This window comes from Murimonas intestini, from assembly GCF_024622195.1.
Classification (GTDB): Bacteria; Bacillota; Clostridia; order Lachnospirales; family Lachnospiraceae; genus Murimonas; species Murimonas intestini.
Genome location: NZ_JANKBI010000003.1, coordinates 230,686 through 288,356, shown reverse-complemented (window position 1 = coordinate 288,356; position 57,671 = coordinate 230,686). Strand labels below are relative to the sequence as shown.

Below are 57,671 nucleotides of genomic sequence, written 5' to 3'. Positions count from 1 at the left end.
ATCCCCTTGCCAGCTCGCCGGCATAGTAAGCCACATTTTTAGAGTGGCTGAATGTATAGTGGTCTTTTGTATCTATGGCCGCAGTCAGGGCGTAGATCGTGGAAGCATATTCATTATAGCTGCTCTTACTGCGGAGCGCCGTCGCTTCCTCCCCGCGTTTTGCCTGCCCTTCCGAATAGACCATGACAGCATTTTTCCCTGAACGCTTAACCGTATACACGGCTAGATCTGCATTACTTATAAGTTCCTGTACATTTGAGGCTGTATAGGGGATAGCACATACGCCTCCGCTCATGGTCAGCGCCTTCATGGAATATTCACCGGAATAACGGTTCAGCTCCTTGATCTGGCTGCAGACATTCTCTGCCAGATTCCTGGCAGAATAAAGATCAAACCGCGGAAGGATCAGCGCAAATTCTTTCCCCCCATACCTGGCCACATATCCGTTCTCACCTACAGTTGACTTAATGATCTGGGCGATCTTCTGAAGAGCGATATCCCCTTCCGCTGCACCGTACAACTGGTTGTATAATTTAAAATCATCAATGTTCAATATTGCCAGTGCCAGTGAACTCTCCTTGTTTGCCTCATATGCCTCCTCTATGACCTCATAAAAGCTCTTCCTGTTCAGCAGTCCGGTGAGTTCATCCTTTCTGGCTTCCTCATATGCCTTTTCATAAAGCCTTGAATTTTTTACAGCCATAGAGCTCACCGAACCAACAGAGGTAAGGAAACTCATATCATCATATGTAAATGACGAATGCCTCGGCTTTTCAGACAGCATGACAAGCCCTTCCAGATCCTCCTCATCCTTCAGCGCCACAAAGCACTCGATCCTCCATTCCTGCAGCTGTCTCTTCTCTGATTCCCACATGGATTTATAGCCGATGGTGCGCTTGAAATCTTTCATCATCAGGCTGCCGTCCGTCTTCTTCAGATACTGGATGATAGGATGGTCTGCCCTAAGCAGGAAGGAATTCTCATCTAAGGGGCTGGTACTGCGTTTGATCACATAATTTCCATTCAGATCCTCTATGCAGATATAGATCTTGTTCACCTCTATCGTCTTTCGGATCACATCTACCATACTTGCCAGGATCTCGTCTATATCAAGTGTCTTAGAAACTGCATGGCTGAATTCTTTCAGGTTTTCTGTCTGTACCAGTTCCTCCCTGACAAAAATATTGTCCAGAAACCTCTTCATCACCGTATACAGCACGATAGTGGATATCATGTACAGGGCGGCGATCGCCATAATTGCCACAGATTCTGACATTTTCAGGCTCTCTCTGGCAAATTTTCCCATAACCGGTATACTCTGATAAAATAAAACAATAGATATGACAGCTGAAGCGATATAGCAGTTCCATCTGGATATCAGCAGAGTCAGTTTAAAGAGGCGCTTGCTGTAAAGTGCATAAAACATAAAAAATGCATTAAACACGCCAGAGAGCACATCAATGGGGAACCCTTTAAAAAATGGTATCATCAGGCACATATGACCTGTAAAAAGAATAACTATCCCTGCCAGAATGGGGGTCAGCTGTTTCTTCAGAACCATATTTCCTTTACATCCCCTGAAGATGTAATATACCATTATTCCAAGCAGGCAGCCTGCAACTGCAAATGGAATGATAATCGGCCATGAAAAATCATAGACAAACTGCACGCCTTTGGCCGACCCTTCCACTACAGACGGAGGAGGCAGAAATATTCCCGTAAAAAGATTCAGGATATAAGAACCCAGAAAGAACACCTGCCCGAAAATCCTGCACGCTTTTTTTCTGATATCCAGGAAGTCCATAATGAATCCCATAAATGTGCATGGGAGAAAAAACACACCCAGCAGCGATACATGATACCAGAACTCCACAGAAGGCCACAGCTGAAGGCGCATTGCCAGTGAACCTCCCGTCCACAGCACCATTACCATCAGCAGTACCATAAATGACTTGATTACTTTTGTTTTCTTAGCTGCCGCAAATGCAAAAAATAAAAATACATAGCAGAACAAAGCCGTTATTGGAATCCACCCAAAACTGTACATGCCTCTAATACCTCCCGTCCGGTGCCACACTGAATTGTTCCTGCAGCAGTCTGCTCACTTCATATTCCGGCGGATTGATACGCCTGAGCAGACCGCCGAATTTACTCTCATAGTTTTGGAAAGTCCCTGTCTTTAATATTGTGATCTTCAGCGGATCCATCCCTAAAATCTTTTTCAGATCCGTATAATCCTGATCCACATACTTGAAATAGACGCTCAGATGATCCCTGATCACCTGTACGCTGACCGCTGAGCTTATCATCTGTCCCCGCTTCAGCTCTACGTAAATGTGCAGCAGAGGATGATTCTCCTCATTAAACTCCTTCTGCGCAAACCATTCCTCAATCGCCAGGCCTGACAGCTTGACAGCACTTGAAATAGAATGCTCCGTAATCCTCGTAAAACCGGCAATATCAATAATAGTAGGGATCCTGTCAACATAAGAAAACCTGGGTATCCTGGTTCCCTCTTCCTTATTTCCAATACCCTCACAGCGGTATACATCACCAACTCTGTATCTGGCAAAAGCTCCGCCCTTGAGCACTGTGATCACCAACTCATATTTTTCTCCCGGCGACACTTCATCCATAAGCAGCGTATGAGGTACGTACAAAGGATCTGCAAGATTCCTCTCCATCTCCCGTTCTGGTATGAATTCATAGAAACAGGCATCCGGGAAAAAATACATCCCATTCCTGCTCCATGTCTCAGTACCTATGCAAGTGGGCTCAGTACCTGCAAAAATCTCCATCGGACGGATGCCCCACAGCTTCTCCAGATCATCTTTATAGCACTTATTATCTGTCCCTGCGCACATAAAACCTTTCAGCTGGAACAGATCTTTTGGCATCAGTTCCCTGTTCTCTTCTTTACATCTGCCTCTGGCTCTGATCAGACGCAGGAGCATTTTGGGAGAGATGCTGCTAAGCTTTGACAGACCGCCTTTCCCGGAGCTGCTCTTCTGCATGGCTGCCAGGCTTCTGCTCACAAAGTATGTAACACTTCCGAGGCCGAAAAAGTATTCAATCCCCTTCCCCATGCCCATTTTAAATCCCTTTTTGTTTCTCTCACTGAAAGACATTTTTTCTGCTTCTTTTACAGGGGGCAGAAATTCCACGTCCATCTCCTCCCCCAGCAGTACAGGAAGCAGGCCTGTGGCATACGGAAGCGGTGCGAGGGCATACAGCATATGGTCCCGGGGAGATAAGTCAAACTGGCCCTTCTGGCTGCTTGTGGCAAGCATAAAGCAGGCCATCATATTATCCTTGTAGGTGTCCAGCATACTTTTCGTATAGGGCGCCACCTTTATGGGATGCCTGCCGCCTTCCCATGTGGTCTGTATCCATAGGATAGGCTTTGCCGGAAGCACGCTGTCTTCCTTCTGCAGCAGCATATCGGCATAATCTTCATATGTGGTGAGAGGCACCATGCGCCTGAACTCATCTATATTTTCAGGTATCCTGCCGCCGAGGATGCGGCGTCCTATACCGCTCTTCCCCCACAGCTCCATCTGTTCTCTCAGCAGACGCTTCTGGATCTTCATGAATTCTTCAACAGTTAATTCCAGAAAACCACAATATTCTTCCCACAGTTCACTTTGGCTGACTTCCCTAAGCTTATCCTGAAATCTCATTTTCTGCCCCTCCCTTCTGCAAATGACGCCATGCAGGCTTTGATGCTCTTCCAATCAGGTATCAGAAACGGTGTCTTCTCTTTATACTCTTCATAGTCTGAGAATGTCTTAGGAAATGTCCAGATATCCTGGAATATCACATATCCCAGGTTACAGGCGGAAAATATCAGACCCCCTGTAAAAAACAGTTTAGAATGCAGGGCAAGCCCGCAAAAAAAGAAAAAGAAGAAAAACCAAAGCACGCCCGGATGCCGGCAGAGAGCATATACCCCCCTGTCACAGACATTTGATTTTTCTTCCACACGACAGATCCCGTCTTTTTTGCCTTCTCTGCTGCAGTACGTCTCCTCAAACGGCAGAGCAAAAAACAAAGTATAGATAAGCAAAAACATGTTCAGGATCCCTAAAGATATCAATATATAATCACAAACTCCCGCAGGCCCTCCTGCTGCCAGCGCTTCATATCCCAATCCCGCACTTCCAATCACAAGCAGAATACACCCTGCCGCAAACGAACTGTGAATAGCTTTTATTTTCCATATCACACTGTTCACGTCATAAAGCCCAAAAAGGCAAAATCCTAAAACACCCCAAATAACATTAATCATTGTCTCTCCCCTAAGCTGCACTATATTGATCAAGTCGTTTCCATTAATGTCAATATTTTACTAAATCAGACAGCATAACGCAAGATAAAACTTAAGAATTATTAAGAATCTCCTCCATTTTCAGTCACAAGACCGTCACACAGCAATAGTAAAGCCAAAAACACACTTTCAGAGCTTTATCATAAAGTAATATTGAAATAACAACTTTGAAAGGAGCCAATATGACAAATTGTAGTTCTTGTGATGATTATAAGGCAAAACCCTCTTGTCAGTGCCTGGAAGAAATGCCTGTAGCAATGGCATATGTCCCATGGCAGAATTTCCATCAAACTTATGAACTCTCAAAAGCTTTGCAGGTAGGGACTATTTTCCCTGAACTGCACAAACCATTCTGCGGAAAGAGAGGTGTATGCAAATGAATAACTTTTCCTGTAATAATTACAACAGACCGCAGATGAGGCCGGGATGCGGCTGTGCACGCCCGGAAGTAAAGCCTGACATGAAACCGGGATGCGGCTGCGGCCGTCCGGAAGTGAAACCCGACATGAGACCTGACTGTGGCTGCGGCCGTCCGGAAGTAAAACCCGATATGAGGCCTGACTGCGGCTGCGGCCGTCCGGGAACAAGGCCGGATATGAGACCCGGCATGCAGCCCGGCTGCGGACGCCCGGGGATGAGGCCGGATATGAAGCCTGACTGCGGATGCTCACAGCCGCAGATACGCCCTGAACGCCCATGCATGAGGCCTGAGCCCCGCAGAGAAGCCCGCGCTGAAATGCGGTCCGGATGCGGCTGTCAGGACAACAGGCCGGACCAGGCGGAGCTGCTCAACTTCATTAACGAAGTCAGCTTTGCAGTGAATGACATTCTCTTATATCTGGACACACATCCGTGTGATGAAGAAGCCCTTGCTTTCTACCGTGAAAATGTAGCCAAAAGAAATGCGGCATTAAAGAAATATGCAAAATTTTTCAGCCCGCTGACTGTAGATACAGCCGATGATGCCGCAAGTGATTCATGGACCTGGGTAACAAGCCCATGGCCGTGGGAAGGAGGGATCTTCTAAGTTATGTGGAATTATGAAAAAAGACTTCAATACCCTATAAATATCAAAACTCCAAACGCAAAAATTGCTCAGGTGATCATGAGCCAGTACGGCGGTCCGGACGGCGAAATGGGCGCATCCCTTCGCTATCTGTCACAACGTTTTACCATGCCTAACAGAAAGGCCATGGGTGTCTTAAATGATATAGGCACCGAAGAATTAGCCCATCTGGAAATGGTTTCTACGATCGTACACCAGCTGACCCGTAACCTCAGTATGGAAGAGATTGAAAATTCAGGCTTTGCCAACTACTATGTGGACCACACAGTTGGCATCTGGCCTCAGGCAGCAGCCGGAATTCCTTTTAATGCCTGTGAATTTCAGTCAAAGGGAGACCCCATCACAGATCTTCACGAAGACCTGGCGGCTGAACAGAAGGCAAGGACCACCTATGACAATATCCTCCGCCTTGTCAAAGACCCGGATGTATGTGATCCCATCCGCTTCCTGCGCGCCCGTGAGGTAGTCCACTATCAGAGGTTCGGAGAAGCACTGCGCATAGTTCAGGATGAGCTTGACAGCAAAAACTTCTACGCTTTCAACCCATCCTTCGATATGCCCACGAAGTGCCCTCCCTGCAGTAAATAATGCCTATGAGGACAGAATTAAACGAAGCCTTAAGCACTATTCTTCAAATGATACCCCAGGCATACGCCTTCATCCGGGGCAGCGAAGCATACCCTGACATCAATGGCGCTGTCTACTTCTATCCCATCTGGGAGGGTACGCTTATCATCGCGGATGTTTACGGCCTGCCCCGTGAGACGGAGCCGTGTACAGGCAGAATATTCGGTTTTCATATCCATGAGGGCCGCAGCTGTACCGGCAATTCACAGGATCCGTTTGCAGATACAGGAAGCCACTATAATCCGGCAGACTGCAGGCATCCGGAGCACGCCGGGGACTTCCCCCCACTCTTTGGCAATGACGGATACGCATTGACCATGTTTTATACTAACCGGTTTGTTCCTGAGGAGGTTATAGGACACACAGTTGTTATCCACGATATGCCGGATGATTTCAGGACTCAACCCTCCGGCGATTCAGGGAGCAAAATAGCATGCGGGGAAATAGAAGCTAATTTTCTTTAATGCCTGCGGGAATAAAAAGCAAAAAGAAAGGACCGGCCGCAGCCAGTCCGAGGAAAGAGAAAAATGTATGTAAAAAAGCGTCTCCGCTTTGTATGAGAATACTATAACAATTAAATGTGAAAAAGTTGTGGCGTCCGAATAAAAGGTTTGTAAAGTTATTGAAAAAAACCTTAAGGTTCCTTTAAATCATGGTATTCATTCAGGACCGCTATATAGATCCTAAAAAATTCAGCCCCAGGCAAAAGCCCGGGGCTGAATCCTATGATGAGGTACTGCCAAACCCTCCGTTTCTGACACCGGTGGCATCATCATCGACTGTTATCCCGTATTCCACAAAAATCCCCTGCATGAACCCGTCACCAGCCTTCAGGGAGACTGTTTTTCCTTCTTTTGAGTCATTAGTCAGCTTTGCAAAGATATGGCCTTCATTATCGGAATAGAAATAGTCACTGTCGATAATTCCCACCGTATTATTCAGCTGAAGGCGGAATTTAAATCCCAGCCCGCTTCTCGGATAGCATTTTAACACCCAGCCTTCTTCCATCTCTGCGCGGATGCCTGTAGGCACCTTGATGCTCTCGCCAGGCATCAGCTGGAAGTCAAACGGAGTGCAAAAATCATATCCTGCCGAACCTGAAGTGGCCCTTGACGGCAGTTTAATCAACTCATAGACTGCATCCGCCTCTTCCTGTGATGCCTCACTAAACAGATCCAGATAACCCTCCCTGAACTGTTCTTTACTTACCTTATGAAATTTTGCAATTCTCTTCATTCCAATTTTTCCTTTCCTGCAGGCAAAAACCAATTGGCTGACGCACTGCTTCATTCAGCTGCAGCTAAAGCAGATCCTTAATTTCCACATTCGATGCTGATTTCATTAAAACGCTCCAGGATCTCGTCCACTTCCATATTATCTTTTTGGCTTCCGTTCCTGTCCAGTATCACTTTTCCCTGATGCATCATCACAAGCCTGTTTCCATATTCCACTGCATAGCGCAGATTATGTGTGACCATTATAGTTGTCAGCTTTTTCTCACTTACTATCTTATCTGTAAGTTCCATAATAATCTCCGCCGTCTTCGGATCAAGAGCTGCCGTATGCTCATCAAGGATCAAAAAATCGATAGGAGTCATAGTAGACATGAGAAGTGCCATAGCCTGACGCTGTCCTCCTGAAAGAGACCCCACCTTAATGTGAAGCTTATCCTCCAGGCCGAGATTTAACTGTCTCAAATTCGATCTGTAGAAATCAATCCTTTTCTTGTTAACTCCAGCCCTTAGATTATACTTCTTTCCCTTATTATCCGCAAGTGACATATTCTCCAAAATAGTCATGTCAGGACAGGTTCCCATGGCAGGATTCTGATAAACTCTCCCTATATAAGTGTGTCTCTGGTACTCCTTCTCCCGGGTAATATCCTTCCCGTCGATATTAATACTGCCGCTGTCCACATCAATACTGCCGCATATTATATTCAGCATTGAAGTTTTTCCTGAGCCATTGCTGCCCACCACAGAGACGAAATCCCCAGTGTCTACTTTAAAGTTAAAATTATCAAAGAGGCACATTTCATTGATCGTGCCCGGATTATAATATTTATTTATATTCCTCAATTCAAGCATGTGCCTTCACCTTCTTCTTTCTGTCCATGCTGATGCACAGGATTATAAAAAACAGCGCCGCTGTGATCAGTTTCATATCATTTGCCTGAAGCCCAAGCTGAAGAGCTGCCGCCACACACGCCCTGTATATGACTGAACCTATCAGGACTGCAAAAGTATCCTTAACCCTTGGAAGAAATCTGCACAGATTTACTCCTATAATAACGCTGGCAAGCCCTATTACCATAGTTCCTGTCCCTACACTGATATCAAACACGCGCTGCCATTGGGCAAATACACACCCGCTGAGCGCTACCAGTCCATTTGCAATGGCAAGGCCCAGTATTTTCACCTTCCCGCTGTCCTTAGCAAGAGAAGTCACGAGCACAGGATTATCTCCCGCTGCCCTGAGAAGGAATCCTGACCTTGTCCTGAGGAATCCATCCAGCAGAAGCTTTACAATAAGCAGGATGATCAGAATCATAACAAGTGTCTGGTACGGCGCTGCGGCTTCCGGTACAATTGAATCCAGCACTTTATTATCAAAAATATTTTCCAGGCTAAAAAGCGGAACATTCGCTTTCCCTGCAATCTTCAAATTGATCGTATAAAGGGCAGTCATCATAATAATGCCGGACAGCAGATCCCTTACTTTGAACTTCACATGGATAATTCCAGTCAGTATACCTGCTGCCGCTCCGGCTGCAAATGATATTGGAAGCGTCAGGTAGGGATTCATCCCTTTCACCATGAGCGCTGCTGTCACGGCTGCTCCCAGCGGAAAGCTGCCGTCTACAGTCAGGTCTGGAAAATCCAGTATTTTATACGTAATATATATACCCAGGGCCATCATGGCATATATCATACCCTGTTCTAAGACACCAATTATGATTGACATTTTTTATTCCTCTATTTCTGTAAAAGTTTCTGCTGCTCTGTCTTTTACTTCATCACTGACTGAGATTCCCAGATTCTCAGCAACCTTAGTATTCAGATACAGATTGCTCTCTGTAATGCTCTCAAAAGGCATTTCCTCTGCCTTCATCTCTCCCTTTAATACCTGGGCTGCCATTTTTCCTGTCTGTTTTCCTAAGGCAATATAGTCAATCCCTTCTGATGCCAGACATCCTATTTTTACCTGCTCTACTTCGCTGCCAAACACCGGGATCCCTTTTTTATTTGCTTTGTCCAGGATAGTGGGAAGTGCGCTGACTACAGTATTATCTGTCAGATTATTAAGACAATCCACCTTCTCAAGAATTGTATCAGCCGCCGACGGAACATCTGCTATCGTTGCTATCCCAACTGTCTCAAGTGCAAAACCATATTCACCCACAAGTGCCTCATATTCTTTGATCGTACTCTCAGAATTCACCTCACTTGTTGTATAAATGATCCCAATTGTCTTTGCTTCTGGAAGAAGCTCACGTATCATTTTAAGCTGTGCTTCCACTGGAAGTTTATCGCTTGTGCCTGTTGCATTTCCTGTAGGCATCTGATCCTCAGTTGCCAGCTCAGCCGCCACAGGATCAGTCACTGCCGTATAAATGGTAGGGATTTCTGTCTTCAAAGCTGCATTGTAGCATGCCTGTGCAGCCGGTGTGGCAATCCCGCACATAAGATCAACGCCTTTCGCTGCAAAGCCCTGGGCAATCGTCCCTGCTGTCCCCATATCTGCATCTGAATTCTGATAGTCAATCTCTAAATTTTCACCTTCCACAAAGCCTTCCTCTTCCAGCCCCTGCAGAAATCCTTCCCTGCAATTATCCAATGAGCCATGCTGTGCAAACTGCGCAATCCCAATTTTATAGTTTCCTTCAGCCAATTCTTCTGTTGATGAAGAGGTCTCTTTACCTGCAGCCATCACCGTGCTCAGCTTGGCCGCCTGGCTGCACCCTGCCAGCATTGATAAAACCATCCCTGTGCACAATAACATACTTACCATCTTTTTTTTCATGATCTCGTCTCCTTTTTACTGATTGATGTAACTGTTCAGTACCTTCACAGTTACTGATTGATTTTCATGCTGCCTCCCTGCCGGGAGAATTGGAAACAAATACAAAACTAATGGGAGTGGGCTTATTTATTTCTTGGAAAACGCTGTTCACTGCAGAGCAAAGTTTCCTGTAGAAGAACAAAAAAACCGCCCCAAGCTTTCGCTTGAGACGGTAATATAAACTATTATCGCGGTACCACTCAAATTGACATATTTATGTCCTCTTATGCGTGTACTAACATACACTCCTGATTGATAACGGGTTCGGTTCCCGACAGCGCCTACTCTCTTTTGATTTCGGGGCCGCCCTCAAAAGGCCATTCAGCAAATCACTCAATACTGCAATCTCACCATCTGCAGCTCTCTGGAATCTCATATAAATGCTTACTAATCTTTCTCATCGGTTTTGTTATTTGTTTAAGTTATTCTAAGCCCATGAGAGAGATTTGTCAAGAAAAATTTAATTATTTATACCTTGTCGTGCGGAGCACGTTACTGTTCACTCCGTGACCAGTAACACGCTCCGCGATGCACAGAAACGGCAAAACCGCCGTTTCGCGCTGCAACCCTCGGGATTTTCGTGCAAATACGCACGAAAACACCTCGCGGGATGGTGACGTGTAACAGTAACCGCAGCACGCCCATCCGAAGGATTTGAATTATGGGATGCACGGAGGTGTATAAGAAATCTTTCATTCCTCAGCCCTGACTTTACTTTTGTACCTATTATCAACCCCTTTAGAAATTTTATCCCAGATATCAGACGGATATCCAATTGCTTCAAAAAAAGCAAATATATATAATAGATATAACAGAAACAAAAAAACCTTAATAATACTCTTTTTTAATTTCATATAATTTTCCTCCCTTTTTCCTCTTACAATCTGCTTTAAACCATCAGCATGTAGCATTTTTTACTTTTTTCCATATGATATAAATAAAAAGGTAAAATTATGAATTTTAATGATTGCCTGTGCGGTCCAATTAAACCGTGTGAATCGTTTTCTTATGCTCAATTTGGAGTCCAGTCCAGCCCGCCGTCTAACTCAAACATCCCTATGTCCGTCATCTTTCAGGAAGGCAGCCAGATCATTTTAATGGACACTGAGATAGTGCTTGTACCCGGCTTTTTATATCTTATAGATTTTATATTTCTGGCAACCCCGGAAGCGGACAGCTATATGCAGATTACTCCCAAAATTAATGGTGCGCTTAAACTGTTATATTCATTTTTTGCTCCAACTGGATCTGCATCACGTAATACCTCTGCATCCGGAAGTTTTACTATTCCGGTACCTGAGGACAATACCACGCTTACCTTTAACTTAACTTATCCTGCCACAGTCAGAAATATAGATATTTCGGGTGCTGTATCCGTCACTGCACTTCATAAGCTAAAAAAAGAGGGCTGCTGCTAAATCAAAACCTCCTCCCGGCATTTGCCAAATACACCTGCAGACATTTCCATTTGGGTTACTGTTCGCTTTGTGACCAGTAACCCATTTGTTTGATTGTTAACGGTAATAAAATATTTCTCTGTCAAACGGTAATAAATATTTCTCTTGACTTTTAAAGATTTTAATGTTAGGATTAAAGGCAGTGTTTGATAAAGCTTTGATTTCGCATACATATGTAAGTCATTTTTTATTGATGGTTTACTGTATATGCGTTTTTTGTTTTGTAAAATGCGTTTTGAAAATATTAGTACTCTTGTTGTTACAGTTCAGCCTTCCGCTGTTCCACGAAGCGTTGTTATATAAGTCCTTGTTGCGGGCATAACATAAACTAAATATTTTTATTATTGGTATCTGACCGGCGCAGATATTAATAACCTGTATATTAATTAGTCAGAGCTATATTTAATAATTACAGCTAAGTCGGCGGGGTTTATTTAGTATTCCCTGCCGGCTCAACCTAAGATTAATAATTAATGTTATAAATTATTTAAAATAGATTTCAATATAAATTTTTCACGCTTTTCTCTTCTGCATATCAGCGTACAGTAAATGCACAGCACTGCTGAATAGTTACATTCTTTTCTTTATTGTATCATATATCTGCCATTATTTCATTCATATAATCCAATAAGCCGGTGAATTATAATTCCCTTTGCATAACATTTTATATACTGCGCATACTACATTCGAGGTGATTATATGGCATCCTATATATCCCCGGCAATCCGGGATAAATTTGAAACTTTATCAGTTGATTTAAAGAATATTATTCTGGAACGAAATGTTCAGCTGAATAATATTTACGACCTTATTGCAGTTTTGGAAAATATCGTTGCGGAGGGAGAGCAATAGCTCTCCCTTTTGTATTTCAGGATCATATCAACCTGCAGTTGACGGATATGAAAATAGTTAGAATGCTGATACATTGTCTTTTCTCTGCCATTCATATAAAATTATAGAAAAAGGAGGGATTTCATATGATTGACAAAACTTTAGCGGGCAGCCGCATCGCAATGCTCCGCAAAGAGCTTGGCTATTCCCAGGCTGTATTTGCTGAAAAACTTGGCGTTTCTGCCCAGGCAGTTTCCAAATGGGAAACAGGGCTTGCATTGCCGGATATCGAGACATTATTAAATATATCCTGGTTAACAGAGGCGTCACTTCACACTATTCTGGAAGGCGAAGATTTTATTGGATCCAGAAATGATGCGGACAGGGGGCTTCTGCGTATCAGCAGGTTGCTTGTATGTCCACAGTGTCACGAAAAACTGGACCTACAGCTTCCCGTCAAACAAAATAAGCTGAGCTTCTGCTGCAAAAATGGCCATACCTATGAACTCATTGACGAAGTTATCCATTTCGGAAGCCGGGAGATAGCAGGCGAGCTCTGGTCCCTTGTATTCAGCAATTATGAACACTACCTGATGGAGCAGCATTATCAGGGAAATCCCAGGTACCTGCAGGGGGATCCAAACTCCAGGGAACTCATGTGGCAGCAGATTGAAAAGCTCCGTCCCCGCACTATACTTGACATAGCATGCGGTACGGGCTATGGCATTAAGTATATAATTGAGCGTATCAACTGGCCGGTCACTATTATTATGAGTGATCTAAGCCACAGGGTCCTGAAATATAACCGGATTTTCTTTTCTGAGGAATGGAAAAATCCCTATGTAGACATAGTATATCTGGCCTGTGACTGCTCCAGTCTGCCTCTTGCTGACAACTGTATAGATGTAGTTTTTTCAAATACGGGATTTGAAAGCATGCAGGCGAAAATGATGGATGGTTTTCATGAAGCTTACCGTGTACTCAAACCTGGCGGACGCGCTGTTTACAATATGAGCGTAATCGAAGACCACAATAGTGAAAACACTCAAAAATGGCTGAAGCTTTATAATTCTCTTGACCATAATGATTTCTATACATATGAACTCTTCGAGATCAGCCAGTGGCTGGAAAATGCAGAAAAAGCGGTTTTAATCAAAATGAGACTATTAAAGTCTACGATGAATTGCCTGCTCCCGGCGGAGATATTTTCCCATTTGAAAATGAAATCCTGCAGTGGATGGCAGCATACGTCATCACATCACAAAAATCAAATACCCCGCAGTGAGCCTGGATCAGGCTCGTTATCTGCGTGAATAAAACCTGTCATGTTTGTTCTATCCTTACCCCAGGCGGCTCTTTAGCTCTGCTGACATAACATTTTGAGGCCGCCCGGCCGATCTGCTGAATATTTACAAAATATAATTCATATAGCATTCTCTGTAAAACATCTTTATGTATCTCCTTTGCTAAATGTGAAAAAAATTATGATTTTTTTAATTTTCCACAATTTAACTTTCATTGTCACCAAATTTGTGGTATACCTAATACAGAAAGAGGTGAACAACATGCAGGACTATAAACTGACTATCAATATGTTTGGGGAATTTTCTATTGTCAATGAGGCGCATTCCCTGATTACATCTAAAGCAAAAAGCCCGCAGATGAACATGTTGCTATCTTACCTGATTGCAAACAAAGAAACGGATGTCACAAAAGATAAACTGATTGATGTCCTTTGGCCTGAAGAAAACAGTAACAATCCTTCTGGTGCGCTCAGAAATCTGGTGTACCGGGCCAGAAACGAAATGTCTGAATTTTTTCCTGGCAGCCAGGTTGAAAGTATACTGTTAGTGGGCAATACATACCATTGGAATCCTGAAATCGAATGTGATGTTGACATTTACAAATTTGAACAGTACTGTAATCTCGCATCGCGTGAAGAAAATCCTGACAAGCGTTACTTTTTCAATACCCAGGCGCATCTGCTGTACAAAGGTGAATTTCTTCCAATGTTCCGTATGGAGAGCTGGGTGATGTTCCGAAGTAATTACTACGGGAATCTTTACACGAAATGTATCCTGTCTATCTGCGACTATCTCAATGCCCATGAGAAATACAGAGATATTTTAATGTTCTGTGAGGAAGCCATAAATGTCCATCCTCTGGAAGAGAGCATACACAAGGAAAAGATAAACGCATATCTGAAACTGGGAGAGGTTCAGAATGCCATGGACTATTACTATTCGATCGTAGATTTGTTTAACCAGAAATACGGTCTTGATATCACCAGCACCATGCAGGATATCTACCAGTCCATCTTAAGCCAAATGCCTAATCAGCATGTGGATATGGATGAGCTTGTGGAAAATCTTAAAAATGATAAAAATTCAGATGGAAGTTTCTACTGCAATTTTGACATTTTTAAAAATATATACCAGATCAATCTACGCTCTGTCAGGCGCTCCCAAAGTAAGCGTTATCTCCTGCTCATGACCCTGTCAGACCTGAATGCAGACTCTGAGCTCACAGTCGATATACGTCAGGAGATGGATATCCTTCACGGATTGATGAGCCGCTGCCTGCGCCGCAATGATGTTTATACCCAGTCCAGTTTCTGCCAGTTCTCCCTTATCATCACTGTGGCAAATGAAGCTGGCTGTAATACTGTGGTTAAACGTCTCCGTGAACGTTACACAGCCAGACGGCAGCATTCTAATGTGAAGCTGACAATTGATATTGAACTGATCATGTAAAGAAGAACCGGACAAATGCCACACGCATCTGCCCGGTTCTCTTTTAAAACTCTTTCTCTTCCCTTTTCCTGCTGCTTTCTTTATCTGAAATGCTTCTGCATTAATCTAAATGCTCTGCATCTGCAGCCTGCTGCTCTGATTTTTTCTGCTGTTCTTTCTCTGTTCTTTCCACATCTTTCATACTGAAGCTGATTCTTCCCATCTTGTCCTTGCCAAGGCAAACAACCTTAACCATATCGCCAAGCGTCAGAACATCTTCCACATGATTGATTCTTTCTTTTGCAATTTTGGAGATATGAACCATGCCCTCTTTGCCTGGTGCAAATTCCAGGAAAGCTCCGAATTCTTTTATGCTGATGACTTTTCCTACAAATATCTGTCCGGCTTCAAAATCAGTTGTGATAATGCGGATCATCTCAACTGCCCTGTCCATTTCCTTCTTGTCTGTTCCGCAGATAGATACAGCTCCGTCATCTGTGATGTCAATCTTAACACCAGTCTGCTCAATTATAGTATTGATTGTCTTTCCTCTCTGACCTACAACATCACCGATCTTCTGAGGATCAATCTGGATCTGAATGATCTTTGGAGCATATTTGCCTACTTCATTTCTCGGCTCTGCGATGGCATGCGCCATAACCTCGTCCAGGATGTGCATTCTGGCTTCTCTTGTACGCGCAATAGCTTCCTCGATGATAGGCCTTGTCAGTCCGTGGATCTTAATATCCATCTGGATAGCTGTGATGCCTTCATGAGTTCCTGCTACCTTAAAGTCCATATCTCCGAAGAAGTCTTCAAGTCCCTGAATATCTGTAAGAACAAGATAATCATCATCAGTCTCTCCTGTCACAAGACCGCAGGAAATACCTGCAACTGCCTTTTTAATAGGCACACCTGCTGACATCAGTGACATGCTGGATGCACAGATGCTCGCCTGTGATGTGGAACCATTAGACTCAAAAGTCTCAGATACTGTACGGATGGCATACGGAAACTCTTCCACTGAAGGAAGCACTGGAATAAGCGCTCTTTCAGCCAATGCGCCATGTCCGATCTCACGGCGTCCCGGTCCTCTGGACGGCTTCGTCTCACCAACTGAGTAGCTCGGGAAATTATACTGATGCATATATCTTTTAGATGTCTCCATCTCGTCAAGCCCGTCAATCCTCTGAGCCTCTGAGAGAGGTGCCAGAGTCGTCACTGTACAGATCTGTGTCTGGCCGCGGGTAAACATAGCTGAGCCATGTACTCTCGGTATAAGGTCTATCTCTGCGGCCAGCGGACGTATCTGGTCGATAGCCCTTCCGTCCGGTCTCTTGTGGTCCTTAAGGATCATTTTGCGGACTGTCTTCTTCTGATACTGGTAAACAGCCTCATCTATCAGGCCAAGCCACTCTTCTTTATCTGCGAATGCCTCTGCCAGCTTATCCTTTATTGCTGAAATATTTGCTTCCCTTGTCTGCTTATGATCTGTGAAGACAGCTACTTCCATCTGCTCCGGAGTAACGATCTCTTTTATTGCTGCAAACAGCTCTTCCGGTATAGCACAGCTTGTATATGTGTGTTTTTCTTTTCCGCACTCTGCAACGATCTTGTCAATGAACCGGATAACTTCCTGATTCAGTTCATGGGCTGCAAATATTGCTTCTATCATCTTAGCCTCAGGCACTTCATTGGCGCCTGCTTCAATCATGATGACCTTCTCCCTTGTGGAAGCCACTGTCAGCTGAAGGTCAGAGACAGCTTTCTGTGCTGATGTGGGATTGAATATAAGTTCTCCGTCAATCATTCCAACCTGTGTGCTGGACGTAGGTCCGTCAAAAGGAATATCTGAAATAGCTGTGGCAATAGCGCTTCCTAGCATTGCTGTAAGCTCCGGACTGCAGTCCGGGTCAACTGACATAACAAGATTGTTCAGTGTAACATCATTTCTGTAATCCTTAGGAAAAAGCGGCCTCATAGGACGGTCAATAACCCTGGAGGTCAAAATAGCATTTTCAGATGCTTTTCCCTCACGCTTGTTAAAGCCTCCTGGGATCTTTCCTACTGAATATAATTTTTCTTCATACTCAACGCTCAGAGGAAAGAAATCGATTCCTTCTCTTGGTTTTTCCGAAGCTGTTGCAGTTGATAATACTGTAGTTTCACCATAGTGCATAAATGCTGCACCATTTGCCTGGGCTGCCACTCTGTTCACATCTACTGTGAGAGTCCTGCCGGCCAATTCCATTGAATAGCTCTTATACATTCTTTAAATCTCCTCATTTACTGTCAGGCTAAAATGCGTCCGAAACAACTGAAAAGATGACTTTCTCAAAAATCAGCTTTTCAGCGGTCTCGGTATTGTCACTTAAGCCCGAAAATTGACTGGTTCCTTACAAATATGGGGCGGATCTCTCCGCCCCTTTTGTGTTCAATTATTTCCTGATTCCTAATTTTGCAATCAGAGCACGGTATCCTTCCAGATCCGTCTTCTTCAGGTAAGCGAGAAGTCCACGTCTCTGACCAACCATTTTCAGAAGTCCTCTTCTTGAATGATGGTCCTTCATGTTCTCTTTCAGATGCTCTGTAAGCTCCTGGATCCTTGCTGTCAGAATAGCGATCTGTACTTCAGGTGAACCTGTATCTCCAGGATTCCTTCCGTATTCTGCAATAATAGCTGTTTTCTTTTCCTTTGAAATCATGTGTAATTTCCTCCTTATTTTTCAAACGCCTGATACTAAGAAGCAGGTCGGAGTGTCCATGCTCTGAATATCGGCTCATTTTCACACCGTGTTAGTATAGCACATGTGCATATCTAAGTCAACTATTTTGATACTGTTTTAAAGGTTCCTTCCAACAAAAGCCAAAAAGGCCGCTCCTCCTGCCACGCAGAATAAAAAGCCCAGATAATAAAGAATCTTTGACACTTTTTTAAGAGGATTCGGAGGCTCTATCTTAATAGCAGAAGGATGTTCACTGTCATAATAAAGGCGGAGCTTGTCCCCGATATGAAAGGCACACGGATTGCCTCCTCCCTCATCATACCTCACCTTATAGAGCTTTCCCTTAGCGTAATAGGCGATTACAGGATAAAAATAGTCATGTACGCCTGCACGCAGTCCAATCTCATCAGGTTCTCCGGCCGTCAGTTCAATCACTGTCCCTTCCGCACGTCCTTTGTACACTTCCTTGCTCTTGCGGTAATACCGGCAGCACAATCCTGCAACGATCAGCACTGCACCGATTCCCATGAGCCATCCGCTTAATGTCCATAGTTCACTGCCCATGAAAATACTCCTTTCCAAAAGCAATATCATTCTGCATCTGCATTCTGAGTTCATCAACAGAATTGAACCTCATCTCAGGCCTTTCATAGGAAAGCAGTTCAACCTGTATTTCTTCTCCATACAGATCCTTGTCAAAATCAAATATGTGAGTCTCGACTCCTCTGAAGTTTTCACCGATGGTAGGCTTGTATCCTATATTCGTGATCCCGGGATAAATTTTCCCGTCATATACGGTCCTGGATACGTAGACCCCGTTAGGCGGAAGCCGCTTGGCCGACACAGGGATCAGGTTTGTCGTAGGCATGCCAAACACCTTTCCTCCCATATGACGCCCATGAAGGACTTCTCCGGCTATAAAATAAGGATACCCGAGAAGATCATTTACCAGCTCCATGTTTCCCTTATCCAGAGCCTGCTTGATATATGTGCTGCTGATAATCTGTCCCTTATGCTGTTCTTTTCCAAGCACTTCCACCCGGAAGCCGTAAAATTCCTGCATCTTTTTGAGAAGCTCACTGTCCCCTGCCCTGTTGTGTCCAAACCTGAAATCATTTCCGACCACTATATACCTGGCATTCAACTGTTCTACAAGAATCCGCCTTATGAATTCCTCCGGCTCCATCCTGGATATTTCAGGCAGAAAAGGACAATCCACCAGATAGGACACTTCCATCTTTTCAATCACCATGCGCTGCTCTTCGCTTGTCAGCAGAGCATCCTGCCTGTTCTTATTAAGAGAAAACACTGTGCTCTTAACACCGCTGCTCTCCAGTTCACGTATCCGTTTCACCAGCTTCTGATGCCCTCTGTGCATTCCGTCAAATTTCCCCAGTGTAACAGCCGTGGGCTCCTCTATCTTAAAATCGGTAATTCCCTGTATATATATCATTTTATGCCTCCGACCTGGATGCTTTATCCTTTCGCTAAAAACATTTTAACCGGCGAGAATACCCCGGCATCTTTTTTATAGTTATAGATACCGTAAAAGCATCCTTCGCTGTTATAGACACGGACATGTCCGTCCACGAGCCCCGCCAAACCGCCGTCAAGGGCATTTAACGGAAACTGATTCCCGTTGTCAATCAGCTTCCTGTAACCATCTGACACATACACTGCCGGACAGCCATCAAACATAGCATCCACCGGTACAATATACTTTTCCAGTTCTCCTAAGCTGACCAGCTTCTCTATCTCCGTAAGCGTAAGACCGTCTTCTGCCTTAAACCTTCCTACCCTGGTTCTGAGAAGGGACTCCATACAGCCGCCGCATCCCAGCTCATCTCCTATATCACTGCAAAGTGTCCTGATATATGTGCCCTTGGAACAGGACACTGTCATTTCCACCCGGGGAAGTTCAATTTTTTCTATCCTGATCTCATGGATCATCACTCTGCGCGCTTTGCGCTCTACCTGGATGCCCTCCCGTGCCAGCTCGTACAGTTTTCTTCCATTGACCTTCAGTGCTGAATACATTGGCGGGATCTGATCATATTCCCCTTCAAATCCCGTCACCGCACTGCGCACCTGCTCCTCAGAAAACGTTACAGGAGACTCCCGGATCACTGTACCTGAGGTATCCTGTGTATCTGTAGATACGCCTAAAAGAAGCACAGCCCTGTAAGTCTTATCTTTGTCAGTGAGCATATCACAAAGCCTGGTGGCATTCCCCAGGCATACAGGAAGGACACCCTGGGCATCCGGATCCAGCGTCCCAGTGTGTCCGATCCTCTTTTGCTTTACTATACCTCTCATCCTGGCAACTACATCGTGGGAAGTATAACCTTTTTCTTTATATACATTTATAATTCCGTGAATCACTTTTTATTCTCCCAGGCCTTCAGCTGTATTTCTATACGCCTTGTCAGATTATTCAGGACATCATAGATCGATCCCTGCATAGTGCAGCCTGCTGCCCTGACGTGCCCGCCTCCTCCGAAATAAGAAGCTACCTCCTGCACGTCTACAATCTCATTGGACCGCATACTGACCTTGAATTCCTGCGCCTTTATCTCATAGAGGAAAATAGCCACCTCCACTCCCTTTGTGTTGCGTAGCTGGCTGACTATACCGTCCAGATCAGAGGTATCCACGCCGTAAAATTCCATATCCTTCATCCTTATGCCGCTGGCTATACATGTCCCATGCAGCAGGAGGATACTTTCCATCAGTGCGCGCCCCGTAATCTGATTCTGTACATAAGTCTTTTTGTAATAAGTGTCATCCAGGATCTTAGTAAAAGGAATCCCTTTTCCTATCAGTTTTCCACCGATTTCCATAGTCCTCGGCGAAGTGCATGTATACTGGAAAACTCCTGTATCATGGGCAATTCCCATATACAGCGCTTCAGCGATAGGGTTGGTGATCTTTTCCTCATCCAGAAGCTCATAGATCAGCTCAGAGGTGGAGCTGGCTCCCGGAACGATGTGATTAACATCTGCATACCCGCTGTTGCTGATATGATGATCGATGCAGATACTCCTCTTTGCCGCATCCAGATATTTTACAGCATCTCCGTATCTCTGCCGGTCACCAGAATCCAGACCTATGAAAAGATCATATTCTTTATCAGCTCCGAAATCACTGCAGATATCTTCTGTACCTTTGATAAAATTATACGATACCGGTATCTTTTCCAAATAAACCTGTACATCAATATGAGGAAAATTATCCTTTATGTAAAGATACAGTCCCATACAGGCACCGACGCAGTCGCCATCCGGCCTCATATGGCCCGCGATGGCAACGCTTCTTACATTTTCAAGTTCCGGTGCAATTTTATTCATTGTCCCCACCCTCTGCTAAATCTGCACTTTCCAGTGAAACATCTGCTTTCGCAGCGCTTTCTTTATTGACATTGTCTATGAGCTTCGACATATTCACGCCGTATTCTATAGACTGATCCAGAATAAACCGTATCTCCGGCGTATTTCTCAGATTGATAGTCCTCGCAAGCTCTCTTCTGATATATCCTTCCGCGCTTCTCAGCCCGGTCAGTGTATTCTTCTGAGACTCCTCATCACCCAGCACACTGATGTATGCCTTGCAGGTCTTCAGATCAGGCGCCACTTCCACTGCCACAACACTTGTCAGCGGATTAATGCGCGGATCCTTGATTTCCCCCCTGATGATATTGGAAAGCTCCCTCTGGACCTCACCGTTAATACGTGTATTCTTAATGCTGTTTTTTCTCATTTATTATACCGCCTGTTCCTATCTCGGAACCTCAACCATAGTATAAGCCTCTACCTGGTCAAACTCCTTGATATCATTGAATTTCTCGAATACAAGGCCGCACTCATATCCAGCCCTGACTTCCTTCACATCATCCTTAAAGCGCTTCAGCGAAGCCAGAGCGCCTTCGAATATCTGCTTTCCTTCTCTGGTGATGCGCACAGAACAGCCTCTCTGGAATGTTCCGTCAAGCACATAAGAACCAGCGATCGTACCAATACCTGACGCTTTGAATGTCTGGCGCACTTCAGCATGGCCAAGAACCTTTTCTTCAAAGACAGGATCCAGCATGCCCTTCATTGCAGCCTCCACATCAGCGATCGCATCATAGATGACGCGGTAAAGCCTTACATCCACGCCCTCTCTCTCAGCTGTATCTTTAGCTGCTGCATCGGGGCGTACATTAAAGCCAATGATGATAGCATTAGAAGCAGATGCCAGAATAACATCTGATTCATTAATAGCTCCCACACCGCTGTGGATGACTTTTACAACCACTTCTTCATTGGACAGCTTCAGGAGGCTCTGCTTAACTGCTTCCACCGATCCCTGCACGTCTGCTTTAACAATAATATTCAGTTCTTTTAAATTTCCTGCCTGGATCTGGCTGAACAAGTCATCCAGAGACATCTTGGCTTTTGTATCTTCAAGAAGCTTCTCCTTGCCCTGGCCGATAAATGTCTCGGCAAAGCTTCTGGCTTCCTTCTCATTTTCAGTAATGACAAATATCTCTCCTGCATTAGGCACATCGCTGAGTCCCAGGATCTCTACAGGTGTAGACGGGCCTGCTTCTTTGACTCTGCGTCCCTTATCATCCATCATGGCACGTATTTTACCATGGGAGGAACCTGCTGCGATCGGATCGCCAACATGGAGTGTACCCTTCTGTACAAGCACTGTAGCCACTGGTCCTTTTCCTCTATCCAGCTCTGCTTCAATGACAAGACCTCTTGCCCTTCTGTTCGGATTGGCCTTCAGTTCAGAAACCTCTGCTGTAAGCAGAATCATTTCCAGAAGCTGCTCGATACCTTCCTGAGTATGTGCAGATACAGGTACAAATATTGTACTTCCGCCCCAGTCCTCCGGAACCAGCTCATATTCTGAAAGCTCCTGTTTAACTCTCTCAACATTTGCACTTGGCTTATCAATCTTGTTGATAGCTACTATGATCTCAATACCGGCTGCCTTTGCATGGTTGATAGCTTCCACAGTCTGAGGCATAACACCGTCATCTGCTGCAACTACGAGGATAGCGATATCTGTTGAATTAGCGCCGCGCATACGCATTGCTGTGAATGCTTCATGTCCCGGTGTATCCAGGAAAGTAATCTTCTGTCCGCCTATTTCAACTACATAAGCACCTATGTGCTGAGTGATCCCGCCGGCTTCTTTTGCAATAACATGAGTATTCCTGATCGCATCCAGAAGAGATGTCTTACCATGGTCAACATGACCCATGACACAGACGACAGGAGGTCTGGAAACCATTGCTGCTTCATCTTCCTCATCTTCTTTAAGAAGCTCCTCTATAACATCGATCTTCACTTCAGGCTCAGCTATGCAGTTATATTCCAGTGCAATCTCTTCAGCCTTGGCATAGTCAATCTCCTGATTAACAGTTACCATTACTCCCTGGAGGAAAAGCTTCTTGACAATAGCAGCTGCCTGGATCTTCATTTTTTCTGCCAGTTCTTTAATTGTTATTGTCTCCGGAAGGATAATCGTCTTGATCTCGTCTTCCTTTTTCTCCTGCGGCGCCGGCGCCTTGGCTTGTGAATTTACATTGTTATTCTTACCTGGTTTTACATTATTATTCTTTGGATTGCCGCGCCCTACATTTTTTTCCTGGCGTACATTCCTGTCGAATTTATCCCTGTCATTATTTCTGTCACCGCGCTCAGTCCTTGTTCTGGTACGGCTTTCCTTAGTTCCTGCCTTCAGTTCCGGAGCTGCCGGAATAGCTGGTGTCCTTCTGTCTTTGTTATCCTGGCCTCTGCCCGGACCATCATTGTAGCGCCCTCTGTTGTCTGACGGGCCCCTGTTCCCCTGGCCTCTGTTGTCTGAAGGACCTCTGTAGCCCTGGCTCCTGTTATCTGAAGGACCTCTGTAGCCTTGGCTTCTGTTGTCTGACGGACCCCTGTTATCTGACGGGCCTCTGTAACCCTGGCCTCTGTTATCTGACGGACCCCTGTTTCCCTGGCCTCTGTTGTCTGACGGGCCTCTGTTTCCCTGGTTCCTGTTGTCTGACGGGCCTCTGTAGCCCTGGCCTCTGTTATCTGACGGGCCTCTGTAACCCTGGGTTCTGTTGTCCGATGGACCTCTGTTACCCTGGCTCCTGTTGTCTGACGGACCTCTGTTACCCTGGCCTCTGTTGTCGTTTCTATTATCAGAGTACCTGCGTTCTCCCTGATTTCTGTTATCCTGGCTTCTGCCATCAGGACGGCTTCCCTGCTGCCTGCTGTCAGAGCCCTGACGGTAGTTTGAACGGCCATTCTGGCCCTGTGTTCCCTGCCTGTAACCGTCCTGACGTGGCGCGCCTGCTGGTGCCTGCTGTGCCCTTACATCTGACGATGCATGGCTTTGTGCCGGCTGTGCCGGTCTTGCAGCTCCCTGCTGGGACGGCTGCACCGGACGAGCTGCTGTACTCTGAGGCTGGGATGCCTGTACCGGTCTCGTTCCTGCCTGCTCCTGTGCCTCATTTGAGTGGCTCTGAGGCTGCGGAGATACCTGGCCCTGCGGCCGCTGTACCGGCTTAACAGCATCCTGGCCCTGAGCTGCAGTCTGCTGGCTGCTCTGAACCGGCTGCACCTGTTTGGAATCTGACGGCTGAGCCTGGTTCTGATTCACGCCGCGGGCCGGCTGCGAAGCTGCTGACGGACGCGCTCCCTGTCCCGGCTGTGCCGGACGTGATCCCTGAGCCGGTCTGGCTCCCTGCCTCTGGCCCTGGGGCCTTGAGCCTGGACGCACCATTCCTGTCCGGCTGTTCTGGGGATGGAATACCTGTGTGATATTCGGTTTTTTCTTAGGAGCTTCCCCCTGCCCCGTTTCTACTTTTTGTTCATTCTGTTCATTCTCTTTTGACACTTCTTTTCCTACCTCTGCTCTTATATTTTCTACTTTTGTTTTCAAAACTTCTGCTTTTTTGCCATACCGTTTTCTCACCATGTCCACCTGCTCATCTTCTACCATGCTCATGTGGCTCTTCAGTTCAAATCCTTTATCGGCCAAAAAATTTAAAACTTCTCTGTTCTGTCTTCCTAATTCCTTAGCTAATTCATGCACTCTTATTTTTGACATACACACTACCTCCTAATTGGCGTTACTAAGTTGCTTCTTAATGGCAGCTGACAAACCGGCATCCAGCACCGCTAAAGACGCTCTAAACTCTTTTCCCATTGCTGTCCCCAGTTCATCTTTCGTCCCGTAAAAATAAATCGGCACTTCATAGAAGGTACACATATTCTGAAATTTCTTCTTCGTATTGTCGGAAGCCTCGGCTGATACGATCACAAGGCTCGCTGTCCCTGTCTTCACAGCCTTCTCTGTCGAAAACTCACCGCTCACAGTCTTACCTGCCTTAGTTGCGAGACCGACAAGAGATAAAACTTTATTTTGATTCAATAGACTCTATCTCCTTTTTCAAGCTTTCATAAACTTCCGGAGGGATGCCCGTCTTGAGCGAGCGCTCCAGTCCTTTATTTTTAATTGCCTTTTCAAAACATTCCTTTGAAAAGCAGATGTATGCACCTCTGCCATTTTTCTTTCCCGTAGTATCAAGGATGATCTCGTCCTCTGAAGTCTTCAGAACCCTCATCATCTCTTTTTTACTCTTCATTTCCTGACATCCTATGCACTTGCGCATAGGTACTTTACGTACCTGCCCCATCTTATCACCTCTGCCTACTGCTCACCAGTACCATCTGATTCAGGCTGGCCTGCCTGGAAATCTGCATCATGGATATTCTCCGCAGCTTGAATATCATCTGTATCCTGCATATATCCTTCAGCTTCATAACTATCCTCTGCATAACCGCCTTCTTCGTACTCGGGCTCATATCCTTCTTCATATTCCTCTGAGTATTCTCCCTCATATTCTTCAGGATACTCTTCATCGAAAGCATTGTCATATGCTTCAAAATAATCATCAAATTCTCCTGACTCTCTGGCCTGAGTCTCGCTCTTGATGTCGATCTTAAATCCGGTCAGCCTTGCAGCCAGCCTTGCATTCTGTCCCTCTTTGCCGATAGCCAGAGAGAGCTGATAATCAGGAACAACTACCTTAGCTGTTTTTTCATCAGCATCTGCGATTACCCAGATTACCTTAGCCGGGCTCAAAGCATTCTCAATGAGGATTGCAGGGTTATCGCTCCAATTAATAATATCGATTTTTTCACCCCTGAGCTCACTGACGATGGAATTCACCCTGGCGCCATTGATGCCGACACATGCGCCCACCGGATCTACATCCTGATTATTGGAAGCCACAGCGATCTTAGTCCTGCTGCCCGCTTCTCTGGCAATACTCTTGATTTCAACTGTCCCGTCCTTAACTTCTGTCACTTCAGATTCAAACAGCCTCTTCACCAGCTCCGGGTGTGTCCTGGAAACAAGGATCTTCGGCCCCTTTGGTGTATCCTTAACTTCCAGCACATATACCTTTATACGCTCTGTAGGCTTAAATACCTCGCCCTTAACCATCTCATTCTCATTCAGGATCGCATCCACTTTGCCTAAGTTGATACTCACATTTTTGCCCAGATATCTCTGTACGATACCAGTAATGACATCTTTTTCTTTACCGTAATACTGATTGAAAAGAACTTTTCTTTCTTCCTCACGGATTTTCTGCAAAATTACGTTCTTGGCATTCTGCGTTGCTATACGTCCGAACTCTTTTGATTTGATCTCCACATTTACGATATCCCCGATATCGTATTTAGAATCAATCATCTTGGCGTTCACCAGGCTAATCTCTGTAACTGAATCTTCTACATTCTCTACAACAGTTTTTTCTGCATATACACCGAAGTCGCAAGTCTCCGGATTTATATTTACCTTTACATTATCCGCCTTTCCAAAATGATTCTTGCATGCCTGGATCAGCGACTGTTCTATCGCCTCAAGCAGCGTATCTTTACTGATATCTTTCTCTTTTTCCAAAAGATTCAGCGCCTCCAACAACTCGTTATTCATGACAATGTTTCCTCCTTATTATAATCAAGCAGCGGCCGGCCCGGCCAACTGCGAAATCAAACTGCACATTTTAACTTTATCCGGCAGCGGGTACTGTGCATGCACCTCTAAAAATCAAATGCCAGTCTGACAAGCGCAACATCAGATTTGGCAAATTCCATTTCTTCCCCATTTTCCAGCTCTATAGTAAATCCATCTTTTTCATAAGATTTCAGAATGCCTGTAAATTCCTTCTGTCTGTCGATGGCCCGGTAAGTACGAACCTCTATTTCCTGGCCTAAGCTCCTCTTAAAATCCTTCTCTTTTTTCAGCGGACGCCCCAACCCAGGTGAGCTGACCTCCAGAATATAGGCTTCATCAATAAAATCATTCTTGTCCAGCAAATCACCTAAAGCCCTGCTGACCACCTCACAGTCATCGACTGTAATACCGCCGGGCTTGTCAATATATGCCCTTAAATACCAGTTGGAGCCTTCTTTTACATATTCCACATCCACCAGCTCAAATTGGTTAGCTTCCACGATAGGGAGTATCAGCTCTTCTGTCTTCTGCTCATAGATTTCCTTTTTCGTCATCCGTGCCACCTTTCTTCTATAACACTATTAATTCCCATATCACAAAGTGGAGTGGACTTACGCCCACTCCACTCTAGTAACATATTATCATCTTGCTCAGTATATCACTTTATTTTTGGAATTGCAAGAGATTTTCACAGAAAAACCCAATCTGTTTAAAGACAAAAAAAATAAGCTGTTATAATTTCATAACAGCTGACTGACTTTTAAACAATTAATCGGAGGTCTTTTCTTACATTTCGTTCAATTGTGGTTTTATTTCTATTTCATCTTAAGATGCTCTACCCTAAGATTCGATCTTTATTGACACGTTTCTATTTTAGATTCCATCTACTGAATTTTATTAATTTGTTTATCAATTTCCACCTCTGAAAACTTCACTTCAAGTCTCATCTTACTGGATTTCTCTCCCGAGCTTATCCTTTCCTTGATTCAACCTGTTTTCTTTTCATTTTCTTCTGTTTCCTGATAAACTAATCAAAATTCATTTCGACTTCCTCTTAAATTTTCCTTTTATGAGAATTCTTGAGTTCCATCACTTTTAACTTATATGTTCCTGCTGAGATCTACTGGCCTAATACAACTTTTAAGGTTTCCTGCTGGATATTCCAGAATCTTTACCTTATAATAATCATTTGATTTTCATCTTCTGGCTTTCTCTTTTAGAACTTCTGTTGTTATATTGTGATTTTACTCTCTCATTATCATGTCATATTTATTTTCGTTCTGCATCTAATCTCACTTCTCAATGAAGTTTATTTAGATGTTGTGGTATATACGCAACATGGTGACCATTCTTTCTTTCCTCAATCTCCGGTATATTTATATCAAATTCTTCTGACTTACCATCAGAATACCTTATCATAAACTTCCTTCTTATTAAGTTTCCGTACTGAAAGATACGCCCTACCACTTCCATATTGCCAAGCCACTCTTGAAACCCCTGTAAAAATCGACCTCCTTTTAATTGTCCTACATATACTAATTAATTATCAGGATTTCTCGTCTCCTGATCCAGATTCTATCGTTCCCTCACGTTTGAATCCTTAATTAGTAATGTATTTTTGTTATCTTTATAATAGCACCACACCTTATATTTGTCAACACTTTTTTCTAATATTTTCTTATTTATTTTTATATTATTTTTGTATTTGATTTTATATTATTTTTAAAACTGTTAATTTTATATATTTTTGATAATTTTTATACCATTGTATCTATTACATCTTTCTGCAATTATGCCTCTCTGCTGCAGGAACTCTAAAAGAACCACCTCATAGAGAGCTATACAGCCATGTATTATCTCAGCATTTTCACTCTGATCCATCTTACCCAGCTTTAATGATATTTCTCCAATTCTCCGATATTTCTTTCACATCAACAAGATTTATATCTTCCACTCTGTCTATCTGTTTATTGGCTTCACTTATACAGCATTTTTTCGCACAGTCCAACAACGGCAGTCAAGGCTTATTGCGTCATTATACTTTCTCACATCTGGAACCAGGGGTATTTTATAAGATTTCTGGCTTTTCTTGTTGGAAACTGCCGTTTTCTTCTAAACAGCAATGGTGTTCTAAAATAGTTCTATAGTTATTTCTGTGTACTATATTAGTCTCAGTATTATATATTTGTTTCTATATTTTATATTAGTATCTGTATTCCATATTAGTTTCTGTATCTTATATTAGTTACTGTATTCTATTCTAGCTACTGTATTTTATTTTAACTTCTATAATTCTATATTACTTTTTATATTTTATATTACCATTTGTATTCTATATTAGCTTCTGTATTTTGTAATAGCTCCTATTTCCTGTGATAACTGCAGTATCTGAAAATGCTCAGCTATTTTTACATTTCTATTCATATCATATTTTTTACCGGGCATTTGCATAAAATATTTAATTTACATTGACTTAGCAAAAGGATTTAAGTATAATAGCGATAAAATAAATTTATCTGCTTTGTCAGTTCTTGTCTGCATGTCAGTTAATTAGCCGGTCCGTTTTCAGGAAGAAAAAACAAAATCTTTTCTCAATGTATACACCTCTTATTTTTCCACATACTATAATATCAAAAAGTAAATGTAATTTTATGTTAAAGGAGACGACTTCATGTACATTATTATAATTATAGCCCTCATATTCTTTATACTGACCTTATATACATGTCTGTGCATCAGGACACCTTATGACAGGCAAATAGATGACCTTGAACAAACCAGATTTTTAAAGGAGTATATGGAAAAGAAAAATAAGGGCCATTAACATCATTTTTATTTTAACATTATATTTTTAATAGAGGGTTTCCTTCAGACGTTTGACAGTATCATCCCAATCAGGGACAAGCATATCCTGTCCATTCACATAAATAACATTGAACATCCCATCATACGGAATCCTGTCCTGCACGATTTTATATTTAAACAGGTCAGGCGACTTAAGTAAAAGTCCCAAAATCTCATCCTCAGGCACGTTATGTGTTACCATCGGCAACAAATCATCAGCAAGATCATACAGATCTGTCAGGCTCATGTCCTTTAACTCTTCCATCAGCTTTGAAAGCACAAGCCGCTGCCTCTCGGTCCTCTGATAATCAGCATTGCCCACGTAACGTATTCTTGCATAAGCTACCGCCCGCATCCCGTCACAGACAACATTTCCGCCTTTCTCAATAAGGTGGTCATCCAGATTCTCTTTACGCAGCGTGCACATCTCCCGCATATAATCATTTGCCACCCTTACCTCAGAATCCGACATATTGATCGTTATAGGTCCAACCATATTAATGATATCTATCATGTTGTTAAAATCTACTGTAATATATCTGTCCACCTGCACTTTAAAATTCTCAGTAACTGTCTCTGTCAGAAGAGGTCCTGCCCCATTTGCATGTGCAGCATTCAGCTTTCTAAGTCCTATGCCCGGAATATCTGCATAAGTATCCCTCATGAGTGATACCATGCTGATCTGTTTCTTCTTTTCATTTATCGACAGCAGAATCATCGTATCTGAATTCCCGGCCCAGGTATCATCCCTGCGGTCCACTCCTATCAATAGGACATTATAAACTTTCCCATCTGTAGTTATCGGTTCATTTTCAGAAAACTCTTTTCTCTTCTTCTCAATCTCTTTTACTTCTGATTCATCGATCTTCTGCCCTTGTGCCTCCTCCGGGTCAATAGTTTCCTGCGGCGCCTCACTGCCCTGCTCAAGCTTTTCCTGATACTGCTGCTTCACATTCTCATCCTCCACATAATTGCTGGACTTGTACAGTCCGTGCAGGACTGCATATACAATGACTCCAACTATAATGATCAGCGCCAACACAATCCCCAGTACAATCAGGACTACTTTCTTCTTGCTTTTTTTCATAAACTCACTTTCCCTTTCCTTTTATTTTCTCTACTTCTCTTAGACAATTATTCATATACTCTTCTGCTTCTCTTTTATTTTACTTTACCTCTGCTTTATTTCAGCTATTCTTTTGTTTCATTTCTGTCTCTCTTTTTTACCTGCTTTGAGACTCGGATCTTATAAGACCCAGATCTTTTTGAAGCTCTATTTTATAATAATTCTATTCAAGAACACCAAGACAATCTTGCCGCGGGGCACACGTCATGCAAAACATGACATCATGCTTGTTTTGGCGATTCATCCCTGCATCTGCAGAGTTGGGGATTCCTTACTTATTTTACTGAAGAATCTCATAATATAAGGTTTCATACTGTATATCATCGTATGGCTGGATTACATCTTATAGTTTTTTTATGTTGCATTATTTTTTATGTTGCACTATTCCTTATATCGCACTATTCCTTATGCTGCAACTGCCTGATTTGCATTATTATATTATAAGCTGTTTACTAAAGAAATCTCTTGCACTATATATGTGCAGAAAGGTGGTCAACATGAATTATTCATCCTGTGAAATGAAAGAACACATAAACTCCTTCATTACACTGCTCTGCGTGGAGCGCAATTTATCAAAAAGGACACTGAAAGCATATCACAGTGATTTAAACTGTATGGAACGCTGGTATTTTGAATACAATGTCCGGGAAGTTACCCAGGCAACACTGCTCAAGTACTTCGAATATCTCCAAAGTGTAAAGTGCCTTAACCCACGATCCATCCAGAGGAAATATGTTGCACTGACGCAGTTTTTCAAATTTTTAAATCAGGAAGGCATTTCAGGCGAACGTTTCTTCCGCTTCACATCCCGAAAGTTCCAGCTTCCCAAATCTATTCCAAGAACCCTGTCCACAGTCGAAGTCAAAACACTGATTACTGCTGTGGACGCTGAATATCTGCACTGTGAAAAAGATTTTCACAAAAACATCTGCATCCGTGACAATGCTATCATCGAGCTGCTCTTCTGCCTCGGTCTGCGCATAGGAGAAATAAGCACCCTTGACCTGGAACACTACGATTCTCTGGAGCACACCCTTTTGATTCACGGCAAAGGCAGCAAAGAGAGGCTTCTATACATCTCCGCTCCCGAAGTTCAAAAGAAACTGGACAACTGGCTTCTTATAAGAAAGTATTTTCAGCCATCCACTGCTGCCCTATTCGTCAACCGTTTCGGCGGACGGCTGTCCATCTATGGAATAGAAAACATTTTCACAAAATACCGCGATAAATCACAGATCAACCCCAAATCCACTCCTCATTATCTGCGCCACAGCTTCGCAACCCAACTTCTGAATAACGGGGCATCCATCCGGGATGTCCAGGAACTGCTGGGACACAAAAGCATCGTGACCACACAAATATATACAGAAGTTTCCATAACAAAAAAGAAACAAGTACTACTACAGTATAACGCACGAAATGAATTATTTCATTAAGAAAATAAGAGGTTTGGGGGATTTTTTTATTATGTTTTGTCTTTGCTGGTGGATGGGGGCGAATCATTAATAGGTATAGGATTTTATATTTGTAGATGAATATGTTGTTGGTTTGAAGTGCTGCCTTAGAGCCTCTTGATTGAGGTCGGGGCGGCGCTTTTTGTTTTAGGGATTGAGGATGAAAGGGGATGAGGTCCAAATAATAACAATTATTTGGAGAAGTTAATTGAAATAACCGATTCCACTTGACAATCGCCGAAAACACATCAACCAAGGGGAACCAAATGTTCCAATGCTTATGAGAGCGTAATAGAAGTGGCAAGCATAGCCATACTCCTAACCACAATACTACTGGCACTGCTCTTTGGATATCGAAGTATTATGGAACTGGTATTTCTGGTTTCGATTGCTGTGAAAGGGGTGACCCGGAAGCCACACAATCCACCACCAAACAGACCACCTTGGCAACATCACCGTAATCATACCAGCCCGTAAAGAAGAAAAGACCATCTGCAAAACCGTGCAGTCGGTGTTAGAGAGTTGTGAGGAATGTGGGAATGATGTGTAAAGGTCATCGTTGTGGATGACGGCTCAACGGATAAAACTGCTGAGAAGGTCATGGAGACATTTAGACATGGCAGAGTTCAGCTTATCACACAACCCAATGGCGGCAAGAGCCGAGCATTGAACCATGGTATTGAGGCTGCCACAGCCTGCAAATCAACCGCAACACTCACAGGCTGTGGAGAGGAATACATCCTCTACATTGATGCAGACTGTACGCTTTCGCAGGATTTCATCCGTAATCTTACATCCTAGCTCACACAATCCACTATTGCCGTTGGCGGTCGTATGGAGGTAAAGGCAGACACAGGCCATGCGGACACAGGCAAAAAAACACGGGCTCCCAGGGAGCCAAACTAAGACCTCTTTTAGAAGCAATGCAGGCTATTGAATGCCAGCAGTCGTTTCACTTCCTTCGGCCACTCTTTGACAACTACAACCTCATCATCAGCGAAGCGTTTGGAATGTTTCGTGTCCAAGACGTGAAGTGGGTCGGCGGTTACCGGTTGGACGGGCATATACGGTACTCAGAGCTTGCCGTCTGTTATACACAGGTGCGTAGGACATAAGGGACTTATGGAACCAATGGATACGGTGGCAGCGCAGCGAGATGGAGAGTATGAAAGGGCTAATGGAGTGCGACTGTGAGGAAAGCGAGAATGGCGAGTGTGGAGAAGATAAGTATAAAGATACAGGCTAAGACTGGTGGTTTGGTACTATCGGTTGGATGCATGGTATCCGGCGATCTATATGTTGGGTGTTACCTGTGTATTTGGTTGTCTTTTCTGGATTTGGATAGAGCTGATCGCTTACTTGGGATATTTCGTACTTTTGATTTAGTGCGAGTGCGTGAGTAATGAAGGAAACAAAGACGGTGGAGAAAGAACGCAGGACATAGAAACTATAGCCACAAAACAGATAGAAAACAACCACAAAAGCTTCTTTATTGCACTTCTTACCTATCTCATCACAATGCGCTGTATTACATCTTTATTAATGCGGCCCGGTTCGTAGGGATGATTAAGTTCATTGTTAGGAGTCGGAGAGAACGGGGAGAGATTAGGAGAATGTAGAGTGGTTAGATAAATACACGGTCACAAGGCCGGTTAGTAAAAGGGAGATTAATAACAGATGGAACTGCAACATGTGTTTCTGATAGGTGCCAAAAGTCTTGGTGCTTACGGCGGATATGAAACATTTATAGACAAGTTAACAGAATACCATCAGAACGACGAAGTTATCCGTTACCATGTTGCAGTTAAGGCAAACGGTCAGGGCTGCATGGATGAAACGAAGGTAGATGCTCAAATTATCGATAAGAAGCATTTTATCTACCACAACGCTGATTGCTTCAAGATCCATGTGCTGGAGAAGCTGGGACCAGCACAGGCTATCTACTATGATTGCAAGGCGTTGTCCGAGTGTGTGAAATATATAAAGGCAAACGGAATTCAACATCCCATCGTTTATATCATGGCTTGTCGAATTGGACCATTCACCAAAAAATATTACAAAGAAATCCACAAGCTGGGAGGAATGATTTATCTGAACCCGGATGGCCATGAGTGGATGCGAGCCAAATGGAGCAAGCCGGTGCGGAAGTATTGGAAAGTCTCCGAGCAGATGATGGTCAAGTATTCTGACCTTGATATCTGCGACAGCTTGAACATTGAGAAGTATATCCATGAACAGTATGACGGCAAAGGCATCGGTGGCAGAAATCCGAAGACCACATTTATTGCCTATGGTGCTGAAACCAGAAAGAGTCTACTTACAGATGACGATGAGAAGCTGCTTCGGTGGTATGCAGAAAAAGGATTAGCAAGAAAAGCGTATTACCTAGTAGTCGGTCGTTTTGTTCCTGAAAACAATTACGAGACGATGATCCGTGAGTTCATGAAGAGCAACACAAAGAAGAACTTTGCTATCATCACAAATGTGAACGATGAATTCTTGAATGAGTTGGAGCAGAAGCTGGGGTATAGAAAAGATAAGAGAATAAAGTTCGTAGGAACGGTTTATGACCAGGAACTTCTCATGAAGATAAGAGAAAATGCATACGGGTATTTCCATGGTCACGAGGTTGGTGGAACGAATCCTTCGCTGCTGGAGGCTCTTGGTAGTACTGATTTGAATCTGCTTCTTGACGTTGGTTTCAACCGAGAGGTTGCAGAGGATAGTGCGTTGTACTGGACAAAGAAAGAGGGATGTCTGACGGAACTGATTGAGAAAGCGGATCAGATAGATGAGGAGCAGCTTGCTAAATTAGGAGTGAAGAGTACGCAGCGTATTAAGGAAACATATAGCTGGCCTTATATCTGTGATAGATATAAAGACACTTGGTTGGGAGAAGTTAAGTAATGGAATTATATGCGCTTAGAGAGGAGCTTAAGTATATAGTGAAACATATCATGCGCTTTGGATTAAAAGCGTATTGGCTTGCTCCTATGAAAGAAAAACGTATATTGTTCATGGCAAATATGGGTAAAGGGTATTTGTGTAATCCGAAATACATTTATGAGTCAATGCTTGATGATGAACGTTTTGCTGGATATGAATTCATATGGTGTTTTAATAATCCGGAAGATTATGGGTTTATAGCACAAAAACCTAATACGAAAGTGATATGTAAAAAAGACCATGTTGAGTTCTTTAAATACCTTCTTACTTCGGGAATCGTTGTTTATAACTGCGGTGGCTTTTCTTATGCACCAATTAGAAAAAAACAATTCCTTATAGAAACTGGTCATGGTGGAGGATTACAGAAAAGAAATGGTTTTCTACAGGAAGGAAAGAGTAAAGCTTCGAATAAAGGAATAACTCTTGCGTCTAAAGACATTAAGCTTTGGATTTCTTCCTCGAAACTTCAGTCTGAAATGTATACCCGCCAAGCAATGGCTTATCGTGGTGAAATTCTTGATTCCGGTTATCCAAGGACAGATTTGTTTTTTAAGGCGACATCTGAGCAAAAAGAACGGATACGAAAGAACTTGGGTGTAGGAGCAAATGAAAAGATTATACTTTATGCGCCAACGTTCAAGGGGGATGAAGGCCATGCGGTAGCATTGAGTAAAAGTGTTGAAGTAATCGATGTTTATCTTGTCAAAGATACGTTGAAGAAAAGATTTGGAGGCGATTGGGTATTTGCAAAGAGAGGACATCAGTATTCACAACAGGTAGATATTGATACTGCGGATTATGATTGGACAAAGTATCCGGATATGCAAGAGATACTTCTGGTGGCAGATATTCTTATTACTGATTACTCTTCTTGCCTTTGGGACTTTGCAATAATGCATAAGCCGTGCTTTCTATTTGTTCCGGATTTAAAGACATACATGAATAAAGATAGAGGATTTTATATTCCAATTGAAAAGTGGGCAGGGATTATGGTTTATGAAAACAGTGAATGGAAAGAAAAAATAGAAAGTTTTGAATCGACTCAATACAATGCGGTAGTAGATGAGTACTTAATGATGATGGGATCTTATGAGAACGGAAATGCTACTGAAACTGTAAAGACAAGAATTTTGAGGAGGTAAGCAATGGCAAATATCGCATTACTAATTGCAGGCGGTTCTGGTGCTCGTATGCATCAGAATATTCCAAAGCAGTTTTTAACTGTTAATGAAAGACCTGTAATTGTGTATACATTAGAGGCATTTCAGAATCATCCGGAAATTGATGAGATCGCAGTGGTTTGTATCGAAGATTGGGAGTCAGTCCTTTGGGCATATGCAAACCAGTTCAATATCACAAAACTTAAGAATGTATTTTCTGGTGGTAAGAACGGACAGGATTCTATTCGAAATGGAGTATACGGATTAAGAGATGTTGGTTATGATGATAAGGATATTGTTCTTATACATGACGCGATTCGTCCAATGATATCTGCTGATATTATATCTGACTGTATTGTTACAACCAAGAAACATGGTTGCGCAATTACTGTCATTCCTTGCGCAGAGGCAATGATGCAGACAGAAGATGGAGAGGTTTCCATTGGTAGCTATCCCAGGGATAATCTTAAGAGAACGCAGACACCACAAGCTTTCTTTTTAGGAGATATTTGTGATCTTCACAAGCGCGCCCTTGAAGCTGGAATTACAAATTCTGTCGCTTCTTGTACATTAAAGATTGAGATGGGAGAACCTGTCTATTTCTCTGCTGGCTCAGAAAAGAATATCAAGCTTACTACGGTAGAGGATATTGATATTTTCAAAGCATTACTTGTGGCTAAGAGATCCGATTGGTTGAAGTAATATGAATCTACATAAAAGCAATACATATATTAATGACTTAGACGTAACTGTAAGCCATGTAGTTGGACTGAAAAAACTTAAAAATATGACAATTCTTATTACAGGAGTCACAGGCACGGTAGGTTCATATATTACAGACACATTGGTTAGATTAAATTATCAAGCCAAATATAGCATGACAATCATTCTAGCAGGAAGAAACCCAGAAAAGATCAATTCCATATTTGCTGATTTCAAGGATGGAGTAGAAACTATTCAATATAATTTGAATGCTCCAATTCAGTTTGATTTCGATGTTGATTTTATTATTCATGCAACAAGGAATGCACATGTGCTAGCTATACATCACAATATGGCTTAGAGACGGTCTCTGTTCGACTTTGCCATACCTATGGACCAATGATAACTGCAACAGATAATAGAGCACAGGTACAGTTTATCCATAATGCGATGAGCCATCAAGACATAGAACTTAAAAGTGCTGGAGTTCAGATGAGAAGCTACAATTATATAGCGGATGCAGTGTCAGGGATTCTGATTGTAATTTTGAATGGTCAGGCGGGTGAGTCTTATAATATCGCTAATCCGAATGTTCGAATCACAATCGCTGGTCTCGCACAAGTTATTGCGGAAGCAGAAGGACAGAAAGTAGTTTTCACTGATCCAGATGCAGTTGATTTAGCTAATAGATCGCCAATCGCAAAGCAGGTACTTGATACAACAAAATTGGAAAGTTTAGGCTGGACTGGAGGATACTCCGTAGCAGACGGGGTAAGACATACTCTTCAAATTCTCCATGAAGCAGAAGTTACAGAATAAACGTTAGAAGAACTAAAGAAAAGAGTTTGTGAAGCAAACTTGGACTTAGTTGCTAAAGGCGTAGTTATCTACGCTTGGAACAACTTATGCAGATTATTTCTACGGAGGCATTCCTCTTTAGAGAGTTCTTTAAAGAGGAAGTCGAAGAAACATATGAAGTAAATATTGGCAAGATCATCATCGAAGAAGTCCAGAAGTGTGGATATAATCCAATGTCGATTCCTGGAATTGTGGTAAAGAATCATGGAACGTTTGCTTGGGGAAAGAATGGAGCGAATGCTGTCTATAATGCAGTCGTGCTGGAAAAAGTCGCTGAGATGGATCTTAAAACTTTGGCATTTAATCCAAACAATCGCATGGCTCAGTATGTACTTGACAAACATTACAATCGTAAGCATGGAAAGAATGCTTACTACGGACGAGGAAAGTAAAAAATAATGAGAAAAATAAGAGTGCTTCATATATTGCACGGGATGGAGACTTTTGGAGGAGTAGAAAGCTTCCTACTGCAATACTATAAAAATATTAATAGAGACTACATCACATTTGACTTCCTTATGTGCTGTAATAATACATTTGAAAAATATGAAGCAGATCCTATTTTTTCTGAATCAAAATTAATAGCACTTCATGCGCTGAATGTTGGTGGGAACAAAATAAGCAATTATAAAAAAATGGTTGAAGGTGTCAATGGCTATCTTCAAGAAAATGAGTATGATGTTGTTCATATTAACACGTCGAATGTTCTTCTGCAGACCTATCTTGCTAAGTACATGAAGTGTAGCAGTATAAGGATTGCACATTCTCACAGTGCTACACCGAGACAGGCCAAGGAGACTTTCAAATCAAGAATCAAAAAATTAATTAAAAATTTATACACTCATCACTGCCAAACTATTATATGCAAAAATAATGACTATCTGTTTGCATGCTCAATGAATGCCGGCGAGGCATTATTTGGTAAGCGAGGAATTCAAAATATAAAATTTAGAGTAATTAAAAATGCTATAGATACTATCCCATATCGATTTGATGTGAGTATAAGAGACTCGATTAGAAGTCAGCAACAGGTTTCGCCTTCGTGTATTGTTTATGGTACAGTAGGACGTTTAGCTGAATCGAAGAACCTTTTGTTTTTGCTAGACTTATTCAAAAAGTTACATCAGTCAAATCAGAAGATAAAACTTTGGATTGTTGGGGAAGGACCGATGCGGGCTAAATTAGAGTCAAAGATTCAGGCTGAGCATTTGGAAAGCTCTGTTACGCTATTCGGGGAACAGAATGATGTGCCTAGATTTTTGATGGGCATGGATTATTTTATTTTCCCTACCGTATATGAAGGATTGGGGATCGTTGCAATTGAAGCTCAGGCAACAGGTCTTCCAGTCATTGCATCCAATGCTGTACCTGCTGAAGCAAGAATATCGGATTACTATTATAGCGTTAGTTTAAATTCATCCATTGAAAATTGGATTAATGTAATTAATACTGTACCTCGAAATTTCAAGAGAGAAGATGGCTGGAGAAACGCGAAAAAGAATGGATATGATATAGAATCCTCATCCGAAGAACTTCTTTCATTTTATAAGGAAATAGGTGCTAAAATTCGATGATTGTAAGTAATAAAGATATAAACAAATGGATATTTGATTTCTTAATGGTATTCCTATTCTTTTCGGGAGTTGTAGAGCACTATAGTATTTGGCATATGCTAATATTAATAGGTGCAGCAGTTTTGATAATTGCCAATAGTTCACTAAGAAAACTGGATTTGCCAACTTTTGTAATATTATTTCTGGGCATAAGTCTTTTTATTATCAGTTCAGTACAAGTGTTGGATTTTTCAATCATTTCTAGTAACTTGAGGTCTTCTCTATATTCGATTTCAACCTTAGTAATCATGGTGCTATTAGTATCAAATGACCAAGAGGCAATTCGGACAAGAATAGAGGGAAGAATTAAGCTATTTAATGTCTTCTACATATTAAATCTGTTGGTTTTATATGTTCAAGAGAAAGGAACTGGACAATTTATAAAGGCATCTTGGCTAGCAGAGAATGGATACTATCCTGACCAGTGCGCTGGATTGTTTGGATTTAATGCAACAAATGTATTAGCTCTATATTCTATTTTCGTTCTTTCACTTAACTTGTTTTACGCATATTCACGAATGAAGAATGAGACGAAAAAAAAATTTTTTATCTTTTACACCTTGGCTTCGCAGGGGGTTATGGTAATAATGTCACAATATAACGACAACGTGGGTTACTATATTGAATTAGTGGTTTTTGCGGTATTTTACGCTCTAACTGTATTTTTTAAAGAGCCAGATTACCGGAGCAAAATTCTACATATCATAAAATATTTAGTACTGTTTATTCTTATTATTTTGGTTGCATTCAGTATACCTACATTAAGAGAGTTTATAGAGGATACTGTACAAAAAAGGTTGGTTAGAGGTTTTAGTTATAAATCAATAGGGGCGTATGGAAGTAATGAGCGTTTGGCTATTGTAGACTACGCAATTCATAAAAAATCAACGTGGTTGTTTGGCTTAGGTATTGGTGCTGCAAAATGGGTTGAAAGTGATGTATTTGGATTTGCTCATTTTGGTATTAGTAGTATGGGCTCGTATATACTTTTGAGCGGATTATGGTTTTATTTAGTATACGTAATCGGCTACTCATATGGATGTTATAAGATTATTTTTTCTGATCATAAGAATCGATTCGCGGTCTATTTAGTATTAGTTGGATTGGTGATTTTTTTATCAAACTATACTGCTTTATTTAATAATGCTAGAATTACTTTTTTATTAATGCTGATCATTGCTACCGCAAAAATGACTGTAGATACAAAAATAACGAAAGAAACTTGAAAATGTTGTCTGCTGGAGGGAGGAAGAGTATGACTGATGATAAAAGCAAAGTTGCAGTAATTACTGAATACTATAAAAGTACCAACTATGGTGGCAATTTACAGGCATATGCATTAGCTAGATACATCACGGACAATATAGCTCCAGCATTTCAAATATGTTATTCACGCCCAAGTACATCCTTCAGGAGTAAATTAAAAGCAACTAATGGTATCATAAATAAGCTGCTATTAATATATTCAAGAGTGAAAGATAATCACAAAGTTACCAATACAATTAGGAAAGTTATAAAAAACACTTTTAAACAAGATAAATTTAGAATGATTGATGCTAGAAAGCGAAAGGTAATAGCGTTTGGAGAGGAAAACACACCTCATACAAGTGGCGTTTATAATGACGCACAACTGCATGATTACAAATCTAGTATTACATCCAAATCGTCATCTGAACTTGAGAGCTTTACTACATTTATAACAGGAAGCGATCAAGTGTGGAGAACCCTTGAAAAAAAACCATACTTTTTAACATTTGTACCAGAATGCAAAACAAAACTATCGTATGCTGCTTCTGTTTCAAAAAAAGAATTAGATATTAAAGAAAAGGCCTTCTTCAAGAAAGCACTAGTCGACTTTGACTCAGTATCTGTTAGAGAATACACGGATGTTGCTCTTATCAGAGAAGTATACGGCAAGGATATAAAATGGGTTGTCGATCCAGTATTTCTTCTTCAGCAAGAGGAATGGGAGAAAATTTGCTCACCTCGTCAAGTTAAAGAGAAATATATATTTTGTTATTTTTTGGGAGATGAGGTTAAGCCTCGTAAATTGGCTCAGGAATATGCTAAGCGACATGGATTAAAGATTCTCTATATGCCTTACTTGACAAACGAATTTCCCTTCTATGATTTATTGAACCATGAGAATGAGGAAAAACTTTTTGACGTAGGAGTAGAAGATTTTCTTTCGTTGATATCATATTCGGAAGCAATATTTACTGATAGCTTTCATACTGCGGCATTTTCCGGTATTTTTAAAAAGAATTATTATGTGTTTGACCGTACTGTTAGGATTAGTATGAATTCTCGCTTAATTAGTCTGTTGGATTTATTTGAAACCCAGGAACGTTTTTGCGACACAAAGGAGAAAGTTACAATTGAGTATTTAGAGTCATTAAATGAAATCGACTATAGTCGTAGTCTAACAAAACTTTCATGCATGATAGAGGAGTCAAAAGAGTGGTTGAAAAAAAATATAAAATAATAGGAGATAAAACAGTTTGATATGGAAGTGAATAGAAAAAAACAACTATCATTGGGCGTGGTAGTATCCTATTTAACTGTAATAGTGCAGTGTTTATCGGGGGTAGTCTATACTCCTATAATTTTGAGAAGTTTAGGCCAGAGTGAATATGGAATTTACTCGTTGTGTATATCATTCTCTGGTTACTTAATAATCTTTAATGCCGGTTTAAATGCTGCCTTTGTGAGGTTTTACGTACAGACTAAAATTAAGGACAAAGATAGGATTCCCAAATTAAATGGTCTATTTTTTAGAGTTTTTGTGGTCTTATCAGTTGTGAGTTTAGTGGTTGGCCTCCTGATTGGATCTAATGCAGAGGCCCTTTTAGGAAATAAAATTAGTACTTCAGAGTATGAACTTGCTAAAACATTATTTGTTATATTAGCATTTACCACATGCGCGACTGTAATTAATTGTATTTTCAGTTCGTTAATCATAGCGAATGAACGATTTATATTTGGAAAGTTAGTCAATTTATTTCAAATTGTAATGGCACCATTAATTACTATTCCGCTATTGCTTAGAGGACATGGTTCCATATTAATTTTCAATATTAAGCTGGCATTAACAATATTAATTACCTTATTTAATGCTGCGTATTGTATCAAAGTTCTGAAAGTTAAATTTTCTTTTGAAAGAATAGATAAAGTCCTGCTGAAAAGTATTTTGATTTTTGCTTGTGCTATTGTTATCCAATCGGTGATGGATCAATTAAATTGGCAGGTAGACAAGTTTATCTTAGCGTGGACTAATGGAACGTCTGAGATTTCAATCTACTCGGTAGGAAGTACTTTGAATACCTACTATATAATGATTGCATCTGCAATGTCGAGTGTTTTTATAGCTGAAATTAATAGGTTGGTTTCGCTAAATAAACTAAAAGAATTATCAGAACTATTTGTTAAAACATCGAGATTATTTGCTATTTTAGTGTTCTTAATAATGTCAGGATATTGTTTTTTTGGAAAGGCATTTATATACAAATGGGCAGGAGCAGGATATGATGATTCGTATTATGTTGGATTACTCATTATGTTACCAGTAACTGTTTCTTTAACGATGGGGCTAGGTCAAGACATTGTAAGAGCTAAGAATATTCACAAGGTACAGATACTTATAAACATAGTAGTTTGCCTATGTAATTTTTTAGTGAGCATACCGTTAGCAATGCATTTCGGCGCGATTGGTAGCGCATTTGGGACATTTTTATGTGAGTGTATAATCTGTATCTTAGTTCAAAGCATATATTATTACAAAGTTGCAAAACTAAATATGAAACAATACTATATTGAAATGTTCCATATAGCAAAAGGATTATTACTGCCTATTTGCTTGGGCTTTATTATCATTAAATTCAATTTAGTTGGTACATCGTTATCTTTATTAGCAGTATATGGTTTGCTGTATGTATTTACTTATATGATTTCGATGTGGCTATTTGCTATGAATGCGTATGAAAAGGGCATCATCATTAAGATAATGAGAAAAGTATTTGTTCTTAGAAGAGGGTAATGAAAATGTTTGGTAAGCAGACTTCACAGTATAAAAAATGGGTTAGTCATGCCGAAAATTTGGGAATGATGCCAATGAACTTAGATATTGTAAATACTGGTTCTACGCCATCGTTGCTTGCTTACGATTATAACTTGTGGAAACTACGCGGTTTTAATATGGCATCACAACCTCAGCCACTATATTATGATTTTGAAACATTAAAAAAATATGCAAACCATTTACGAAAGGGCGCCATAGTTATCATAAGCATAGAAGAATTCAAATTAATCGTAGATGCATATGAAAATGAAAGCTCTGATCATAAGTATTACTTATGGTTAAATAGTGATCAGATTAGAACATATAGCAAAAGTAAAGACTTTTTATTAAAAAAAATTCCGATTGTTCTGCATCCACAATTTCTATTACACGATGTAAAAAGATTTGTAAATGGTTTACCTGCAGATCGTGAGAATTATTCGAAGTTGAAGACAGCAGATGATATCGAATGGGCCAACAGGTGGATGAATGGATGGAAAAATGAGTTTGGATGGAATGACAGGTACGAATTATCAGCAAAGCAGATAGAAAATATTAGAATTAATACAGATCGATTGAAAGATATGGTCGATTTTTGCAGGGATAATGAATGGACGCCGTATCTTGTCATTTCTCCGTTTAGTCCAACCTTGGAAAGCTTGATGCCGACGGATATTTTAGATCAATGTTTATGGAATCCGGTGAACAGCATTGCTGAGGGAAAAAAGGTTTCTGTAATAAACTTATATAGTTGTAAAGAACTTTTGCACAATGAATTGTATGAAAATGCTCTGTGCTTTAATGATTCTGGAAGATTAAAATTCAATAAATTGTTGCAAGATAGAATAGGTGTTACGGAGGAAATAAATCTAGTGGATGACAAAAAAATGTATATGTTAAGAAATGAAATTACGATTCCATGGATATCTTTTGGAACGGGAGTTATTTGGCGCTATACAAGAAATAAGCTTTTGTTTGGAAAGTGGTTAATTAGAAATTGTTTAAGAAGTATTAAACATATGAAAATCAGTAGAGAACTGTATGGAAATTTGCATATAAAAAGAATTTTACATGATGCATATGATACGGGATATAGAATGTTTGATTCCGGAAGAATTTACGCTCATTCAGAAGAAAGTATTGGGGCAACGGTATCCAATTACCAGGATGTATTCCTGGCAACAAAATGTTCAGCGATGGATGTTACTAGAGCTGCATCTCCAAATGATGTTGCAGGTAATCTTGACAATTCTCTTTCAAATTTGAAAAAAGATCATGTAGATTTATATATGTTGCATTGGCCGGAGGGCGATTGGCTTAACTATTACAAACAGATTATTGATTGCTACAATAAAGGAAAATGTAGAGCATTTGGTGCATGTAATTTGAATTTAGATGATTTGAAAAAGATTAAATCAGAAGGGATTGATCTACCAATGGTTGTGCAAACAGAAATACATCCGTTGTGCGTGAGAAAAGAGCTTCGAGACTATTGTAGGGAACATGGCATTCAATTGATGGCTCATACATCTACTGGAAATGGAACGAAAAAACTGCGTGACAATTCTTTGATGAAGCATTTAATGGAGAAATATCATAAGAGTTGTACACAGATTGTTCTGAGATGGCATTATCAGAATAACGTAATCCCAGTCATTAGCACCTTTCACAAGGAGCATATGAAAGAGAATCTTGATATTTTTGACTTTGAATTAACTTCTGCTGAGATGAAATCAATTGATGGTTTGGATGAAAACCTCATTGTTTTAAATTCACATGGAATTGATGATCCAAACTATATTTATAATTTTTAAGTTTTTATATGGAAGGATGACATAAATGGGTAAAATATTTCAGCTAGATATATGGAAATTCATAAAATTAAATTTCCTGTCAAAGAATATCAAAAGAGATAAAGGAACATATATAGTTCCATATAGAAATTCTGTGGTGGATATTGATAAGAATGCAAACGTAGTGTTGCATGCTAAACTTGTATTAAATCTTCCAGAAATCAAAGGTTCAAAAAAACAGACAACACTGTTTATAAGAGGAAATGGAAAGCTAATAGTAAATGGAACAGTAATACTTAGATCAGGAACCACACTGCAGGTTCAAAAAGAAGGAAGTATAACAATAGGAAAAGCAGATATTAATCATGATGCAACTATTATTGCAAAGAACCATATGAAGATTGGTGATGGTCTTTTAGTATCTAGAAATGTAGTGATACTCGATTCGGATTTCCATAAAATTATGAATGAACAGGGAGCAATAATTAATACGCCTAGAGACATTATGATTGGTGATCATGTTTGGATTGGAGTCAATGCAACTATTCTGCGTGGGGCACAGATTGGTGCTGGCGCAATTGTTTCAGCGGGTGCTGTAGTTGGAGGAAAAATTAAAGAAGGAACAATGGCAGCTGGAAATCCTGCAAGATCCTATTCTGCGGTGTTGTGGGAGAAATAAAAATGATAGATAAGTTACATAAAGATAGTTGTACAGGCTGTAAGGCCTGTGGAGATATATGCCCTAAGGAAGCTATATCATTTCCAATAGATGCAGAAGGATTTTGGCATCCGATTATAGATGAAGATAAATGTATTAAATGTAACCTGTGCGAGAAAGCTTGCCCTGCACTAAGCACATCAATGTTTGAAAATGGTTCAAGAAAAGTACCGTCGACTTACAAAGTCTATCACAAAGATAAGAATGTCAGGTATAATAGCACTTCTGGAGCTTTATATTATGCATTAGCGGAATCCTTTGTGGAAAATCGTGATTACATTGCCGGATGTGTTTATGATGACGATTACAAGGGAGCACACCATGAAGTAGGAAATACTGTTGAAAGCTTACAAAAGATAATGAGATCGAAATACTTTCAAAGTGATACTGCGGGAGTTTATAAAACAATAAAAAAGCTTTTGCAAAAAAGTGAGAGAGTTTTGTTTTGTGGTACAGGATGTCAGGTCGCAGGATTATATGGTTTCCTAGGAAAGGATTATCCAGGGCTATATACAGTTGAACTCATATGTAGGGGAGTAAATTCACCGCTTGCGTTTTCTTCATATATGGATGAGCTTGAGAAAAAGTTTGGCTCTGAAATTCAGGAAGTTCACTTAAAGAATAAATCTCATGGTTGGACAAATCTTGGAACCCTCGTAAAATTTAAAAATGGTGAGTCATATTATAAGGACAGATATCATGATCCGTGGGTTAACGCTTACATAGTTGGAAATCTGTATATACGGCCATGCTGTGAACATTGTAAATATAAATCTTTTCCAAGGGTCGCAGACATCACCATCGGAGATTTCTGGGGATTAAAGTTTTCTAAGGAAGAGCAGAAACTTGGTGTTTCAGTTGCTTTGGTTAATACACCTAAAGGCGATGAGCTGATGTCCACAAGTAAGAATTTCATGGAAGTCGAAGAACGTTCTTTAGATGAAGCAGCTAAAGGTAATCCCGCTTTGCAGTCAACTGTGAAAATGAATCCAGATCGAAATGAGTTTTTTAAAAGAATAAAAAATGAGCCATATAGCAAAGTAGTGTGGAACTTATTGGGGATCACTAAAATGTCCTTGGTAATCTCAACAGCGAAAAGAAACACCAAGACGCTTCTAAAGAAATGTTATTATCGTTTAATCAAGAGAAGATTAGTGCGTCAAAGAATGGAGTTGAAATAAATGGAAAAGGAAAAGATATCTGAACTACTAAAACAAGTTCGAAAAAATGAGAAAAATAATGTTCAGAATGAAGGAGTAAAAATAGCGGTTCTTGGATCGTGCTCTATTCAGTATTTTGTTAAAATATTAAGATACTACCTTAATCAAAACGGAGTTCAATGCAACATTTACGAAGGTGAATATTCAGGAATAAACATGGATGTTTTTGATCCAAATTCTTCGTTGTACGAATTTAATCCAGAATATGTAATTATGTTGCCATTTTATAGTGATGTAAAGGAATGCCCACCACTTCTTTCTGAGGGAAACAAAATAATAGAGTATTTAGACGATGTAAAGAAGTATTATGAGCAGTTGTGGAGCCAAATTAACGGGAGACTAGAAGCTAAAATACTTCAAGCTAATTTTGTCCTTCCGCCTGTTAGAGTATTAGGGAATCTGGAATATCAAAAAGAATATGGTCGAAACGAATTCTTGTATTCTGTAAATAGAGAATTGCTAAAGGTTGCCCCTTCAACCGTGACCATCGTGGATGTAGATGCGCTGTCTAATAATGTTGGTAAATACAATTGGTTTGATTATAAGGCATATTTTTTGAATAAAGCGGCTGTTAGATTGGATTACATGCCAGAGTATGTCATGTGTTTCGTTCATGAAATTTTAGCCTTACGTGGAAATATTCGAAAATGCCTAGTACTTGATTTAGACAATACGCTTTGGGGTGGTGTTGTGGGTGATGAAGGATGGGAAGGAATACAGATTGATTCTAATAATGCCGTTGGAGAGGCTTATAGGTATTTCCAACAATATTGCTTAGAACTAAAACAGAGAGGCATTATTCTCGCAGTATGTAGTAAGAATGATGAAGCTACTGCAAAAGAACCTTTTGAGAAGAACGAAAATATGATACTAAAGCTTGATGATATTTCTTGCTTTATAGCAAACTGGGAGAATAAGGCTGATAACATTAGAAGAATTGCGCAGGAGCTGAATATCGGAACCGACAGCCTGGTTTTCTTTGATGACAATCCGGCAGAGCGTCAAATTGTTCGCGAGTTTGTTCCTGAAGTTCATGTTATTGATGTTCCGCAAGATCCTGCATTGTATGTTCTACAAATGGAAAAAGAGCAGCCGTTTGAATGGACTCAGATTACCAAGGAAGACTTGGAACGTACAAACTCATACATTGAAAACCAAAAAAGACAAAAAATGCAGGAAAGCTTCGTTGACTATAATGAGTACTTGAAAGCATTGGAGATGAAGGGACATATCGGCAAGATTGAGAATGTAGATATTCCAAGATTTTCGCAGCTTATTAATAAATCAAATCAGTTCAATCTTCGCACAATAAGATATCAAGAGGCAAATATAATTGAAATGGTAGCAAATCCGGATTATCGGTGTCTCTATTGTAAACTTAGCGATAAGTATAGCAATTATGGTATTATCTCATGCGTGATTCTGCACAAAGAAGGTTCTTCTTGTTTTATAGATACTTGGGTAATGAGTTGTAGGGTGTTGAAACGCGGAGTTGAAGACTTGATGTTTAATGCTATTACGGATAATGCTAAAGCTTGGGGCTGTTCGAGTATTAGAGCTGAATACCTTCCAACTAAAAAGAATAAAATGGTGGAATCCTTCTATGAAGGTTTTGAATTTGAACTGACTTCTGCTAAAAACGGAACAAAAGAATACATTCTCAATGATTTGAATAATGTAGTAGATTGCTATATCGAGGAGGAATAAGAGCATGAACAGAGAAGAAATTGTAAAGGACTTACAGGAAATATTTAGAAATCTTTTTGATGATGAAGAGCTAGTGATTTTTGATGAAATGACATCAGCAGATATTGAGGATTGGGATTCTCTGATACATATTAATTTAGTCTCAGATATAGAATTGAAGTTTAATATTACGTTTACTACAGAAGAAATACTTGAAACCAAAAATGTAGGTGAATTTATCGACATTATTGAAAAAAAGGTAAATGGCGGTGTTTGAGTCTATTGGTTTAATAAATAAGGCTTGAAAGCCTTGTTTCAAGGATGAATGAATAGATGATTATCGGCATTGGGTGTGATCTCACAGTAATATCGAGATTTAAGAAAAATAAAGATTCACTGGCCAAAAAGATTCTTTCAGCGAATGAACTGCTAGAATATAATAGCTATCCAGGAAAGAGACAGTTTGAATTTCTTGCTGGGCGATTTGCAGCAAGATAAGCGCTGGTTAAAGCATTTCATGGAAAGTTCTCTGTACTGGATTTTAAAATTTTATCAGATGGCAACAGGGCACCTTATGTAAAAATTGACGGATATAATGTACAGATATCAATAGCGCACGATGGTGATTATACTTATGCTATCGCTATGATTGGGGAATAAGCATCCACCTTATAATAAGTAAGAGATTTCTCTGGACAGAAAACACAGTGGTGTCAGGCAGTGCGTGAATAATCCAGCTTCCGTGTCCCCTTTGTCCGGGGGCGCACAAAAATATTCAGTGCGTGTAGGCGGAAATTCCGCCTGTATAGAATTGGTTCTCTGCAACTTTTACTATTCATAATTAAAACCGAGAGCATCCTGCTCCAACTATCCTAATTTTATGGCAATCAGCATCAAATAGCACTATGGTAGATTATGTCGTGTTTACTAATTATCAACCTCTAGAATGTATTTCCACGATATAGTCGTGCATTCCCTTCTTGAAATCCTGCGCTAAAAAAGGAATATTCATATAAACACCGCTATGATTGAGTCTCCAATATAAATTCATGTTACCCCATAGAAATTTTCTATCGCTATAAGTGCTTTCTAATATCCCAAATAGGAAAACTCCAATGGTAAGTAATACCGTAAATGCACAATAAAATTCCCTAATGCATTATGCTCAATGATTGTCAGTGTAATCCCAACTATTACTAACCCAAAGCAAATAGTGATTATTCCGGGGGCACACTGGACTGGCGGCTCCTCTGCACCGTAATATTCAGCAAATAGCTGAGTTTATCTTGTTTTTAATCAATCCAGTATATCTGCCGAAGAAGTTGCCCAATGAAAAACGGTATGCCTGTAAATAGCCACTTTCCAACATGCAACCAATATATCTCTTCGTTGATTATGATGTTAACCGCAAGTAAAATTGGAATGAAGAAATAAGCTTTAGATTCTTTATTGTTTATTTTCCAAAAAAAATTTTGTAATTTTCGCGTAAATAACCAGTTCCCCAATAAATTATGTCTCTGTATAGGACTAATAGTAGTGATACACATATGATATATCCAATAACAGAGCCAATATTAAATTTAACAAATGTATTATAAAGGGCATACAAACTCACTACTGCCGTCAGTAAATAAAACTTTTTAAGATTGAAATCAATATAAAAATATTTATTTGAAAGAAATGTTCTTAATGAAAAGAATATTATGTATGCTATACCCGTTGATATAGCCGCTCCTTGACTTCCTAATTTGGGTACCAATAAATTGTTCCCAATAATATTTGTAATACATGCTCCAACAGCGACAATAATATGTACCCTGCTTTTCTTTTTAAACACTAAACCTGTAACTGTAGTCTCTGAAATTGTATACATAATTGGATTGAAAATTAGGAACGGTAAAATATACGCAGCTTCTCTGTATTTTTCTCCTAATAAAATCGCAAAAACGTCTTTCACCAGAATAAGTGATATTCCTATAAAGAACATAACAACGGTTATTATCTGATTTCCTTTTTGATAGAACTTTTTATCTTTAGGATACTTCGTGTAATGCTTAACTGCCATCGGCGACCATAATGTATTAAATGTGGTTTGAATAATTGCAAAAATATGCACTAATGTCATTGTAGAAGAATAGATTCCAACTTCTGTATATGTACAATATAAATTTAATGCTATTTTATCAATTGCTTGAAACAGGGTTGTGATTCCCATTGTAATGACATACGGATATGCGTATTTTAAAAGTATTTTATAATCTATAGTACACTCAGTATCACGGTTTTGAAATATATTCCACATTTGTGCTTGTGCAATTATACTAACAATCATACAAACGAATGATGCAATAAATGTACTAGAGGTGAGTATAAGCAAATCATCGCCACCAATTACCATAAGAAGGAAAAGGGTGATGCATACGTATGTTAATTTCTTTATTATGCTCAAAACGGAATACAATTTACTTCTATACTCTAGCCGAACAACTAAAAGACTGAAACGATAGACAAGTTCTGTCAGAGAATAAAAGCACAACATTATCATAATTGGAACAGAGAATTCAAAGTTTATAAAATGGTTATATGCACATATTGCAATAATTATAGTGACTAGAAAACTTACAATAATAGGAGGATTTATGCATCTAAATAATAAAGCTCGTTTATATCCAAGGCTCTCTCTTTCGTAATAGAATCTGACAACAGCCTGGTCTAGACCCATGCATAAGACCATAACTGCAATACTTGAATACATTGTGAATATAGAAAACTGTCCGTATTCTATAGGGTCAACAAGTCGTGTAATCAGAGGAGTGGTAAATAAACCAAGTAAAAGATTAAGTGCCGTTCCTGTACCTATAATTGTAAAATGCTTTAAAAATTTATTGTCATTCATCACGCTTGTCCCGGTTCTGGCAGTAACACAAGAGAATGATAAAAGCAATTCGTTCATTTTTATATTTATATATCAACTCCACTTTTCCCCCAGTTCTTTCTTCATTATTTTTTCTATATAACATAATTGTCTTAAATTGAAAATTTTGTACTTTTAAATATCGGGATTATTCCTATATTATATCTTTCTTCTTTATTCACTCAATTACTATATTTATAGCAATATCTTTTGAATTTCATTTTCCGTGCTGAAGCAAAGCTTTAGCATTATTAAAAAAATCGGAAAAATCAAATCATTTATTGCCTGATCAAAAAGCATTGGCAAACTAATGACAACCAATAAAATAATATTCTTTATCTTAGATGGACTTGACTTGATAAATCTTATTGGATAATATAAAACTAATAATGTAAATAGAACTCCAACCGGTACAGAATAATGTATTAACTCATTTAAAATTACATTATGAAAATTATTGATATATCTTCCACTGGCAGCTAGCCAAAAAGATGTTGTAAAAAAGTCCTTTCCCATACCATTTGGATATTTAGCTAAAGAATCTGCATAAATTGCCCAAATATAGGCTCGGTCTCCCAAACTTGATATATTTCGACCTATAGCAACAATATAGTAAATAATACACGCAAGAAATAGCCCTGTAAAAAAGGCAAAAACCATCTTAATCAAAGTTTTACGATTAATAGCTCTGGCTTCTACATAGTAGGCAAAAAGAACACCACACATGCAAACCATTGATACCATGGAATTAATTCTAATTGCTGCAACAAAATAGATGCAAATCCAAAATTTACGAAAATGAAAAGTTTTTCGTTTAATTAAAAGAGTTAATGCAAGTACAAGCAGTAATCCATAAGTACTTTTATGCATAAATACCCATGTAAGTCTCTCATCTATAAAAACTCCACTTCCTGTTCTTCTAATATGGAATCCGTTTAAATCTAAAAAAATAGAATCCACCCCCATCACATTTGCTATTAAACTTAGAATAACAGTAAAACAAAACACACTCAATATCGTATCTGTTAACTCTGCATAAAATCCATTTTTATCTTTTAGCCCATCATAGTCCTTTGAGACAAAGTCCCATAATAGCAGAAAAGACAAAGTTTTATAAAAAAGCGCCCAATAACACCTTAAATAAACAACATCATAATACATAAATACGGCAAAATACAGTATTAGCACTATTAAATATAATCGATCTCTTTTTTTTTTCTTTACTATATTTAAAAACAAGAGAATAAGCACAGGTATTTCTGCAACAGCAAACAATAGATTATGTCTATTTGTATCACATATGTATACCGGTATGAGAAATGAAAAAAACGATAATACTATAAATTGTAAATAAACAGTATCCCTTATATGACTTAATTTTATCTTCAAATTATTCACCCCACTCAGTGATTTATTTCTCTATTAATTCCAACCATCTCGATATGATGTTCTCAATAGAAATAGATTCTGCCATTTTTTTAGCATTTTCAGCCATTTCAGCCCTCATTTTAAAATCTTCTGCCAGCATGAGCATTGCAAAAGCAAAATGTTCCGTATTAAATTTTTCTATAATAATTCCCTCATGATTTCGAGTTAAAGGTATAATTGCTGGAATATCATAACAGATAATCGGTAATCCCACTTCATAAGCCTCTGTTACGCACATAGGAAAACCTTCCCATCTTGAAGAAAGCAGGTAAACAGATGATTCTATTAACAGAGATTGCACATCTTGCAAATATCCTGGAAAAACAATTCTATCTTGGAGATTGTAACCAGTAACTTTTTCTTTAATTTTCAAAAAATCTGGGCCATCGCCTGCAATTACTAATCTCCATTCTTGATTAATTTTTGAAAAGATATTAAACGATTCTATAAGCAAATCAAATCCTTTTGCTTCGACAAAGTTTCCAAATGCAACAAATTGTTTGTTTATCAGTTTTGATTTTTCATAACTAACAAAACTTCTCGGGTTATAGATATAGTCACTTGTAACACCAATATTCTTTTTGTACTTTTCGGCGATGTCTTCATTTAGCACAATACAATGTGATAAACCTTCCATTGCTTTGCGAAAGATAGCTTCCCTTTTCCAAAGGTATCTATGAGGAGTCTGGAAATAAGCCTCATACGAACTATGTTCCCAACCAATTGTAATTAATTCTTTCAACTTGCATTTTCCAAGCAAAATAGACATATCACCTGAAACTGCAATAATAGCATTGAATGAACCTATAACAAGCTTTTTCATTTTCCTAACGGCGGTCTTTGAGTAATAAGCATAATTCAATAACCATATATTATCCTCTAAAAAAGTCAATTTTGTTTTTCTATATATATATCGTATAGAAGATGCGATTGGTAACTTAGAGTAAGGGTAATAAGATACTACTTTAATGTCATCATTTAGTCCATATATGCTATTTAAAATTTTCTTCTCCCGTGTAAAAATCGTTATATCATAGTATTTATGCAATTCATTAGCTATTATTGTAACAACCCGTGACTCACCACCTATTGCATAAACCGTAGGTGTGAAAAAAGCAATTTTTTTTTTCATTTTAAACATATAAGCTTTAGCTGTCGCATCTCATGTCTTCAGTGAAAAGCTCTCCTTCCTGTTATTCTTTTTAAAATCCCTTTTAATGGTTGTGTAATATTTTGGACTGCAAAAGGCTTTATTTGAAGAGCCTTTTTCCAAATTGAAAAAGCGTATTTGTATAGCCCCGCATTATTCATATTGTTGACCATCCTAATTAATTGATAATGGGCTGCATCAGGGTACATATCGTACAATTTTTTATGTTTTAGCAGAAACATTTCAAATGCTTCAATTTTTTTGGGGATATTCATAGAAATTGAAATGTCTGAAATATCGTACACAGCAACTAGCTCGTCAATAAATTTAAAATCGCTATTTTCAGATAATCGTAACAATAAATCATGTTCCTGGCTTGCTGTTAGCTTCACGTCAAATCCACCTACCTGACGGACAAGATCTGTCCTCATAAGCGGAAATATACACATTGTGTTTCTATACAGAAGAGACTCTGTGAGCCTGCCGTCAATCGCATCAGTCTTAACAATCTTTTGTTTATTTTTATATTTTAAATAAAATGGAGTATAAACAACACCAATGTTCTCTGATTCAAATCCTGTTAATTGAACCTCTATCTTTCTTTCTAGCCAATAGTCATCGTCATCAAGAAACGAGATATATGTGCCCTTCGCCCTTGAGAGGCCTAGGTTTCTAGCTGCACAGGCTCCAGAATTATGGTCTGGCTCTAAATATAATATTAATCTCTTGTGGTATTTTGACAATAACTCCTTGATTTTTTCTGCATTCTTTTTATCTTCGGGATAATCATTTACAACGATTATTTCAATATTTTTATATGTCTGGTTAACAACACTTTCAACTGCTCTTCTTAACACAGAGATAGGTCTTTTGTAAGTTGTTATTATAACAGATACCAATTTATTATTCATTATTATCTCTTCCTCAAACCTCAAAGTAACAATTTATCGTTCAAAGCCAATACACCCGACTAATTTTTGTTCATTTTATCTTTTTACTTAAGTTCTTTCTTAGCCTAATGAGTAAAATATTTTAGAGATTCTTTTAATAGTACTTAATTTTTTCTGACAGACTCTTAGCAGATACCAATTGTTTTGTCGGAACACCTGCTACAATATTATAACTATTACAATTCCAGAAAAAATAATTGAATCCTCTCCAATGAAAACATCATTACCTAATAAAACTTTTTCGACTCTACTATATCCAAGTTACTACTTCGTACTGGTATTATGTAATAGTATTCTCACACCACTAATTGTGACTCTATTTCCTTTTTTAGTAAAATTGCATACTCTTTATCTATTTTATCTTTTCAAATCTCGATATTCTCTATCGGTGAACCATACTTTTAGAATTTATCTATCGTTATCCCCCCCTAAAAAGCCTTTTTATTTTATTCTTTTACAGTATATATTTACTCTCCCAATTTACGGTATAATCTTTCGATTTTTTCATAGAATATTTTTTCTGAGAACTTAGTTTCTGCTAGATAACGTGAACAATAGGACATTTCAAGCAATAGGTTATCGTCTGCAATAAGCAGTTTCAAATAATCTGTTAGCAATTCAACATTTCCCGGATCGATCAAAAAGCCATTATCAATCACTGCTTCAGCTATGCAGCCCACTTTTGTGCTTATTATTGGAAGGCCATAAGACATAGCCTCCAATATGGCAATTGGAAGGCCTTCATTATAGGAAGGAAGTACCAGTACATCAGAACTCTTTAAGATTTCAGGCTTTTGTGCTTTCGTAATCCATCCAAGGAATTTTACTTGGTCTTCTAGTTTATTAATTCGTACAAAATCCTTTAGTTTAGTTTCCTCTTCGCCAGCACCGGCAATCAAAAGTTGAAAATTAATAATTCCTTCTTCAGTAATGTTTTTTATTGCTTTGAGCAAATCACAAACTCCCTTACGCTTAATTAACGCACCCAAAAATAGTAAGGTTCTACGTTTTCCTATTGTTTTTTCAGCAATATCAGGTAAAGCAATCGCATTATTGATTACCTCCACGTTTGCTTTCGGCGCGAGTGAACAAATAAATTTTTTCCAATCTTCACCCAATACAATTATCGAATCAGCAATTGTAAACAACTCCTTTATCTGAGCTTTTCTTTTCATTCCGCTACTATTAAAAAAATCGATAAATTCAGATCCATGAAGATGAATGATAACTTTCTTGTTATATTTTTTACAGAGTTTTGTCACGTAAAACTTTCGATAAAAACTTCCCTTATATGACATATGAATATGAATTATATCAAAAGTATCTTTGTGAATAAGCTCGTGCAGTTTTAAATATGCTTTAGCAAAAAATACTATCTTCTTAACAGGACTCCCTGAAACATGGGTTGCTAAGTATGAAAACTGATATCTATGTCCCCAACTGTGATTTAATAGCTGGTCAATAACGCTATTCATACCTCCCTTTTCTCTTCTATCTGAGCCACACATTAAAATTCTTAGTTTCCCGCTATTTTCCTTTATACTATTGCAACATCCAGATACTATCATTTCATCTATGGAATCTAAAATTATATTCGTATTAGAGACATATGGCTTAATAATTTTTTTCTTTTCAGCTGTAATTGCTTCTCCAATCTTGCTGCAGTCATAACACCCCGTAACTATACCTAGCTTTTCAAATGCCTCAATAAGCTGTAGTTGATGATTATCTACAGCCTCATCATACTTTTCCAATCTCGGAATAGCAACTATCCGCTTTCCCATTTTGGCAGCATTTACGATGACACCAGTTCCACCATGAGTTAAAACAATATCACATTCTTTTAGCTTTTTATTGAATTCTTCACGATTAAGAAAATCAACCGTTTTATAATGCTTAACTTTATATGTGCTGGAACCTATTTGTGCAAATATATTATCTATAATCTCACCATTTTCTATAGCAGAATCTACTGCCTTTAGCAATCTATTAAATTGAAAGCTCCGTGACCCCACAGTAATAAATATCATTAATAGATCCCTCCTTTAAAAATGGCATTGGGATAAAATTTTTTCATGCTCTTCCACTGTACATAGAATTGATCTGCAAACTTATATGCAATTTTTCCTGTTATATTGGGAGAGTTTATTTTAGCAAACGACTCAATATATATAACTTTCCCCCCAAATAACTTTGAAAACAACATGAAAGGAAT

The 57,671-nt window shown here is 39.9% G+C and carries 52 protein-coding genes, 1 pseudogene and 1 other annotated feature (2 of these 54 only partly in view); of the genes and pseudogenes, 25 read left to right on the top strand and 28 right to left on the bottom strand.

The window, feature by feature from the left end; all coding sequences use genetic code 11:
* The 3 genes in view from NSB28_RS07365 to NSB28_RS07355 are tightly spaced (at most 4 nt apart) and all read right to left on the bottom strand, a layout consistent with a single transcriptional unit that may run on beyond the window.
* Positions 1 to 2,047: the 5' portion of a histidine kinase N-terminal 7TM domain-containing diguanylate cyclase/phosphohydrolase gene (locus NSB28_RS07365; protein WP_109626267.1), read on the bottom strand. The gene continues 464 nt to the left of window position 1, outside the view; 2,047 of the gene's 2,511 nt are visible here — the first part of the coding sequence; its start codon is at positions 2,045 to 2,047; its stop codon lies off the left edge, out of view.
* A gap of 4 nt (positions 2,048 to 2,051) precedes the next feature.
* Positions 2,052 to 3,680, bottom strand: coding sequence for a GH3 family acyl-acid amido synthetase (locus tag NSB28_RS07360; protein ID WP_109626266.1), 1,629 nt, complete (start codon positions 3,678 to 3,680; stop codon positions 2,052 to 2,054).
* Positions 3,677 to 4,288 (bottom strand): hypothetical protein, encoded by a 612-nt coding sequence (locus NSB28_RS07355; protein ID WP_109626265.1) that lies wholly within the window; start codon positions 4,286 to 4,288, stop codon positions 3,677 to 3,679. Before NSB28_RS07355 ends, NSB28_RS07360 begins: the two co-directional genes overlap by 4 nt.
* Before the next feature lie 221 nt (positions 4,289 to 4,509).
* Here NSB28_RS07355 and NSB28_RS07350 point away from each other — a divergent pair, with 221 nt between their 5' ends.
* The 4 genes from NSB28_RS07350 to NSB28_RS07335 are packed head-to-tail and all read left to right on the top strand — an operon-like array spanning position 4,510 to position 6,484.
* Positions 4,510 to 4,707 (top strand): spore coat associated protein CotJA, encoded by a 198-nt coding sequence (locus NSB28_RS07350; RefSeq protein ID WP_109626264.1) that lies wholly within the window; start codon positions 4,510 to 4,512, stop codon positions 4,705 to 4,707.
* On the top strand, positions 4,704 to 5,354 hold the full coding sequence (locus NSB28_RS24660; RefSeq protein ID WP_306812154.1) for a spore coat protein CotJB: 651 nt from the start codon (positions 4,704 to 4,706) through the stop codon (positions 5,352 to 5,354). The genes NSB28_RS07350 and NSB28_RS24660 overlap by 4 nt, the downstream gene beginning before the upstream one ends.
* A gap of 3 nt (positions 5,355 to 5,357) precedes the next feature.
* Entirely contained in the window at positions 5,358 to 5,981 is a 624-nt protein-coding gene (locus tag NSB28_RS07340) for a manganese catalase family protein (RefSeq protein ID WP_109626263.1), read from the top strand.
* Between the two features lie 5 nt (positions 5,982 to 5,986).
* Positions 5,987 to 6,484 (top strand): superoxide dismutase family protein, encoded by a 498-nt coding sequence (locus NSB28_RS07335; RefSeq protein WP_306812153.1) that lies wholly within the window; start codon positions 5,987 to 5,989, stop codon positions 6,482 to 6,484.
* 259 nt (positions 6,485 to 6,743) lie between these two features.
* On the opposite strand, the gene NSB28_RS07330 is transcribed toward NSB28_RS07335, so the two are convergent.
* The 5 genes from NSB28_RS07330 to NSB28_RS07310 all read right to left on the bottom strand — a co-directional run bounded on the left by NSB28_RS07330 (position 6,744) and on the right by NSB28_RS07310 (position 10,936).
* Positions 6,744 to 7,256 (bottom strand): dCTP deaminase/dUTPase family protein, encoded by a 513-nt coding sequence (locus NSB28_RS07330; RefSeq protein ID WP_109626261.1) that lies wholly within the window; start codon positions 7,254 to 7,256, stop codon positions 6,744 to 6,746.
* A 77-nt stretch (positions 7,257 to 7,333) separates the two neighbouring features.
* The gene (locus NSB28_RS07325) at positions 7,334 to 8,107 is read right to left on the bottom strand and encodes an ABC transporter ATP-binding protein (RefSeq protein ID WP_109626260.1); all 774 of its coding nucleotides are present in this window, start codon (positions 8,105 to 8,107) and stop codon (positions 7,334 to 7,336) included.
* The gene (locus tag NSB28_RS07320) at positions 8,100 to 8,984 is read right to left on the bottom strand and encodes an ABC transporter permease (protein WP_109626259.1); all 885 of its coding nucleotides are present in this window, start codon (positions 8,982 to 8,984) and stop codon (positions 8,100 to 8,102) included. The genes NSB28_RS07325 and NSB28_RS07320 overlap by 8 nt, the downstream gene beginning before the upstream one ends.
* A 3-nt stretch (positions 8,985 to 8,987) precedes the next feature.
* Positions 8,988 to 10,043 (bottom strand): ABC transporter substrate-binding protein, encoded by a 1,056-nt coding sequence (locus NSB28_RS07315; protein WP_109626258.1) that lies wholly within the window; start codon positions 10,041 to 10,043, stop codon positions 8,988 to 8,990.
* A 201-nt stretch (positions 10,044 to 10,244) separates the two neighbouring features.
* Positions 10,245 to 10,492: a binding site (T-box leader), on the bottom strand.
* Positions 10,493 to 10,774: 282 nt separating this feature from the next.
* Complete coding sequence (locus NSB28_RS07310; protein WP_187374288.1) at positions 10,775 to 10,936, bottom strand: hypothetical protein; 162 nt, start codon at positions 10,934 to 10,936, stop codon at positions 10,775 to 10,777.
* 99 nt (positions 10,937 to 11,035) lie between these two features.
* Here NSB28_RS07310 and NSB28_RS07305 point away from each other — a divergent pair, with 99 nt between their 5' ends.
* From NSB28_RS07305 to NSB28_RS07295, 3 genes are all read left to right on the top strand, one after another.
* On the top strand, positions 11,036 to 11,500 hold the full coding sequence (locus NSB28_RS07305; protein ID WP_257497619.1) for a hypothetical protein: 465 nt from the start codon (positions 11,036 to 11,038) through the stop codon (positions 11,498 to 11,500).
* Positions 11,501 to 12,516: 1,016 nt separating this feature from the next.
* Positions 12,517 to 13,683, top strand: coding sequence for a methyltransferase domain-containing protein (locus tag NSB28_RS07300; RefSeq protein ID WP_109626256.1), 1,167 nt, complete (start codon positions 12,517 to 12,519; stop codon positions 13,681 to 13,683).
* Positions 13,684 to 13,935: 252 nt separating this feature from the next.
* Positions 13,936 to 15,123, top strand: coding sequence for an AfsR/SARP family transcriptional regulator (locus tag NSB28_RS07295; RefSeq protein ID WP_257497618.1), 1,188 nt, complete (start codon positions 13,936 to 13,938; stop codon positions 15,121 to 15,123).
* 100 nt (positions 15,124 to 15,223) lie between these two features.
* On the opposite strand, the gene NSB28_RS07290 is transcribed toward NSB28_RS07295, so the two are convergent.
* From NSB28_RS07290 to NSB28_RS07230, 13 genes are all read right to left on the bottom strand, one after another.
* The gene (locus tag NSB28_RS07290) at positions 15,224 to 17,371 is read right to left on the bottom strand and encodes a polyribonucleotide nucleotidyltransferase (RefSeq protein WP_109626254.1); all 2,148 of its coding nucleotides are present in this window, start codon (positions 17,369 to 17,371) and stop codon (positions 15,224 to 15,226) included.
* Positions 17,372 to 17,540: 169 nt separating this feature from the next.
* Positions 17,541 to 17,807, bottom strand: coding sequence for a 30S ribosomal protein S15 (rpsO, locus tag NSB28_RS07285; protein ID WP_109626253.1), 267 nt, complete (start codon positions 17,805 to 17,807; stop codon positions 17,541 to 17,543).
* Between the two features lie 138 nt (positions 17,808 to 17,945).
* Positions 17,946 to 18,392, bottom strand: coding sequence for a DUF3592 domain-containing protein (locus tag NSB28_RS07280; RefSeq protein ID WP_109626252.1), 447 nt, complete (start codon positions 18,390 to 18,392; stop codon positions 17,946 to 17,948).
* A complete protein-coding gene (locus NSB28_RS07275; protein WP_109626251.1) occupies positions 18,382 to 19,281 on the bottom strand; it encodes a bifunctional riboflavin kinase/FAD synthetase in 900 nt (299 codons plus the stop codon). The genes NSB28_RS07280 and NSB28_RS07275 overlap by 11 nt, the downstream gene beginning before the upstream one ends.
* 23 nt (positions 19,282 to 19,304) lie before the next feature.
* Positions 19,305 to 20,210, bottom strand: coding sequence for a tRNA pseudouridine(55) synthase TruB (gene truB / locus NSB28_RS07270; RefSeq protein WP_109626250.1), 906 nt, complete (start codon positions 20,208 to 20,210; stop codon positions 19,305 to 19,307).
* Positions 20,207 to 21,175, bottom strand: coding sequence for a DHH family phosphoesterase (locus NSB28_RS07265; protein WP_109626249.1), 969 nt, complete (start codon positions 21,173 to 21,175; stop codon positions 20,207 to 20,209). Before NSB28_RS07265 ends, truB begins: the two co-directional genes overlap by 4 nt.
* A complete protein-coding gene (gene rbfA, locus NSB28_RS07260; protein WP_109626248.1) occupies positions 21,168 to 21,584 on the bottom strand; it encodes a 30S ribosome-binding factor RbfA in 417 nt (138 codons plus the stop codon). Before rbfA ends, NSB28_RS07265 begins: the two co-directional genes overlap by 8 nt.
* Before the next feature lie 18 nt (positions 21,585 to 21,602).
* On the bottom strand, positions 21,603 to 24,920 hold the full coding sequence (gene infB / locus NSB28_RS07255; protein WP_109626247.1) for a translation initiation factor IF-2: 3,318 nt from the start codon (positions 24,918 to 24,920) through the stop codon (positions 21,603 to 21,605).
* Between the two features lie 12 nt (positions 24,921 to 24,932).
* Positions 24,933 to 25,244 (bottom strand): L7Ae/L30e/S12e/Gadd45 family ribosomal protein, encoded by a 312-nt coding sequence (locus NSB28_RS07250; RefSeq protein WP_109626246.1) that lies wholly within the window; start codon positions 25,242 to 25,244, stop codon positions 24,933 to 24,935.
* Positions 25,231 to 25,509: an RNase P modulator RnpM gene (gene rnpM / locus NSB28_RS07245; protein WP_109626245.1), complete on the bottom strand. Its 279-nt coding sequence runs from the start codon at positions 25,507 to 25,509 to the stop codon at positions 25,231 to 25,233. Before rnpM ends, NSB28_RS07250 begins: the two co-directional genes overlap by 14 nt.
* Before the next feature lie 14 nt (positions 25,510 to 25,523).
* On the bottom strand, positions 25,524 to 26,816 hold the full coding sequence (gene nusA, locus NSB28_RS07240) for a transcription termination factor NusA (RefSeq protein WP_109626244.1): 1,293 nt from the start codon (positions 26,814 to 26,816) through the stop codon (positions 25,524 to 25,526).
* Positions 26,817 to 26,923: 107 nt separating this feature from the next.
* Positions 26,924 to 27,391, bottom strand: coding sequence for a ribosome maturation factor RimP (locus tag NSB28_RS07235; RefSeq protein ID WP_109626243.1), 468 nt, complete (start codon positions 27,389 to 27,391; stop codon positions 26,924 to 26,926).
* Between the two features lie 1,183 nt (positions 27,392 to 28,574).
* A complete protein-coding gene (locus NSB28_RS07230) occupies positions 28,575 to 28,718 on the bottom strand; it encodes a hypothetical protein (protein ID WP_257497617.1) in 144 nt (47 codons plus the stop codon).
* 790 nt (positions 28,719 to 29,508) lie between these two features.
* Between NSB28_RS07230 and NSB28_RS07225 the strand changes: the two genes are divergently transcribed.
* Positions 29,509 to 29,661, top strand: a complete 153-nt coding sequence (locus NSB28_RS07225) for a hypothetical protein (RefSeq protein ID WP_187374286.1) — start codon at positions 29,509 to 29,511, stop codon at positions 29,659 to 29,661.
* Between the two features lie 27 nt (positions 29,662 to 29,688).
* On the opposite strand, the gene NSB28_RS07220 is transcribed toward NSB28_RS07225, so the two are convergent.
* The gene (locus NSB28_RS07220; protein ID WP_109626242.1) at positions 29,689 to 30,768 is read right to left on the bottom strand and encodes an LCP family glycopolymer transferase; all 1,080 of its coding nucleotides are present in this window, start codon (positions 30,766 to 30,768) and stop codon (positions 29,689 to 29,691) included.
* 536 nt (positions 30,769 to 31,304) lie between these two features.
* On the opposite strand from NSB28_RS07220, the gene NSB28_RS07215 reads away from it, so the two are divergent.
* The 17 genes and pseudogenes from NSB28_RS07215 to NSB28_RS07140 all read left to right on the top strand — a co-directional run bounded on the left by NSB28_RS07215 (position 31,305) and on the right by NSB28_RS07140 (position 49,291).
* On the top strand, positions 31,305 to 32,243 hold the full coding sequence (locus NSB28_RS07215; RefSeq protein ID WP_109626241.1) for a tyrosine-type recombinase/integrase: 939 nt from the start codon (positions 31,305 to 31,307) through the stop codon (positions 32,241 to 32,243).
* Between the two features lie 573 nt (positions 32,244 to 32,816).
* Positions 32,817 to 33,062 carry a glycosyltransferase family 2 protein gene (locus NSB28_RS25085; RefSeq protein ID WP_109626240.1) on the top strand — a complete coding sequence of 82 codons (246 nt, stop codon included), beginning with the start codon at positions 32,817 to 32,819 and terminating at the stop codon, positions 33,060 to 33,062.
* A gap of 876 nt (positions 33,063 to 33,938) precedes the next feature.
* Positions 33,939 to 35,168 carry a beta 1-4 rhamnosyltransferase Cps2T gene (cps2T, locus tag NSB28_RS07210; RefSeq protein ID WP_109626238.1) on the top strand — a complete coding sequence of 410 codons (1,230 nt, stop codon included), beginning with the start codon at positions 33,939 to 33,941 and terminating at the stop codon, positions 35,166 to 35,168.
* Positions 35,168 to 36,349 carry a CDP-glycerol glycerophosphotransferase family protein gene (locus tag NSB28_RS07205; RefSeq protein WP_109626237.1) on the top strand — a complete coding sequence of 394 codons (1,182 nt, stop codon included), beginning with the start codon at positions 35,168 to 35,170 and terminating at the stop codon, positions 36,347 to 36,349. Before cps2T ends, NSB28_RS07205 begins: the two co-directional genes overlap by 1 nt.
* A gap of 3 nt (positions 36,350 to 36,352) precedes the next feature.
* Positions 36,353 to 37,069: an IspD/TarI family cytidylyltransferase gene (locus tag NSB28_RS07200; RefSeq protein ID WP_109626236.1), complete on the top strand. Its 717-nt coding sequence runs from the start codon at positions 36,353 to 36,355 to the stop codon at positions 37,067 to 37,069.
* Between the two features lies 1 nt (position 37,070).
* On the top strand, positions 37,071 to 37,430 hold the full coding sequence (locus NSB28_RS07195) for a Rossmann-fold NAD(P)-binding domain-containing protein (protein WP_109626235.1): 360 nt from the start codon (positions 37,071 to 37,073) through the stop codon (positions 37,428 to 37,430).
* A 26-nt stretch (positions 37,431 to 37,456) separates the two neighbouring features.
* A pseudogene (locus tag NSB28_RS07190) lies at positions 37,457 to 37,888 on the top strand (NAD-dependent epimerase/dehydratase family protein); the annotation flags it as partial.
* Positions 37,889 to 37,974: 86 nt separating this feature from the next.
* Positions 37,975 to 38,319 carry a class II aldolase/adducin family protein gene (locus NSB28_RS07185; protein WP_257497610.1) on the top strand — a complete coding sequence of 115 codons (345 nt, stop codon included), beginning with the start codon at positions 37,975 to 37,977 and terminating at the stop codon, positions 38,317 to 38,319.
* A gap of 6 nt (positions 38,320 to 38,325) precedes the next feature.
* On the top strand, positions 38,326 to 39,501 hold the full coding sequence (locus tag NSB28_RS07180) for a glycosyltransferase (protein ID WP_109626233.1): 1,176 nt from the start codon (positions 38,326 to 38,328) through the stop codon (positions 39,499 to 39,501).
* On the top strand, positions 39,498 to 40,766 hold the full coding sequence (locus NSB28_RS07175) for a hypothetical protein (protein WP_109626232.1): 1,269 nt from the start codon (positions 39,498 to 39,500) through the stop codon (positions 40,764 to 40,766). The genes NSB28_RS07180 and NSB28_RS07175 overlap by 4 nt, the downstream gene beginning before the upstream one ends.
* 29 nt (positions 40,767 to 40,795) lie before the next feature.
* Positions 40,796 to 42,025: a polysaccharide pyruvyl transferase family protein gene (locus NSB28_RS07170; RefSeq protein ID WP_257497611.1), complete on the top strand. Its 1,230-nt coding sequence runs from the start codon at positions 40,796 to 40,798 to the stop codon at positions 42,023 to 42,025.
* A gap of 21 nt (positions 42,026 to 42,046) precedes the next feature.
* A complete protein-coding gene (locus NSB28_RS07165; protein ID WP_109626230.1) occupies positions 42,047 to 43,576 on the top strand; it encodes a lipopolysaccharide biosynthesis protein in 1,530 nt (509 codons plus the stop codon).
* A gap of 5 nt (positions 43,577 to 43,581) precedes the next feature.
* Positions 43,582 to 45,411: an aldo/keto reductase family protein gene (locus NSB28_RS07160; RefSeq protein ID WP_257497612.1), complete on the top strand. Its 1,830-nt coding sequence runs from the start codon at positions 43,582 to 43,584 to the stop codon at positions 45,409 to 45,411.
* A 25-nt stretch (positions 45,412 to 45,436) separates the two neighbouring features.
* Entirely contained in the window at positions 45,437 to 46,069 is a 633-nt protein-coding gene (locus NSB28_RS24655) for an acyltransferase (RefSeq protein ID WP_109626228.1), read from the top strand.
* Between the two features lie 2 nt (positions 46,070 to 46,071).
* Complete coding sequence (locus NSB28_RS07150; RefSeq protein WP_109626227.1) at positions 46,072 to 47,289, top strand: Coenzyme F420 hydrogenase/dehydrogenase, beta subunit C-terminal domain; 1,218 nt, start codon at positions 46,072 to 46,074, stop codon at positions 47,287 to 47,289.
* On the top strand, positions 47,290 to 49,035 hold the full coding sequence (locus NSB28_RS07145) for an HAD-IIIC family phosphatase (protein ID WP_109626226.1): 1,746 nt from the start codon (positions 47,290 to 47,292) through the stop codon (positions 49,033 to 49,035).
* Positions 49,036 to 49,039: 4 nt separating this feature from the next.
* The gene (locus tag NSB28_RS07140) at positions 49,040 to 49,291 is read left to right on the top strand and encodes an acyl carrier protein (protein ID WP_109626225.1); all 252 of its coding nucleotides are present in this window, start codon (positions 49,040 to 49,042) and stop codon (positions 49,289 to 49,291) included.
* Between the two features lie 1,176 nt (positions 49,292 to 50,467).
* Here the strand turns inward: NSB28_RS07140 and NSB28_RS07135 are convergent.
* The 6 genes from NSB28_RS07135 to pssD all read right to left on the bottom strand — a co-directional run.
* Positions 50,468 to 51,910, bottom strand: coding sequence for a lipopolysaccharide biosynthesis protein (locus tag NSB28_RS07135; protein ID WP_109626372.1), 1,443 nt, complete (start codon positions 51,908 to 51,910; stop codon positions 50,468 to 50,470).
* 213 nt (positions 51,911 to 52,123) lie between these two features.
* Positions 52,124 to 53,317 (bottom strand): hypothetical protein, encoded by a 1,194-nt coding sequence (locus NSB28_RS07130; protein ID WP_109626223.1) that lies wholly within the window; start codon positions 53,315 to 53,317, stop codon positions 52,124 to 52,126.
* Positions 53,318 to 53,339: 22 nt separating this feature from the next.
* Positions 53,340 to 54,497 (bottom strand): glycosyltransferase, encoded by a 1,158-nt coding sequence (locus tag NSB28_RS07125; protein WP_109626222.1) that lies wholly within the window; start codon positions 54,495 to 54,497, stop codon positions 53,340 to 53,342.
* A gap of 29 nt (positions 54,498 to 54,526) precedes the next feature.
* Positions 54,527 to 55,417: a glycosyltransferase gene (locus NSB28_RS07120; protein WP_109626221.1), complete on the bottom strand. Its 891-nt coding sequence runs from the start codon at positions 55,415 to 55,417 to the stop codon at positions 54,527 to 54,529.
* 506 nt (positions 55,418 to 55,923) lie between these two features.
* Entirely contained in the window at positions 55,924 to 57,486 is a 1,563-nt protein-coding gene (gene pssE, locus NSB28_RS07115; protein ID WP_109626220.1) for a PssE/Cps14G family polysaccharide biosynthesis glycosyltransferase, read from the bottom strand.
* A protein-coding gene (gene pssD, locus NSB28_RS07110) for a PssD/Cps14F family polysaccharide biosynthesis glycosyltransferase (RefSeq protein ID WP_257497615.1) crosses the window boundary here: on the bottom strand, positions 57,486 to 57,671 show its 3' portion. The gene runs 291 nt beyond the window's last position; the window shows 186 of its 477 coding nt (coding positions 292-477); its start codon lies off the right edge, out of view; its stop codon occupies positions 57,486 to 57,488. The genes pssE and pssD overlap by 1 nt, the downstream gene beginning before the upstream one ends.

Coding starts and splice junctions, on each gene's coding strand:
- NSB28_RS07275 (WP_109626251.1), bottom strand. CDS start 19,281: ATGATATATATACAGGGAATTACCGATTTTAAGATAGAGGAGCCCACG.
- cps2T (WP_109626238.1), top strand. CDS start 33,939: ATGGAACTGCAACATGTGTTTCTGATAGGTGCCAAAAGTCTTGGTGCT.
- NSB28_RS07315 (WP_109626258.1), bottom strand. CDS start 10,043: ATGAAAAAAAAGATGGTAAGTATGTTATTGTGCACAGGGATGGTTTTA.
- NSB28_RS07150 (WP_109626227.1), top strand. CDS start 46,072: ATGATAGATAAGTTACATAAAGATAGTTGTACAGGCTGTAAGGCCTGT.
- NSB28_RS07330 (WP_109626261.1), bottom strand. CDS start 7,256: ATGAAGAGAATTGCAAAATTTCATAAGGTAAGTAAAGAACAGTTCAGG.
- NSB28_RS07185 (WP_257497610.1), top strand. CDS start 37,975: ATGCAGATTATTTCTACGGAGGCATTCCTCTTTAGAGAGTTCTTTAAA.
- NSB28_RS07225 (WP_187374286.1), top strand. CDS start 29,509: ATGTACATTATTATAATTATAGCCCTCATATTCTTTATACTGACCTTA.
- NSB28_RS07235 (WP_109626243.1), bottom strand. CDS start 27,391: ATGACGAAAAAGGAAATCTATGAGCAGAAGACAGAAGAGCTGATACTC.
- NSB28_RS07120 (WP_109626221.1), bottom strand. CDS start 55,417: ATGAATAATAAATTGGTATCTGTTATAATAACAACTTACAAAAGACCT.
- rnpM (WP_109626245.1), bottom strand. CDS start 25,509: ATGGGGCAGGTACGTAAAGTACCTATGCGCAAGTGCATAGGATGTCAG.
- NSB28_RS07160 (WP_257497612.1), top strand. CDS start 43,582: ATGTTTGGTAAGCAGACTTCACAGTATAAAAAATGGGTTAGTCATGCC.
- pssE (WP_109626220.1), bottom strand. CDS start 57,486: ATGATATTTATTACTGTGGGGTCACGGAGCTTTCAATTTAATAGATTG.
- NSB28_RS07290 (WP_109626254.1), bottom strand. CDS start 17,371: ATGTATAAGAGCTATTCAATGGAATTGGCCGGCAGGACTCTCACAGTA.
- NSB28_RS07265 (WP_109626249.1), bottom strand. CDS start 21,175: ATGAATAAAATTGCACCGGAACTTGAAAATGTAAGAAGCGTTGCCATC.
- NSB28_RS07165 (WP_109626230.1), top strand. CDS start 42,047: ATGGAAGTGAATAGAAAAAAACAACTATCATTGGGCGTGGTAGTATCC.
- nusA (WP_109626244.1), bottom strand. CDS start 26,816: ATGAATAACGAGTTGTTGGAGGCGCTGAATCTTTTGGAAAAAGAGAAA.
- NSB28_RS07135 (WP_109626372.1), bottom strand. CDS start 51,910: ATGAATGACAATAAATTTTTAAAGCATTTTACAATTATAGGTACAGGA.
- NSB28_RS07125 (WP_109626222.1), bottom strand. CDS start 54,497: ATGTTTAAAATGAAAAAAAAAATTGCTTTTTTCACACCTACGGTTTAT.
- NSB28_RS07355 (WP_109626265.1), bottom strand. CDS start 4,288: ATGATTAATGTTATTTGGGGTGTTTTAGGATTTTGCCTTTTTGGGCTT.
- rpsO (WP_109626253.1), bottom strand. CDS start 17,807: ATGATTTCAAAGGAAAAGAAAACAGCTATTATTGCAGAATACGGAAGG.
- NSB28_RS07215 (WP_109626241.1), top strand. CDS start 31,305: ATGAATTATTCATCCTGTGAAATGAAAGAACACATAAACTCCTTCATT.
- NSB28_RS07320 (WP_109626259.1), bottom strand. CDS start 8,984: ATGTCAATCATAATTGGTGTCTTAGAACAGGGTATGATATATGCCATG.
- NSB28_RS07180 (WP_109626233.1), top strand. CDS start 38,326: ATGAGAAAAATAAGAGTGCTTCATATATTGCACGGGATGGAGACTTTT.
- NSB28_RS07145 (WP_109626226.1), top strand. CDS start 47,290: ATGGAAAAGGAAAAGATATCTGAACTACTAAAACAAGTTCGAAAAAAT.
- NSB28_RS07230 (WP_257497617.1), bottom strand. CDS start 28,718: ATGGATCAGAGTGAAAATGCTGAGATAATACATGGCTGTATAGCTCTC.
- NSB28_RS07360 (WP_109626266.1), bottom strand. CDS start 3,680: ATGAGATTTCAGGATAAGCTTAGGGAAGTCAGCCAAAGTGAACTGTGG.
- NSB28_RS07300 (WP_109626256.1), top strand. CDS start 12,517: ATGATTGACAAAACTTTAGCGGGCAGCCGCATCGCAATGCTCCGCAAA.
- NSB28_RS07195 (WP_109626235.1), top strand. CDS start 37,071: ATGAATCTACATAAAAGCAATACATATATTAATGACTTAGACGTAACT.
- NSB28_RS07170 (WP_257497611.1), top strand. CDS start 40,796: ATGACTGATGATAAAAGCAAAGTTGCAGTAATTACTGAATACTATAAA.
- NSB28_RS24660 (WP_306812154.1), top strand. CDS start 4,704: ATGAATAACTTTTCCTGTAATAATTACAACAGACCGCAGATGAGGCCG.
- NSB28_RS07205 (WP_109626237.1), top strand. CDS start 35,168: ATGGAATTATATGCGCTTAGAGAGGAGCTTAAGTATATAGTGAAACAT.
- infB (WP_109626247.1), bottom strand. CDS start 24,920: ATGTCAAAAATAAGAGTGCATGAATTAGCTAAGGAATTAGGAAGACAG.
- NSB28_RS07335 (WP_306812153.1), top strand. CDS start 5,987: ATGAGGACAGAATTAAACGAAGCCTTAAGCACTATTCTTCAAATGATA.
- NSB28_RS07310 (WP_187374288.1), bottom strand. CDS start 10,936: ATGAAATTAAAAAAGAGTATTATTAAGGTTTTTTTGTTTCTGTTATAT.
- NSB28_RS24655 (WP_109626228.1), top strand. CDS start 45,437: ATGGGTAAAATATTTCAGCTAGATATATGGAAATTCATAAAATTAAAT.
- rbfA (WP_109626248.1), bottom strand. CDS start 21,584: ATGAGAAAAAACAGCATTAAGAATACACGTATTAACGGTGAGGTCCAG.
- NSB28_RS07175 (WP_109626232.1), top strand. CDS start 39,498: ATGATTGTAAGTAATAAAGATATAAACAAATGGATATTTGATTTCTTA.
- NSB28_RS07350 (WP_109626264.1), top strand. CDS start 4,510: ATGACAAATTGTAGTTCTTGTGATGATTATAAGGCAAAACCCTCTTGT.
- NSB28_RS07340 (WP_109626263.1), top strand. CDS start 5,358: ATGTGGAATTATGAAAAAAGACTTCAATACCCTATAAATATCAAAACT.
- NSB28_RS07280 (WP_109626252.1), bottom strand. CDS start 18,392: ATGGGCAGTGAACTATGGACATTAAGCGGATGGCTCATGGGAATCGGT.
- NSB28_RS07140 (WP_109626225.1), top strand. CDS start 49,040: ATGAACAGAGAAGAAATTGTAAAGGACTTACAGGAAATATTTAGAAAT.
- NSB28_RS07325 (WP_109626260.1), bottom strand. CDS start 8,107: ATGCTTGAATTGAGGAATATAAATAAATATTATAATCCGGGCACGATC.
- NSB28_RS07200 (WP_109626236.1), top strand. CDS start 36,353: ATGGCAAATATCGCATTACTAATTGCAGGCGGTTCTGGTGCTCGTATG.
- NSB28_RS07220 (WP_109626242.1), bottom strand. CDS start 30,768: ATGAAAAAAAGCAAGAAGAAAGTAGTCCTGATTGTACTGGGGATTGTG.
- NSB28_RS07305 (WP_257497619.1), top strand. CDS start 11,036: ATGAATTTTAATGATTGCCTGTGCGGTCCAATTAAACCGTGTGAATCG.
- NSB28_RS07295 (WP_257497618.1), top strand. CDS start 13,936: ATGCAGGACTATAAACTGACTATCAATATGTTTGGGGAATTTTCTATT.